Source organism: Nocardia niigatensis NBRC 100131 (genome assembly GCF_000308655.1).
Classification (GTDB): Bacteria; Actinomycetota; Actinomycetes; order Mycobacteriales; family Mycobacteriaceae; genus Nocardia; species Nocardia niigatensis.
In genome coordinates this window covers 1-57,671 of the sequence record NZ_BAGC01000053.1, presented here as the reverse complement: position 1 = coordinate 57,671, position 57,671 = coordinate 1, and the positions used below count along the sequence as shown (strand labels likewise).

44 protein-coding genes and 3 pseudogenes (1 of these 47 running past the window's edge) are annotated in these 57,671 nt (G+C 68.9%); 31 read left to right on the top strand and 16 right to left on the bottom strand.

From position 1 onward, the window contains the following. A protein-coding gene (gene otsB, locus ON33_RS25320; protein WP_051152805.1) for a trehalose-phosphatase crosses the window boundary here: on the top strand, positions 1-489 show its 3' portion. It extends 3,504 nt beyond the left edge of the window; only the last 489 of its 3,993 coding nucleotides appear in the window; its start codon lies off the left edge, out of view; its stop codon occupies positions 487-489. On the opposite strand, the gene ON33_RS25315 is transcribed toward otsB, so the two are convergent. Then, positions 470-679, bottom strand: a complete 210-nt coding sequence (locus ON33_RS25315) for a hypothetical protein (RefSeq protein WP_040861569.1) — start codon at positions 677-679, stop codon at positions 470-472. The two genes, otsB and ON33_RS25315, sit on opposite strands and share 20 nt — an antisense overlap. A 230-nt stretch (positions 680-909) precedes the next feature. Here ON33_RS25315 and ON33_RS25310 point away from each other — a divergent pair, with 230 nt between their 5' ends. The 3 genes from ON33_RS25310 (at position 910) to ON33_RS25300 (ending at position 4,807) form a co-directional block, all read left to right on the top strand. Next, positions 910-1,848 carry a universal stress protein gene (locus tag ON33_RS25310; protein WP_040861568.1) on the top strand — a complete coding sequence of 313 codons (939 nt, stop codon included), beginning with the start codon at positions 910-912 and terminating at the stop codon, positions 1,846-1,848. Next, positions 1,845-4,208 carry a phosphoketolase family protein gene (locus tag ON33_RS25305; protein ID WP_051152777.1) on the top strand — a complete coding sequence of 788 codons (2,364 nt, stop codon included), beginning with the start codon at positions 1,845-1,847 and terminating at the stop codon, positions 4,206-4,208. Before ON33_RS25310 ends, ON33_RS25305 begins: the two co-directional genes overlap by 4 nt. A gap of 110 nt (positions 4,209-4,318) precedes the next feature. Beyond that, positions 4,319-4,807 (top strand): DUF2231 domain-containing protein, encoded by a 489-nt coding sequence (locus ON33_RS25300; RefSeq protein WP_040861567.1) that lies wholly within the window; start codon positions 4,319-4,321, stop codon positions 4,805-4,807. 62 nt (positions 4,808-4,869) lie between these two features. On the opposite strand, the gene ON33_RS25295 is transcribed toward ON33_RS25300, so the two are convergent. Continuing rightward, a complete protein-coding gene (locus ON33_RS25295; protein WP_040861566.1) occupies positions 4,870-5,913 on the bottom strand; it encodes an Acg family FMN-binding oxidoreductase in 1,044 nt (347 codons plus the stop codon). A gap of 357 nt (positions 5,914-6,270) precedes the next feature. On the opposite strand from ON33_RS25295, the gene ON33_RS25290 reads away from it, so the two are divergent. The 13 genes and pseudogenes from ON33_RS25290 to ON33_RS25230 all read left to right on the top strand — a co-directional run bounded on the left by ON33_RS25290 (position 6,271) and on the right by ON33_RS25230 (position 22,395). After that, entirely contained in the window at positions 6,271-7,542 is a 1,272-nt protein-coding gene (locus ON33_RS25290) for an MFS transporter (RefSeq protein ID WP_245550705.1), read from the top strand. After that, positions 7,539-11,321: a nitrate reductase subunit alpha gene (locus tag ON33_RS25285; RefSeq protein ID WP_083869284.1), complete on the top strand. Its 3,783-nt coding sequence runs from the start codon at positions 7,539-7,541 to the stop codon at positions 11,319-11,321. The genes ON33_RS25290 and ON33_RS25285 overlap by 4 nt, the downstream gene beginning before the upstream one ends. Then, entirely contained in the window at positions 11,321-13,003 is a 1,683-nt protein-coding gene (gene narH, locus ON33_RS25280) for a nitrate reductase subunit beta (RefSeq protein ID WP_040861565.1), read from the top strand. The genes ON33_RS25285 and narH overlap by 1 nt, the downstream gene beginning before the upstream one ends. Further along, positions 13,000-13,626, top strand: a complete 627-nt coding sequence (gene narJ / locus ON33_RS25275; protein ID WP_040861564.1) for a nitrate reductase molybdenum cofactor assembly chaperone — start codon at positions 13,000-13,002, stop codon at positions 13,624-13,626. The genes narH and narJ overlap by 4 nt, the downstream gene beginning before the upstream one ends. Continuing rightward, complete coding sequence (gene narI, locus ON33_RS25270; protein ID WP_040861563.1) at positions 13,623-14,375, top strand: respiratory nitrate reductase subunit gamma; 753 nt, start codon at positions 13,623-13,625, stop codon at positions 14,373-14,375. Before narJ ends, narI begins: the two co-directional genes overlap by 4 nt. Before the next feature lie 25 nt (positions 14,376-14,400). Next, on the top strand, positions 14,401-14,835 hold the full coding sequence (locus ON33_RS25265) for a hypothetical protein (protein WP_040861562.1): 435 nt from the start codon (positions 14,401-14,403) through the stop codon (positions 14,833-14,835). Positions 14,836-14,857: 22 nt separating this feature from the next. Further along, the gene (locus ON33_RS25260) at positions 14,858-16,567 is read left to right on the top strand and encodes a SulP family inorganic anion transporter (RefSeq protein ID WP_040861561.1); all 1,710 of its coding nucleotides are present in this window, start codon (positions 14,858-14,860) and stop codon (positions 16,565-16,567) included. A 79-nt stretch (positions 16,568-16,646) separates the two neighbouring features. After that, positions 16,647-17,234 carry an Rv1733c family protein gene (locus tag ON33_RS38570; protein WP_157184719.1) on the top strand — a complete coding sequence of 196 codons (588 nt, stop codon included), beginning with the start codon at positions 16,647-16,649 and terminating at the stop codon, positions 17,232-17,234. A gap of 57 nt (positions 17,235-17,291) precedes the next feature. Further along, positions 17,292-18,191 carry a universal stress protein gene (locus ON33_RS25250; RefSeq protein WP_040861560.1) on the top strand — a complete coding sequence of 300 codons (900 nt, stop codon included), beginning with the start codon at positions 17,292-17,294 and terminating at the stop codon, positions 18,189-18,191. 20 nt (positions 18,192-18,211) lie between these two features. Next, positions 18,212-19,600 (top strand): wax ester/triacylglycerol synthase family O-acyltransferase, encoded by a 1,389-nt coding sequence (locus ON33_RS25245; protein WP_040861559.1) that lies wholly within the window; start codon positions 18,212-18,214, stop codon positions 19,598-19,600. A 201-nt stretch (positions 19,601-19,801) separates the two neighbouring features. After that, positions 19,802-20,848 (top strand): PNPOx family protein, encoded by a 1,047-nt coding sequence (locus ON33_RS42550; protein ID WP_051152774.1) that lies wholly within the window; start codon positions 19,802-19,804, stop codon positions 20,846-20,848. Between the two features lie 81 nt (positions 20,849-20,929). Next, positions 20,930-21,583: pseudogene (locus ON33_RS25235) on the top strand (DUF4389 domain-containing protein); the annotation flags it as partial. Then, the gene (locus ON33_RS25230) at positions 21,580-22,395 is read left to right on the top strand and encodes a Gmad2 immunoglobulin-like domain-containing protein (RefSeq protein ID WP_245550704.1); all 816 of its coding nucleotides are present in this window, start codon (positions 21,580-21,582) and stop codon (positions 22,393-22,395) included. The pseudogene ON33_RS25235 and the gene ON33_RS25230, both read left to right, overlap by 4 nt. 40 nt (positions 22,396-22,435) lie before the next feature. On the opposite strand, the gene ON33_RS25225 is transcribed toward ON33_RS25230, so the two are convergent. The 5 genes from ON33_RS25225 to ON33_RS25205 all read right to left on the bottom strand — a co-directional run bounded on the left by ON33_RS25225 (position 22,436) and on the right by ON33_RS25205 (position 28,039). Further along, a complete protein-coding gene (locus tag ON33_RS25225) occupies positions 22,436-24,454 on the bottom strand; it encodes an erythromycin esterase family protein (protein ID WP_085996842.1) in 2,019 nt (672 codons plus the stop codon). 172 nt (positions 24,455-24,626) lie between these two features. Beyond that, entirely contained in the window at positions 24,627-25,220 is a 594-nt protein-coding gene (locus ON33_RS25220; protein WP_040861558.1) for a hypothetical protein, read from the bottom strand. Positions 25,221-25,264: 44 nt separating this feature from the next. Further along, the gene (locus tag ON33_RS25215) at positions 25,265-26,266 is read right to left on the bottom strand and encodes a hypothetical protein (protein ID WP_063711071.1); all 1,002 of its coding nucleotides are present in this window, start codon (positions 26,264-26,266) and stop codon (positions 25,265-25,267) included. Between the two features lie 64 nt (positions 26,267-26,330). Then, positions 26,331-27,329, bottom strand: coding sequence for an Acg family FMN-binding oxidoreductase (locus ON33_RS25210; protein ID WP_040861556.1), 999 nt, complete (start codon positions 27,327-27,329; stop codon positions 26,331-26,333). Beyond that, on the bottom strand, positions 27,326-28,039 hold the full coding sequence (locus ON33_RS25205; RefSeq protein WP_063711070.1) for a hypothetical protein: 714 nt from the start codon (positions 28,037-28,039) through the stop codon (positions 27,326-27,328). The genes ON33_RS25210 and ON33_RS25205 overlap by 4 nt, the downstream gene beginning before the upstream one ends. A gap of 177 nt (positions 28,040-28,216) precedes the next feature. Here ON33_RS25205 and ON33_RS25200 point away from each other — a divergent pair, with 177 nt between their 5' ends. From ON33_RS25200 to ON33_RS25180, 5 genes are read left to right on the top strand one after another with little or no spacing between them, the layout of a single operon-like run. Continuing rightward, positions 28,217-28,978: an SDR family NAD(P)-dependent oxidoreductase gene (locus tag ON33_RS25200; protein ID WP_040861555.1), complete on the top strand. Its 762-nt coding sequence runs from the start codon at positions 28,217-28,219 to the stop codon at positions 28,976-28,978. 30 nt (positions 28,979-29,008) lie between these two features. Then, positions 29,009-29,266, top strand: coding sequence for an SHOCT domain-containing protein (locus ON33_RS25195; protein WP_040861554.1), 258 nt, complete (start codon positions 29,009-29,011; stop codon positions 29,264-29,266). Between the two features lie 20 nt (positions 29,267-29,286). Then, the gene (locus ON33_RS25190; RefSeq protein WP_040861637.1) at positions 29,287-30,189 is read left to right on the top strand and encodes a universal stress protein; all 903 of its coding nucleotides are present in this window, start codon (positions 29,287-29,289) and stop codon (positions 30,187-30,189) included. Positions 30,190-30,235: 46 nt separating this feature from the next. Further along, complete coding sequence (locus ON33_RS25185; RefSeq protein WP_051152772.1) at positions 30,236-31,186, top strand: ABC transporter ATP-binding protein; 951 nt, start codon at positions 30,236-30,238, stop codon at positions 31,184-31,186. Then, entirely contained in the window at positions 31,183-32,787 is a 1,605-nt protein-coding gene (locus ON33_RS25180; RefSeq protein ID WP_040861553.1) for an efflux permease Rv1217c-related protein, read from the top strand. Before ON33_RS25185 ends, ON33_RS25180 begins: the two co-directional genes overlap by 4 nt. 15 nt (positions 32,788-32,802) lie before the next feature. Here ON33_RS25180 and ON33_RS25175 read toward each other — a convergent pair whose 3' ends face one another. Both ON33_RS25175 and ON33_RS25170 read right to left on the bottom strand, forming a co-directional pair. Beyond that, entirely contained in the window at positions 32,803-33,954 is a 1,152-nt protein-coding gene (locus tag ON33_RS25175; protein ID WP_245550703.1) for a site-2 protease family protein, read from the bottom strand. A gap of 79 nt (positions 33,955-34,033) precedes the next feature. After that, complete coding sequence (locus tag ON33_RS25170; RefSeq protein ID WP_040861552.1) at positions 34,034-34,681, bottom strand: DUF2267 domain-containing protein; 648 nt, start codon at positions 34,679-34,681, stop codon at positions 34,034-34,036. A 180-nt stretch (positions 34,682-34,861) separates the two neighbouring features. On the opposite strand from ON33_RS25170, the gene acsA reads away from it, so the two are divergent. From acsA to ON33_RS25145, 5 genes are read left to right on the top strand one after another with little or no spacing between them, the layout of a single operon-like run. Beyond that, a complete protein-coding gene (acsA, locus tag ON33_RS25165; RefSeq protein WP_245550702.1) occupies positions 34,862-36,682 on the top strand; it encodes an acetate--CoA ligase in 1,821 nt (606 codons plus the stop codon). After that, a complete protein-coding gene (pdhA, locus tag ON33_RS25160; RefSeq protein ID WP_373281063.1) occupies positions 36,679-37,671 on the top strand; it encodes a pyruvate dehydrogenase (acetyl-transferring) E1 component subunit alpha in 993 nt (330 codons plus the stop codon). The genes acsA and pdhA overlap by 4 nt, the downstream gene beginning before the upstream one ends. Then, a complete protein-coding gene (locus ON33_RS25155) occupies positions 37,668-38,636 on the top strand; it encodes an alpha-ketoacid dehydrogenase subunit beta (RefSeq protein WP_040861551.1) in 969 nt (322 codons plus the stop codon). Before pdhA ends, ON33_RS25155 begins: the two co-directional genes overlap by 4 nt. A gap of 1 nt (position 38,637) precedes the next feature. Further along, the gene (locus tag ON33_RS25150) at positions 38,638-40,008 is read left to right on the top strand and encodes a dihydrolipoamide acetyltransferase family protein (RefSeq protein ID WP_040861550.1); all 1,371 of its coding nucleotides are present in this window, start codon (positions 38,638-38,640) and stop codon (positions 40,006-40,008) included. A 5-nt stretch (positions 40,009-40,013) separates the two neighbouring features. Continuing rightward, positions 40,014-40,262 carry an acyl carrier protein gene (locus ON33_RS25145; RefSeq protein ID WP_040861549.1) on the top strand — a complete coding sequence of 83 codons (249 nt, stop codon included), beginning with the start codon at positions 40,014-40,016 and terminating at the stop codon, positions 40,260-40,262. 87 nt (positions 40,263-40,349) lie between these two features. Here ON33_RS25145 and ON33_RS25140 read toward each other — a convergent pair whose 3' ends face one another. Genes ON33_RS25140 through ON33_RS38560 form a run of 3 tightly spaced genes read right to left on the bottom strand, consistent with a single transcriptional unit; the run spans position 40,350 to position 45,602 of the window. Continuing rightward, positions 40,350-43,139, bottom strand: a complete 2,790-nt coding sequence (locus tag ON33_RS25140) for a cation-translocating P-type ATPase (protein ID WP_245550701.1) — start codon at positions 43,137-43,139, stop codon at positions 40,350-40,352. Between the two features lie 7 nt (positions 43,140-43,146). Beyond that, on the bottom strand, positions 43,147-44,694 hold the full coding sequence (locus ON33_RS25135; RefSeq protein ID WP_085996841.1) for a bifunctional aminoglycoside phosphotransferase/ATP-binding protein: 1,548 nt from the start codon (positions 44,692-44,694) through the stop codon (positions 43,147-43,149). Beyond that, positions 44,691-45,602, bottom strand: coding sequence for a universal stress protein (locus ON33_RS38560; protein ID WP_051152770.1), 912 nt, complete (start codon positions 45,600-45,602; stop codon positions 44,691-44,693). Before ON33_RS38560 ends, ON33_RS25135 begins: the two co-directional genes overlap by 4 nt. 161 nt (positions 45,603-45,763) lie before the next feature. Here ON33_RS38560 and ON33_RS25125 point away from each other — a divergent pair, with 161 nt between their 5' ends. Together ON33_RS25125 and ON33_RS38555 are read left to right on the top strand one after the other, a co-directional pair. Next, positions 45,764-46,723, top strand: a complete 960-nt coding sequence (locus tag ON33_RS25125) for a 1-phosphofructokinase family hexose kinase (RefSeq protein WP_218001509.1) — start codon at positions 45,764-45,766, stop codon at positions 46,721-46,723. Positions 46,724-46,739: 16 nt separating this feature from the next. Continuing rightward, on the top strand, positions 46,740-47,384 hold the full coding sequence (locus ON33_RS38555) for a flavodoxin domain-containing protein (protein WP_051152768.1): 645 nt from the start codon (positions 46,740-46,742) through the stop codon (positions 47,382-47,384). A gap of 104 nt (positions 47,385-47,488) precedes the next feature. Here the strand turns inward: ON33_RS38555 and ON33_RS44485 are convergent. After that, a pseudogene (locus ON33_RS44485) lies at positions 47,489-47,806 on the bottom strand (transglycosylase SLT domain-containing protein); the annotation flags it as partial. Between the two features lie 579 nt (positions 47,807-48,385). On the opposite strand from ON33_RS44485, the gene ON33_RS25110 reads away from it, so the two are divergent. After that, positions 48,386-51,604: a protein kinase domain-containing protein gene (locus ON33_RS25110; RefSeq protein ID WP_306307524.1), complete on the top strand. Its 3,219-nt coding sequence runs from the start codon at positions 48,386-48,388 to the stop codon at positions 51,602-51,604. Between the two features lie 33 nt (positions 51,605-51,637). Here ON33_RS25110 and ON33_RS44480 read toward each other — a convergent pair whose 3' ends face one another. From ON33_RS44480 to ON33_RS25100, 3 genes are all read right to left on the bottom strand, one after another. Next, positions 51,638-51,814, bottom strand: a complete 177-nt coding sequence (locus tag ON33_RS44480; protein ID WP_157184718.1) for a DUF4345 family protein — start codon at positions 51,812-51,814, stop codon at positions 51,638-51,640. Positions 51,815-52,534: 720 nt separating this feature from the next. Further along, positions 52,535-54,199 (bottom strand): acyl-CoA synthetase, encoded by a 1,665-nt coding sequence (locus tag ON33_RS25105; RefSeq protein WP_040861546.1) that lies wholly within the window; start codon positions 54,197-54,199, stop codon positions 52,535-52,537. Between the two features lie 179 nt (positions 54,200-54,378). After that, positions 54,379-56,520, bottom strand: a complete 2,142-nt coding sequence (locus ON33_RS25100) for a sensor histidine kinase (protein WP_169336842.1) — start codon at positions 56,518-56,520, stop codon at positions 54,379-54,381. Between the two features lie 548 nt (positions 56,521-57,068). Here ON33_RS25100 and ON33_RS25095 point away from each other — a divergent pair. Then, positions 57,069-57,671, top strand: a pseudogene (locus ON33_RS25095) (oxygenase MpaB family protein); the annotation flags it as partial.

Below are 57,671 nucleotides of genomic sequence, written 5' to 3'. Positions count from 1 at the left end.
ATCGACTACTACCTCTCCCGCACCTCGCACGGTTCGACGCTGAGCGCGCTGGTCCACGCCTGGGTGCTGGCCCGCGCACATCGCGGGCGCGCCATGGAGTTCTTCGATCGGGTGCTGGACTCCGATATCGCCGATATCCAGGGCGGGACGACGCAGGAGGGCATCCATCTCGGCGCCATGGCGGGAACCATCGACCTGGTGCAGCGCTGCTTCACCGGCATGGAGATCCGGTCCGATCGACTGATCTTCAACCCGTGCTGGCCCGGCGGGCTGGGGGAACTGCGCTTCCCGATCGTCTACCGCGGGCATCGGCTCGCGATCAGGGTCAGCGCCTCCGAACTGGAGGTCGCCGCCGATCCGGGCGCGGCCGACCCGGTCGAGATCCATTGCGGCGGGTTCACCGAATTCCTGCCGGCGGGAGCGACGGTCCGAATAAGCTTGGGCCGCAAGGTATCCGATGCTGACACGCTCACGCCCGCAGCTGGGTGACGCCCCACCGGAGAAGCCCGATCGCGACCGCCAGATACTCGACGAGCGCCAGATAGACCAGCACCGCGCCGTACAGCCGGGCCCAGAGCAAGACGTATTCGGCGGCGGCGGGGACCGCGACCACCATTGCCGCGCCGAGGACCAGGGCCACGGTCGCGACGGCATGCGGTGTTGCGGCGGGAGGATTCATGGGAGCAAGCTTTGCCGGGTTTCCCGCGTGACCCCAGGGCCGATGTTCCCGATAGCGGTGGGACCAAGGGCGGCGCCGAAGCCCCGCATCGCCACCGGGTCGCCACGCAGAGGTCTTTGGTCCTTACACCAAGGACGATCGCCCGCAGAGGGCGGTCAGCTCCGATTCCTACCGTGAGAGTACGAGCCCTTCCCGGGCGCCGACGACTTCACCTCACCTCGGAGGTCACGATGACACACCAGGAATTCGACGAACCGCATCGGCTGGCCTCGGCGCCGGTCGTCGTCGGAGTGGACAATTCGGAAGGGGCGGTGCGCGCGGTGCACTGGGCCGCGAATTACGCCGCCCAGCGGCAGCGGCGGCTGCACATCGTCCACGGATTGGATCTGGTGGCGATCAGTGGTGGCGTCGGACCCTACGCGGTGGCGACTCCGTCGCTGGTCGACGCCGTCAAAGCCGCCGGTGCGGCCGCGATCGCCCGGGCCGAGCTGGCGGCGAAGGGATACGAGCCGGAACTGACGGTCTCGTCCGCGGTGTCGACCGACAATCCGGCCCAGGTGCTGATCGATCTCAGCGAGTCCGCCTTCGCGGTGGTGATCGGGGCGACCGGGACGGCCGGGACGCTCTCGCATCTGGGATCCACCTTGTTCTCGGTGACCAGTCACGCCCGCGGCGCGGTTGTCGTGGTGCGGCCGGATCCCGAAGCGGCCAACGCGGTTCGCGGCTCGGGCCCGGTCGTGGTCGGCGTCGACGGCAGCCGCGTCAGCGAGGCCGCGATCGGCGCGGCCTTCGCCGAAGCCGCCGAGCGGGGGGTCGGGTTGGTCGCCGTCCACGCCTGGAGTGATTGGGACACAGGGCAATTCGCCGGAGAGGTGATTCCCGTGGTGACCGCGGAGCTGGAAGGCGTCGAGGAGGCCGTCCTCGCCGAGCGCCTGGCGGGCTGGCAGGAGAAGTATCCGGACGTCGAGGTGACCCGCGAGGTGTTCGCCGCCGGGCCCGCCGCCCGGCTGCGCGAGCTGTCGAAGATCGCGCAGCTGGTCGTGGTCGGCAACCGCGGCCGCGGCGGATTCATGGGCATGCTGCTCGGGTCGACCGCGCACTCCCTGGTCCAGCACGCGCACTGCCCGGTGATGGTCGTGCACCTCGATGACAAGGAGACCAAGCGATGACGATCACGATGCCCGGCTCCGGAACCGGAATCCGGGACGATCTGATCGATCTGGACGCGTGGTGGCGGGCCGCCAACTACCTGGCCGCCGGTCAGATATATCTGATGGACAATCCGCTGCTCGCCGAGAAGCTGCGGCCGGAGCACATCAAGCAGCGGCTGATCGGGCACTGGGGAACCGTGCCCGGGGTGACCCTGACCTATGCCCACCTCAATCGAGTGATCATGCGCACCGGTCAGGAGATGCTGTTCGTGCTGGGTCCCGGCCACGGTGCCGCGGCGCTCACCGCGGCGACCTGGCTGGAGGGCACCTATTCGCTACGGCATCCGGAGGTCGGGCAGAATCTGTCCGGGATGCGGGAACTGTTCCGGCAGTTCTCCTTTCCGGGCGGTGTTCCCAGCCATGCCTCACCGCATCTGCCGGGTTCCATCCACGAGGGCGGTGAACTGGGCTATTCGCTCGCGCATGCGACCGGAGCGGCGCTGGACAATCCGAATCTGGTGGTGGCCTGCATGATCGGTGACGGCGAGGCCGAGACCGGGGCGCTGGCCACCAGCTGGCACAGCTCGCTGTTCCTCGACCGGGTCACCGACGGTACCGTGCTGCCGATCCTGCACCTCAACGGCTACAAGATCGCGAGTCCGACACTGTTGGGGCGCATGTCGCGCCGTGAACTGGACGACATGCTCAGCGCGCAGGGCTGGGAGCCGATGTACGTCGACGGGGACGATCCCGCCGAGGTCCACGAACGGTACGCGACCGTGCTCGACGAGGCGATGGAACGGATCCGCGAGATCCGCGAATTCGGCGAGCACGGACTGGGGCCGCGCGACCCCTGCCGTCCGATGATCGTGCTGTCGACCCCGAAGGGGTGGACCGGTCCGATGATCGTCGACGGGGTACGCGTCGAGGGCACCTTCCGGTCGCATCAGGTGCCGCTGACCGGCGTCCGTGAGAATCCGGAACACCTTGCGCAACTGGAGGATTGGTTACGGTCCTATCGTCCCGAGGAACTCTTCGACGACGAAGGCCGCCCCGTCGACCGGATCGCACGCCTGCATCCGGAGTACCTGCGGATGAGCGCCAATCGTGCCGCGCACGGTCACGACAGCCTCGACCTGAGGCTGCCGTGCCCCACCGACTACGCACTCGAAATCGCCGCGCCCGGAGCCGAATCGGCGGAAGCGACGCGGGTGCTCGGCGAGTATCTGCGCGACGCGCTGGTCGAGAACCCCCGCAACCTGCTGTTCTTCTCGCCGGACGAGCACACCTCCAACCGCCTGGATGCCGTCCTCGAGGTCACCGGCCGGCGCTGGCGCAGCCGCCGGATCGCGGACGATGACCGGCTGTCCCCGGACGGTCGCGTCTTCGAGGTGCTGTCGGAGCATCTGTGCCAGGGCTGGCTGGAGGGCTATCTGCTGACCGGCAGGCATGGCGTGTTCTCGACCTACGAGGCCTTCGCGCACATCATCGACTCGATGGTGGTGCAGCACGCCAAATGGCTGCACATGGCGGCGGAGTTCTCTTGGCGTGAACCGATTCCCAGCCTGAACTATCTGATCACCTCGCACGTGTGGCGGCAGGATCACAACGGCGCGTCCCATCAGGATCCCGGATTCATCGACCATGTGCTGAGCAAGCGGCCCGAGGTCAGCCGGGTGTACCTGCCGCCGGACGCCAACTGCCTGCTGCACGTGTTCGACCACTGCCTGCGCAGCCGTGGCCGGGTGAATGTCGTGGTCGCAGGAAAACAGCCCGCCCTGCAATACCTCGACGACGAGGCGGCGCGGGTGCACTGCGCCGAGGGGATGGGCGTCTGGCACTGGGCGAGTTCGGACTCCGATCGTCCTGCCGAGGTCGTGCTGGCCTGTGCCGGTGACGTCCCCACCCAGGAGGCCCTGGCCGCCGCGGCGCTGCTGCGAGAGTTGGTGCCGGACTTGGCGATCCGCTTCGTCAACGTGGTGGACCTGGCCCGCCTGTTCCCGCCCGATCGTCACCCGCACGGAATCTCGGACGAGGGATACCGCTCCGTCTTCACCGACGCGCCGGTGATCTTCGCCTTCCACGGCTATCCCTGGCTCATCCACCGCATCGCTTACCGACGCCCCGGCCACGACGTGATGCACGTCCACGGATTCACCGACAACGGCACCACCACAACGCCTTTCAGCATGTGCGCGATGAACGGCATCGACCGTTTCACCCTGGCGGCCGCCGCGCTCGCCGAGGTGCCGCGCCTGTCCGACCAGCTCGCGCCGCTCACCGAGCAGCTCACCGAGCGCCGCGCAGCCGCCGACGCCTACGCCCGCCGCTTCGGCGTGGACCCGCCCGAGATCGCCGACTGGCGCTGGAGCCGATAGACCATCGCGCCAAGCTCCTCCCAGCACTTCTGAGGCCGGCACTCAGCGTTCTCACAGCGGTCGTGTGGAGACTCTGACCAGTCCGCATCCCGCCCGAACGAAAGTCGCCGATGTCCACCTTCAACGGCCTTCCGGCCCACATCCTGCTCGTGCATGCGATCGTAGTGCTCGCACCGCTGACCGCGGTGCTGGCGATCCTCTGTGCTGTCTGGCCGGTTGCCCGGCGGCGGCTGGTCTGGCTCACCCTGGTGCTCGCGGCGGTGGTCACGGTCCTCACCCCGATCACCACCGAGGCGGGCGAATGGCTCGAGGCGCGAGTGGGCCGGACACCCGATCTGCGCGCACACACGCATCTCGGCGATTCGTTCGCCTACTTCGCGCTCCCCTTGTTGATCGCGGCGATCCTGCTGGCGGTCGTTCAAGTTCGCGAGGCCAGGGGCCGGGCGTTGTCGCGAATGCTCGTCGGTGTGGTCGCCGTGCTGACCATCGGCGCGAGCGTCGCCGCCACCGTGCAGGTGTACCGCATCGGCGAATCCGGTGCTCGTGCGAGCTGGAACGGAGTCTCCGCACAGCCGGTTCGAACCCCCGCGCCGCGCTGACGGGAGGGTCCGAGCGCCGGATACGGTCCACGGCCGCGAAATCCACCGCGGCTGGACGGAGATCAGCGACGCGTCGCCGGATTCGACGATGTCGCTGCGGTCCGGCCGGCCAGGGTGAGGATCTCGGTGACCGGTCGTCGTGGTGTGGGCGGCGGCGTGTAGGCGCCGGCCGCCGGCATCGCTCCGATGCGGATCACCACCTGCGGGATACCGGGGCAGGAGACCAGGCCGGTGAGAAGGTCTCGTCCGGCGGGCAGTTCGGTGATGTTGGTCAGCGCACAGGTGGCGAGTCCGGCGACCGTGCACTCGAGCAGCACCGACGACAGCGCCTCGCCGACCCGCAGCCATTGCGGCACCGAATCGCGCACGGCGCTCAGCACCACGAGCCGGGCGCGGTCGGTGAGGTGGTCGCGGTGGGCCGCGCGGGGGCCCGGCGGAAAGACGCGGCCTACGCCGACCCGGGCGGACTCCGCGGCCGAGGCCAGCGCGTTACGCGGAATTCCCTCGTGATCCGCGGAATGGCCGGTCCACCAGTGCAGTTCGGTGTCGTAGAACAGGTCGTGGCCGCGCAGGGTCGCGAACTCGTGGGAGAGGGCGGCAAGCTCCGGCCGGACGGACTCGTCGAGCGCGTCCAGGCGCACATACTGTGCCGCGGTCAGGGCGGCCAGTCTGGGCAAGAGCTCGTCCCAGCCGTCCGGCTCCCGGAGTGCGAGCCGGTCGGTGCGTCGATCCCCGACGGCCCGTGCCAGGGCGTGGATACTCGCCGGGGGCGTGCTCCACGGCCGGAAGTCGAGGACCGCCAGCCGATCCGGGTGGCGTTCCTCGGGCACCCGCAGGACATCGGTGTGCCACCCGTGCTCGGCGAAAACGGTCCGCGCGTGATGCAACATCGCACCACAGCTGATCACCAGCTGGCGGCCCAGCGGGTCGGTCGAGGTCAGCTGCCGTTCGGCGTCGGCGTACAGCGACAGGCGCCGGCCGTCGAATCGCCACCGCCACGGCTGCGTGTTGTGCAAGGACGGCGCTCGCGCCGCCGACTCGATCACCGCCGTGATCGTTGCCGGATCGGGCACCGGCCGGCCGCGCACATCATCGTCGACGCTCATGCGGCCAGTATCCGCTTTCGTGCGGCCTGTATACACAGCCATTGATCCTGTACCGCAGGGCATTTGGTCCCCTGATACCGTCCATGCCGGTCGCCGGTCCGGCGGTGCGCCATCTCCTGTTGCGGGCCGGTAGGCGTGTACCGATCGGCGCGGGGTGACCTCATGGTGTTGCAGGCACGATCTTGTGCCTGGTCCAGCGGACTCTCGGCGTGATCACCGAGGCCGGAGACATAGGGGCAATGGTCATTTCAACTACGACCTGTCGACTCTGCTGGGCCTGCCGCCGGCTGAGCGAGGCTCGGGGATGCTCGCCGGATCGATGGCGGGCACGAGCTTCGACAAGCGGATGAGGGCTTGATGATGACTACGGCACGCGAGCCGGCGGAAGCACACGGCACGCCGGATCCCCCTGGTGCGCACGGGGATCGCGAACCGGGGACCGGGCGGCGGATCCTGATGCTGGTCTTGGCGACCGCCGGGTTCGCGGTGAACTTCTGGGCCTGGGCACTGTTGAGTCCGCTGGGGCCGCGGTTCCAGGAATCACTGGGTCTCAACGCCTTCGAGCAGGCGCTCGTGGTCGCGGTTCCGGTGGTGGTGGGCTCGCTCGGGCGGATCCCGGTGGGGGCGTTGACCGATCGGCTCGGCGGGCGGGTCATGTTTCCGCTCGTCTCGGCGGCCACCATCGTGCCCGTCCTGTTCGTGGGTCTGATCGGACACGATTCACTGGCGGCGCTGCTGGCCGGCGGGTTCTTCCTCGGCATCGGCGGCACCGCGTTCGCCGTGGGCGTGCCGTTCGTGAACGCCTGGTTCCCGCCGGAGCGGCGCGGGCTCGCGATCGGCGTGTTCGGCGCCGGCATGGGCGGCACCGCGATCAGCGCGCTCACCACCGTGCGCCTGGTGAAGGCGGGCTCGCTCGCCACGCCGTTCCTGGTGACCGCGGCGGCACTGGCGCTGTACGCGGTGGCGGCGGCGGTGGTACTGCGGGACGCGCCGGACCGGGTGCGACCCGGAGAGTCGTTGGCGCGCAGGCTGTCCACGGTCGGGCGGATGGCGATCACCTGGCAGGCGGCGGCCCTGTACTCGGTGGCCTTCGGAGGCTATGTCGCGTTCTCGGTGTACCTGCCGGCCTATCTGAAGACGGCCTACGGTCTTTCGCAGTCGGACGCGTCGATGCGCATGGCCGGATTCGTGCTGCTGGCCGTGCTCATGCGCCCGCTGGGTGGGTGGGCATCCGATCACGCCGGTCCCGTTCGGGTGTTGTCCGTGGCCATGGCGGTGGTGGGCGTGGCCGCCGCGGTACAGGCGACGACACCGGCCCTGGCGCCGGTGGCGACCATCGCGTTCCTCGCCATGGCTGCCGCCCTCGGCGCCGGCACGGGCGCCGTGTTCGCGCTGGTGGCGCAGTTGGTTCCCGCCCCGCGGGTGGGTGCGGTGACCGGCGTGGTGGGCGCGGCCGGCGGGCTGGGCGGCTTCGTGCCCCCACTGGTGATGGGTGCGGTGTACGGCCACTACGGTTCCTACGCAGCGGGTTTGGCGGCTTTGGCCGTCGTGGCCGCCGCGACCGGACTGTTCACCCTCACCCTGGTGCGGCACCGCGTCCACCTCGCCCTTCCGGTGCGTGCGGCATGATGCGGCGCAAGCGGCGGGAAGCGGCCCCGGCCGCTGCCGGTACCCGGACCGCCGCGCTCGACGACGGAGTCACCGAGGCGTTGGTCCGGACGCGCCGATTCTTCACTCGCGCCGACATTTCCGACGACGGGCGCACCCTGTTCCAGATCGGTGGCCGGCGAGCCGACGAGTTCTACCGCGATCGCTGGGCGCACGACAAGGTGGTGCGCTCCACCCACGGTGTGAACTGTACGGGGTCGTGCTCGTGGAAGGTGTACGTCAAGGACGGCATCATCACCTGGGAGACCCAGCAGACCGACTATCCGACCGCCGGACCCGACCGGCCCGACTACGAACCGCGCGGCTGCCCGCGGGGCGCGGCCTTCTCCTGGTACACCTATTCGCCGACCCGGATCCGCTATCCGTATGTTCGCGGTCTGCTGCTCGACATGTATCGAGAAGCCAAGGCGCACACCGGAGATCCGGTACTCGCCTGGGAGCGGATCGTCAGCGATCCCGAGGCGGCGCGCCGCTACAAGTCCGCGCGCGGCCGGGGCGGCCTGGTGCGGGCCTCCTGGGAGGAGGCGACGGAGCTGATCGCGGCCGCGCATGTGCACACCATCAAAACCTATGGCCCGGACCGGGTCGCGGGCTTCTCGCCGATTCCGGCGATGTCGATGGTGTCGCATGCCTCCGGCGCCAGATTCGTATCGCTGCTGGGCGGGACCATGCTCTCGTTCTACGACTGGTACGCGGATCTGCCGGTGGCCTCACCGCAGGTGTTCGGCGACCAGACCGATGTGCCCGAGTCCGGAGATTGGTGGGACGCGGGCTATCTGATCATGTGGGGCTCGAATGTGCCGGTGACCCGGACCCCGGATGCGCACTGGATGGCCGAGGCGCGCTATCGCGGCCAGAAGGTGATCGCGATCGCGCCGGACTACGCCGACAATGTGAAGTTCGCCGACGAATGGCTCGCCGTTCAGCCCGGAACCGATGGCGCGCTGGCCATGGCGATGGGCCATGTCATCCTGCGGGAGTTCTTCGTGGACAAGCGCACCGACTACTTCGACACCTACGTCAAGCGCTACACCGACCTGCCGTTCCTGGTCCGGCTGGTCCCCGACGGTGACGCCTACCGGCCCGGGAAATCGCTGACCGCAGCCGATCTGGACGGCTTCGCCGCCGAGGAGAACGCCGCGTTCAAGACCGTCGTGCTCGGCGCGGACGGTCGCGTCGTGATTCCCAACGGGTCCCTGGGCTTCCGTTACGGCGAGCAGGGCGCGGGGCGATGGAATCTCGACCTCGGCGACGTGGACCCCCTGCTGACGCTCGCGGGCGGGGAATCCGTCGAAATCACGGTGCCCCGCTTCGATATTCCCGACGCGACGCTGCGGCGTGGTGTGCCCGTGCGCCGGATCGGCGGGCATCTGGTGACCACCGTGTTCGACCTGCTGCTGGCGCAGTACGGCGTGCACCGGGCCGGCCTGCCGGGTCGCTGGCCGACCGGCTACGGCGATCCGGCCGAGCCGGGCACGCCCGCGTGGCAGCAGCCGATCACCGGCGTCCCCGCCGCCGCGGCCGCCCGCATCGCCCGCGAATTCGCCGCCAATGCCGAGGAATCACGCGGGCGGTCGATGATTCTGATGGGGGCGGGCACCAACCATTGGTTCCACTCCGACACCATCTACCGGGCCTTCCTGACCCTCACCACGCTCACCGGCTGCCAGGGCGTGAACGGCGGCGGCTGGGCGCACTATGTGGGCCAGGAGAAGTGCCGTCCGGTGACCGGCTGGGCGCAGCTGGCTTTCGCGCTGGATTGGGCGCGGCCGCCGCGGCAGATGATCCAGACCGCCTACTGGTACCTGCACACCGACCAGTTCCGCTACGACCGGTTCGGCGCGGAGACGCTGGCCGCGCCCGGCTCGGGCGGCGCGCTGGCGGGGATGACCACCGCCGATGTGATCGCGCAGGCGGCGCGGCTGGGATGGATGCCGTCCTACCCCACCTTCGATCGCAACCCCCTGGATCTGGCCGACGACGCGGACCGGGCCGGACAGCCGATCGGCGACTATGTGGTGGCCGAATTGAAAGCGGGCCGGTTGCGCTTCGCCTGCGAGGATCCCGATGCGCCGCAGAACTTTCCGCGTGTGCTCAGCGTCTGGCGCGCCAATCTGCTCGGTTCCTCGGCCAAGGGCAACGAGTACTTCCTGAAGCATCTGCTGGGGGCCGATTCCGCGCTGCGTGCCGACGAGGCCGAGCCCGGGACCCGCCCGCGGGATGTGGTGTGGCGCGCGGAAGCACCGGTCGGGAAGCTGGATCTGCTGCTGAGCGTGGACTTCCGGATGACCAGCACCACGTTGTTCTCGGATGTGGTGCTGCCGGCGGCGACCTGGTACGAGAAGCACGATCTGAACACCACCGATATGCACCCGTTCGTCCACTCGTTCAATCCCGCCATCGCGCCACCGTGGCAGACCCGCACCGACTGGGCGGCGTTCCAGGCGATCGCGGCGGCGTTCACGCCGCTGGCCCGCAAGCATCTCGGCGTCCGCCGCGATGTGGTGGCCACTCCGCTGCTGCATGACACCCCCGACGAGCTGGCGACACCGCACGGCGTGGTGCGCGACTGGAAAACCGGTGAGTGCGAGCCGATTCCGGGTGTGACGATGCCTCGCCTGACCGTGGTCGCCCGCGACTACGGTGCGGTCGCCGCCAAGCTGTCGGCGCTCGGGCCACTGCTGGATTCCCTCGGCGCGACCACCAAGGGCATCACCTACCGGGTCGAGCGGGAAGTGGATTATCTGGCCCACAAGAACGGGGTGATCCGCGGGGGACCCGCGGATGGACGGCCGTCCCTGCGTCGTGAGATCGATGCGTGCGAGGCGATCCTCGCGCTCTCGGGCACCACGAACGGTCATCTCGCCACCCAGGGATTCCGGACGCTGGAGCGGCGCACCGGAACCGAGCTGGCCGACCTGGCCGCCGAACACGAGGGCAAGCAGATCACCTTCGCCGACACCCAGGCCGCGCCGGTTCCGGTGATCACCTCGCCGGAATGGTCGGGCAGTGAGTCCGGCGGACGCCGGTACTCGCCGTTCACCATCAATGTCGAGCGGCTCAAGCCTTGGCACACCCTCACCGGCCGCCAGCACTTCTACCTCGACCACGACTGGATGATCGAACTGGGCGAACAGCTTCCGGTGTTCCGGCCGCCGTTGAACATGACGGCGCTCTTCGGCGAGCCGAAGGTTGGGCACAGTGGCGAGCCGAAGGTTGGGCACAGTGGCGAGCCGAAGGTCGGGCACAGTGGCGAGCCGAAGGTCGGGCACAGTGGCGCGCGGGAGATCACCCTCCGCTATCTGACCCCGCACTCGAAATGGTCCATCCATTCCGAATACCAGGACAACCTGTTCATGCTCAGCCTCTCCCGCGGTGGCCCGACCATCTGGATGTCGGACCGTGACGCCGCGAAAATCGGTGTCGGCGACAATGACTGGATCGAGGCGGTGAACCGCAACGGCGTCGTCGCGGCTCGGGCGGTGGTCTCGCACCGCATGCCCGAGGGCACCGTGTACATGCACCACGCCCAGGACCGGCTCATCGACGTACCTCTCACCGAGACCACGGGCAAACGCGGCGGCATCCACAATTCGCTGACCCGACTGCTGATCAAGCCCAGCCACCTCATCGGCGGCTACGCCCAATTGTCGTTCGCCTTCAACTATCTCGGCCCAACGGGCAATCAGCGCGACGAGGTCACCGTGATCCGCCGCCGCAGCCAGGAGGTGACCTACTGATGCGCGTCATGGCCCAGTTGGCGATGGTGATGAACCTCGACAAGTGCATCGGCTGCCACACCTGCTCGGTGACCTGCAAACAGACCTGGACCAACCGGTCGGGCACCGAGTATGTCTGGTTCAACAATGTGGAAACCCGACCCGGACAAGGCTATCCACGTGGCTACGAGGACCAGGATCGGTGGCGGGGCGGCTGGACGCTGAACCGCCGCGGCCGCTTGCGCCTGCGCGGCGGCGGGCGCTGGCGCAAGCTGGCCACCATCTTCAGCAACCCGACCCTGCCCGGCCTCGACGACTACTACGAGCCCTGGACCTACGATTACGCCGAACTCACCACCGCGCCACTGCAACCGAACACTCCGGTCGCGCGGCCGCGGTCGCTCATCAGCGGCCGGCCCACCAAGATCACCTGGTCGGCCAACTGGGACGACAATCTCGGCGGCGCACCCGAACACGGCCGCGAGGACCCGATCCGCAAGGGCATCGAGGAGAAGGTCCGCTTCGAGTTCGAGCAGACCTTTATGTTCTATCTGCCGCGTATCTGCGAGCACTGCCTCAACCCGGCCTGCGCGGCCTCCTGCCCGTCCGGCGCCATCTACAAGCGCAGCGAGGACGGCATCGTGCTGGTCGACCAGGACCGCTGCCGCGGCTGGCGTATGTGCGTGTCCGGATGTCCGTACAAGAAGGTGTATTTCAACCACCGCACCGGCAAGGCGGAGAAATGCACCTTCTGCTTCCCGCGTGTCGAGGTAGGGCTGCCGACGGTGTGCGCGGAGACCTGCGTCGGCCGGCTGCGCTACATCGGACTTGTTCTCTACGACGCCGACCGGGTCCTCGAGGCCGCCACCACTCCCGACGACACCGATCTCTACGACGCCCAGCGCGCACTGCTGCTGGACCCGAACGATCCGGCCGTCATCGGCGCCGCCGAACGATCCGGAATTCCGGCCGACTGGGTCGCGGCCGCCCAGCGCTCACCGATCTACACCCTGATCAACACCTATCGGGTGGCGCTGCCCCTGCATCCGGAATACCGCACCATGCCGATGGTCTGGTACATCCCGCCGCTGTCCCCGGTCGCCGACATCCTGCGCGACACCGGCCATGACGGCGAGGATCACCGGAACCTGTTCGCCGCCATCGAGGCGCTGCGCATACCGGTCGAATACCTCGCCCGGTTGTTCACCGCCGGCGATCCAGCCCCGGTTACCGCGGTGCTACGGCGGCTGGCCGCCATGCGTTCCTACATGCGCGACATCACCCTGGGCCGGGAGCCTCGCGAGGAGATCGCCGCGGCGGCCGGCATGACCGGCGAGCAGATCCACGACATGTACCGGCTGCTGGCCATCGCCAAATACGAAGAGCGCTATGTTATCCCGCCCGCGCACGCGGAACAGGCGCACAGCCTCGAGGAACTCGCCACCGAGTGCAGCCTCGACTACGACGACGGCCCGGGCATGGGCGGCTCCGGACCGTTCGGCGAGAACTCCGGGGCCGCCTCGCCGCTGGCGGTGGAGAACTTCCGGATGCTGCGGGACCGGCAGACCGCCGACACCGTGGCCGCGCCGGTCGACAAGGGCTCACGGATCAACCTGCTCAACTGGGATGGCAAGGGCCGTCCCGCCGGCCTGTTCGCGCCCCGTAGCCCCGCGGGCGCGCCGACCGAGGACACGACATCATGACCGACACCCCCCGTACGACGGCACGGCAGATCCAATCCCTGCTCCTGGGCTATCCCGATGAGACGCTGATCGGCCGATTGCCTCTGGTACGCAGCGGTATTCGTACCCTTCCCGAGGGCTGGCGGCCGGCGCTGGAGTCCTTCGCCGATCACGTAGCGGCGACACCGCCGCTGGATCTGGCCGCCGGGTACGTCGCCGCGTTCGACCACCACAAGCGGCTCAGTCCCTACCTGACCTACTTCACCGACGGTGACACCCGCAATCGCGGGATGGCGCTACTGCGTCTCAAGAACACCTATCGGGCCGCCGGACTGATCCTCGACGAGGGCGAACTGCCCGACCATCTGTCGGTCGTGCTCGAATTCGCCGCGATCGACCCCGTCGCGGGGGAGCGCGTCCTGGGGGAGTTCCGCCCGGCGATCGCACTACTGCACGCGGGTCTGGCCGATGCCGGTTCCCCGTGGGCGAGCGTGCTCGACTCGATCGCCGATACCCTGCCCGCTCTGAATTCCCGTGAGCACCAACGGGTCGCCCGGCTCGCCGCCGCCGGCCCGCCGATCGAGTCCGTGGGGCTCGCGCCCTTCGCCCCACCCGGCCACGGCTGCGCGGGAGCGGGTCGATGACCGCCGCGCCCGCCACCGATCCCGTGAGCACCCTCGATTTGCTGCTGTGGGTCGCGGCGCCGTACGCGGCCTTCGCCGTCTTCGTCGTGGGTCATGCGTGGCGCTACCGCTACGACAAGTTCGGCTGGACCACGCGTTCCTCGGAACTCTACGAGCACCGCCTGCTGCGGCTGGGCAGCCCGCTGTTCCACTACGGCATCCTGCTCGTCGTGCTCGGACACATCGGCGGCCTGCTCGTGCCCGAATCCTGGACGGACGCGGCCGGAATCACCGAGGCCGCCTATCACAGCGTCGCGGTCGGCGTCGGCACCGTAGCAGGCGTCATGACCCTGACCGGAGCGGCGATCCTCCTCTACCGCCGCCGTACCGTGCGACCGGTGTTCGCTGCCACCACCCGCAACGACAAGGCCATGTACGTGCTGCTGATCGGCACCCTCGCGCTCGGGCTCGGCACCACCGTCCTGGGCAATCTCACCGGCCATCCGCACGACTACCGGCAGACGGTGTCGCCCTGGTTCCGGTCGCTGTTCTACCTGCACCCGGATCCGGCGCTGATGGCGGCCGCCCCGATCGGATTCCGGCTGCACGCGCTGTCGGCGCTGATGCTCTTCGCGTTCTGGCCGTTCAGCCGTCTGGTGCACGTCTTCTCGGCGCCGCTGGGCTATCTGACCCGTCCCTACATCGTCTATCGCTCTCGTACCGATCGGCTCGGTGCCCGCGCGCCGCGACGGGGATGGCAGCGATCATGATCATCTACCGGAAAGGACCGATTCCATGACCACCGCCCGGGCCTTCGTCACCGCCGCCGTCTTCCTCTGGCTGGGTATGGTGCTGGCCATCTCGTTCATCGAGGTGCCCCTGAAGTTCCGCGCCCCCAATGTCACCCTCGCCATCGGGCTCGGCATCGGCCGCCTGGTCTTCCGCGCCCTCAACGGTGTCGAATCCCTGCTCGCCGTGCTCGTTCTTGCTGCGTTGTGGGCCGATCCGCCGGGAACCGCGGCAACCATCGCTGTCGCCGTCGCTGTCGGCTCGCTGGTCGTGCAGCTGGTCTTCGTGCGTCCCCGGCTGACCCGGCGCAGTGACGCGGTGCTGTCGGGTCAGGAGGGGCCGCGTTCGCGTAGCCACTACGCCTACGTCGGCCTCGAGGCACTGAAGGTCATCGCCCTCCTCGCCGGGGGCGTGCTCGTCCTGGACAGCGTGATGCGGTGACCTCGCGCGCTACGGTGCACTGATGGGTGACGCCAGAGGACGGTGGCTACCCGGGACTCGGCAGTTCCGTGGTTACCGGCGCGATTGGCTGCGGTCGGACGCCGTGGCCGGAGTCACCGTGGCGGCCTACCTGATTCCGCAGGTGATGGCGTATGCGACCGTGGCCGGTCTGACGCCGATCGCGGGCCTGTGGGCGACGCTCGGCCCGCTGGCCGTCTATGTGGCGCTGGGGACCTCACGGGTGCTGGCGGTGGGGCCGGAATCGACGACCGCGCTCATGACGGCGGTGGCGCTGGCGCCGCTGGCCGCCGGCGATTCCGGCCGGTACGCGGCGCTGGCCGCCGCGCTGGCGCTGCTGGTCGGCGCCTCCTGTGCGGTGGGCGCGGTGGCCCGGCTCGGGGTCCTGGCCGACCTGTTGTCGAAGCCGGTGCTGGTCGGCTACCTGGCCGGGACCGCGGGGATCATGATCGTGGGTCAGCTCGGCCGGGTCAGCCGGGTGACCGTGACCGGGGAGTCCATCCCCGATCAGCTGCGGTCCTTCGCCGCGCACGTCGATGAATTGCATTGGCCCACTGTGTGTCTGGCGGGCGGCACCCTGGCCGTGCTGCTGGCGGCGGCATGGCGGACGCCGCGGATCCCGGGGCCGCTGGTCGCGGTGCTGGGCGCGACAGCGGTGGTGGCGCTGTTCTCGCTGCGGGAACACGGGATTCGCGTCGTGGGTGCGATCCCATCCGGGCTGCCGGTTCCGGGCATACCGCACGTCGCCGCGGCGGACCTGACGACACTGCTGCTGCCCGCGCTCGGCATCGCCCTGGTCGGATTCTCCGACACGGTCCTGGTCGCGCGGGCGTTCGCGGCCCGGCAGGGCACGACCGTGGACGCGAACCGGGAACTGCTCGCCATGGGCGCGACCAATCTGACCGCCGGTGTCGCGCAGGGATTTCCGGTCAGCTGCAGCGGCAGCCGCACGACCATCGCCGACGCCGCGGGCGCGCGCACCCAGCTGTATGCGGTGGCGGCGCTGCTGACGGTACTGGCCGTATTGTTCTGGGGGCGAACCGTACTCGCCGCGTTCCCGGCCGCCGCGCTGGGAGCGTTGGTGGTCTACGCCGCGCTACGTCTCATCGACCTGCCGGAGTTCCGCCGGCTGGCCGGGTTCCGTCGCAGCGAACTCGTGCTCGCCCTGAGCACGGCCATCGCGGTGCTGGCGGTCGGTGTGCTCTACGGCATTCTCATCGCCATCGGCCTGTCGATCCTGGACCTGCTGCGCCGAGTGGCCCGCGCCCACGACGCGATCCAGGGTTTCGTCCCCGGTCTGGCCGGCATGCACGACGTCGACGACTATCCGGACGCGACAACAGTGCCCGGCCTGGTGGTCTACCGCTACGACGCGCCCCTGTGCTTCGCCAATGCCGAGGACTTCCGCCGCCGCGCGCTGGCGGCCGTCGACACGGCCGCCACAACGGTCCCGGTCCGCTGGTTCGTCCTCAACGCCGAGGCCAATGTCGAGGTCGACCTGACCGCCCTCGACGCCGTCGACCAGCTCCGGGCCGAACTGGACTCCCGAGACGTGGTTTTCGCGATGGCCCGGGTCAAGAAGGATCTGCGGGCGGCCCTCGACGCGGCCGGGCTGACCGAGCGGATCGGCGCCGACCGGCTGTTTCCGACCCTGCCGACCGCGTTGGCGGCCTATCGGCGCCAGACCGGAGACCTCGGACCGGCGGATCGGTGACTTTCGGCCGTCACCGTGCGGCTCCGGATTCGAGATGCTGAACGGGCAGACGAGAACTCCAGGGACGAGGTGGAAGACCATGTCGCACAATTCCTCACTGCCGTGGCGGGTGTGGCGGTTGCGGCCGTGGAACACGAACCCCCTCATGCGGGCATCCGATCGCTGGGAATCGATGCTTCACCTGCTCGTGGTCGTCCTGCTGCTGCTGGCGATACCGGTGGCCGCCGCGGTCGGCACGGAGACCTACACCCGCAGCGCCGACCGGATCCGGGCCACGAACGCCTCGGAGATCGCCACCCAGGCGACGGTGCTGACCCCGCCGAAGGAGACTCGGCCGGCCGGTCCCACCCAGTCCGCGCTGTACGAATCGCAGATTCAATGGCAGCGCGACGGGAACCTCGTGAACGGAACGATCGAGGTTCCGCGCGACACGAAAGTCGGTGCCACCCTGTCACTGTGGCTCGGGTCCGATGGCCGGCCCGCCGACCCGCCGCGGCGCACCGAGACGGCCGTGTGGGACGGCGTCGGCACCGGCTTCGCGCTCCTGGTGGGCGCCGGATTCGGAGTCTTCGCGTTGCTCTGGTGCTGCTCGCAGCTGCTGGCCCGGCTGCACGCCGCGCGCTGGGAGGCGGAGCTGCGCGGGCTCGGCCGGCCCATCGGCAGATAGCCGCCACACGGACTCGGCAGATAGCCGCCACATGGACTCTCGAGAGGGATACCGATCATGAGCACAGACACCAGCTCTCTTGCCGGGCAGAGGCATTCACGTATCGTCGCCGCCGTCGACGGCTCGGCGAGCTCGTACCAGGCGGCGGCATGGGCCGCGGTGGCCGCGGATCTGCACGGCTGCCAACTGCACCTCGTCACGTCCACCGCGCCGTCCGCCGGCGAACTTCCCCGCGAGGTGCTCAGGGACGCCGATCTGGCGCTGCTGGACCGCGAGGGGCAGCGCATCGTCGACGAAGCCGGTCGGGTGGCGCGCGCCGGAGCGGCGGGCGCGGTGGTTCCCATCACCTCGGAGGTGATCGGCGAACCGATCATCGACTACCTGCTCGAACAGTCCCGGCGGGTACGCGCCGTCGCCGTCGGGAGCCGCGGACTGGGCGCGATCCGGAGCCGGGTGCTCGGTTCGGTGGCCGACGCGGTCGTCCGGCACGCCCACTGCCCGGTGGCGGTGATCCACGGGACCGAGGCGCCCGATCCGGTGTGCGCGGACAAGCCGGTGCTCGTCGGCGTCGACGGCACGCCGAACAGCGTGCCCGCACTGGAATTCGCGTTCGAGGAGGCTTCGGCGCGCAAGGTCGGGGTGACCGCGCTGTACGCCTGGACGGACATCCTCGGCTCGTACGTGCCGCTGATCGGCTGGGAGCCGCTGCGCGCGCAGGCGAACGAAGTGCTCTCCGAACGGCTCGCCGGGTTCGGCGAGCGCTACCCCGAGGTGACGGTTCGCCGCCTGCTGGTGATGGAACGCCCCGGCCAGGCTCTGCTCGCGGAATCCGAGCACGCGCAACTGGTCGTGGTCGGCAGTCACGGGCGCGGCGGCTTCACCGGCATGCTGCTCGGTTCCACCAGTTCCACCGTGCTGCACCACGTCCAAATCCCAACGGTCGTCGTGCGCGCCTAATCGAAGATCAGGTATCGGTCATGACCGAATTACAGCCACTGGACGCGGGGTTCATCGAACTCGAGGACTCCGACCGGCGCATAAGTCTGGGTATCGCGGCGGTGGCGATCCTGTCCGGGGAAACGCCGAGCCGTGCGGAGTTCACCGCGGCGATGGCGCAGCGGGTATCGGCGAACGAACGCCTGCGACAGCGCATCCGGCGCGCACCGCTGGACCTGGCGGTGCCGGTGTGGGAGTCCGATCCCAATTTCGATCTGGCCCACCATATTCGGTGGAGCGCGCTGCCCGAGCCGGCTGACGAACCGGCGCTGCGCGAGTTCGTGGCAGCCGAGTTGGCGGAGCGCCTGGACCGAGACCATCCGATGTGGGAGTGCGTCGTCATCGAGCATCTCGCCGGCGGGCGCTGGGTAGTGATCGTGAAGGCGCACCACAGTCTCGTCGACGGCGTCTCCGGCGTCGCGTTGCTCGAAAGCCTTTGCGACCCGTGCGAAGCGGCCGGCCCGACGAGTACGTCGCTGGAGGGCGCCGCCGCGCAACCGAAGGACGAGGGCAGTGCTGCCACCGGACCGAAGGATCGGTTCGGGTGGCTCGTCAGCGGGCTTCGGCTGCCCGTCGAGGTGCCGCGCTACGCGGTGGGCATGATGCGCAGCCTGGTGCCCGTGGTGGCCGGGGTGATTTCGGCGCCCGAGTCCTCGTCGCTCAACGGCCCGATCGGCAGGCAACGACGCTATGCGATCGCCCGTGCCTCGCTCCCGGAGATCCGCGAAATCGGTCGCGGGTTGGACGCGACGGTCAATGACGTGGTGCTGGCAGCCCTGACCTCGGCGTACCGAGCGGTCCTCATCGCGCGCGGGGAGCAGCCGACCGGCAACACCATGCGCATACTGGTGCCGGTGTCGATGCGCGCCGCCGACGCGAAATCGGTTTTCGACAACCGTGTTTCGGCGGTGCTGTCGCTGCTGCCATTGCATCTGGACGACCCGGTCGAACGTCTCGCCACCATCCACCGCCGGATGGCACGGCACAAGTCCGGCGGCGCCGCGCAAGCCGAGAAGTCACTGCTCACCGTGGCCGGGTGGCTGCCGTTCGCTCCGGTTGCCTGGGGCATGCGCCTGTTCTCGCGTCTGCCGCAGCGCGGTGTCACGGCCGTGGCGACCAACATTCCGGGCCCGCGCCGCACCCTCACCATGGTGGGCCGCGAGGTCTTGGAGCTGATCCCGGCCGTCCCCATCGCGATGCGCCTGCGCACCGGCATCGCGATCCTGAGTTACGGCGATCAACTCACCTTCGGCATCACCGGCGACTATGACTCGACCCCCGACCTCGAGGCGATCGCCGACGGAATCCACAGCGCCGTCGCCGAACTGCTCACCGCTGCCCGAGCACGGTCGCAGCATCGGGCCGGGTAACCGGCAGGGGGCGCACCGATGCCCGCCGAGGGCCGTCGCCCATCGCCGGCGGGACCAATGTCCCTCCGAAGGCGCCCACGCGCCGGGTTGAGAGCGTCGAAAGGCCGCCGGGAGTGGGACTTTGGCTTCTGTCATCGGCCGCCCGGCACGGCGCACGATCAAGGTGACGGGCTGAATGACGCGCTCGCGGAGGAGGACACGGTGCCCACGAAATACGAGACACCCGGAATCACGGCGGCGGCGATGTTGCTCGCCCTGCGGCTGCCCACCGGGCTGCGGCATTCGGTAGGGGAATTGCGTTACGAGACAAGACTTTCCGGTCGGCACATCGCGTTGCCGGTGGGCTACGTGCGCGACGGCGACAGCGTGGCGATCCGGGTCGGTCACTCCGGCACGAAGACCTGGTGGCGCAATTTCCGGGCGCCGCACGCGGTGTCGATCTGCCTCGACGGCGAATGGCGGACCGGCGTCGGGCACGTCGTCACTCCGGACACGCTCGCGTACGAGGAGGTCGACATGGTCTACCGCGCAGCGCATCCGCGGACGACGACGTCGGCGCGGGATCCGTATGTGGTGATCGATCTTTCGACTGCGCCGCCGGATTCCGCGGAGCGCGCGCTGCGCCGGCGCTGGTTCACCAGGGTGACGACCGGGGAGTTTCTCGGATTCCTCGCCCCGGCGATCGGCGGCGCGCTCACCGCCCACGCGAGTGCGGCCGTGCTCGTGACGGTGATGCTGGCGGCCGGAGCCGTCGAAGGCATGGCGCTCGGCTATTTCCAGGCCGGTGTGCTGCGAACGGTACTGTCCCGGTTGCGGATACGTGACTGGATGACGGTGACCGCGGCCGGGGCGGTGGTGGCCTGGTCGGTGGGTGTGCTGCCCATGATCGCCGGCGAACGGTTCGGCGGCTGGCCCGCCTGGGCCCAGATTCCGGTAGCCGTGGCGGGCGCGCTGATCGTGGTGTTCTCCCTCGGCGTCGCGCAGTGGACCGTCCTGCGTCGCTTCACCGATCGGGCGGCACTGTGGATCCTCGCGAACGCGGTGGCCTGGATCGGCGGTCTCATCGCCTTCATGCTGGTCGCGCCGCCGCTGTGGCAGCCCGGCCAGCCTCCGATTCTGGTCGCCGCCATCGGCGTGCTGGCGGGTGCGGTCATGGCGGCGGTGATGGCCTGGGTGACGGGCGCCTTCCTGCCTCGGGTCCTGGCCGCCGGACACCTGCTCCCGCCGCCCGACGAAGGCCGATCCTGACCCGCCGATGCGGACCCGACCAACCCCCGAGATCCCGACAAGGAGTCCGATATGAATCCCGAACCCATCGCGATCCGGTCCGTCCGCTTGCGTGGCGACCTGGACGAATCCCTGTCTCGCTGGCTGTGGCTGGTGAAATGGCTGCTGGCGATACCGCACTACATCGTGTTGTTCTTCCTGTGGATCGCCTTCTGGGTGGTGACGGTGGTGGCGTGGTTCGCGATCCTGTTCACCGGGCGCTATCCGCGCCCCCTGTTCGACTTCACCGTAGGTGTCATGCGCTGGTCGTGGCGGGTGCAGTTCTACACCTACGCCGCACTGGGGACGGATAGGTATCCGCCGTTCACACTGCGGCAGACCGACTATCCGGCCGATCTGGAGATCGACTATCCCGAACAACTTTCGCGCGGACTGGCTCTCGTGAAGTGGTGGCTGCTCGCCATCCCGCACTATCTGATCCTGGCCGCCCTGTTCAGCGGCGGCGTGGCACTCGGCGCCGACACCGATAACGGCAACGGCAACACCACGATTCCGCTGATCGGCGTGCTGGTCCTGATCGCTGCGGTCGCCCTGCTCTTCACCGGCCGCTATCCGCGTGGGCTGTTCGGTTTCGTCCTCGGCATCAACCGCTGGTTCTACCGTGTCCTGGCCTACGCGGCACTGCTGACCGACGACTATCCGCCCTTCCGCCTCGACCAGGGCCCGCGGGAGCCGGCCGAGGATGTCGTGTCGTGACAACGAAATTCCCGCGGGAGCGCTGGGTTCTGATCGCCGTGCTGCTGGCCGTCGTGGTGGTGCTCGCGGCGGCCGTGCTGGTGGCGATATTCGCCGACCGGAGTGAGCAGTCCGCACCCGCGCCGCCGGCCGCCGACGGCTCGTCGAGTCCGGCCGGGCCGGGCGCGCCCACGGGGACGGCGTCCCCCTCGGCCGCACCGGCCGGCGCCGAGTTTCGCTACGAGCCGCTGTGGCCTTTCCACAGCCTCGCCGAGGCCGCGTCCTGGCAGCAGGAGGCCGGCCCCAGCGGCCACCAGCCGTGGCACCTGGACATCGGCGCGACGGCGCAGTCGTTCACGCAGTCCTACCTGGGCTTCAGCGGCGTGGACAAGGTAGTGAAGGTGTCGCAGCAGGGCGAACAGGCTTGGGCCAGTGTGGGATTCAGCAATCCGAACGGTGTGGCCGCCGTGGCGGCGGTGTTGCATCTGGTCCGCATGGGCCACGGCGACACCGCCCCCTGGGAGGTCGTCGGAAGCGAGGACACGACCTTGACTCTGACCGCCCCGGCCTACGCCACGGCCGTCCATCCGCCGGTCACCGTCGGTGGCGTCCTCACCGGCGTCGACGAGAGCCTGCGTATCCGGATCCTCCGCGCCGATCGCGAGCGGCCGGTCGGTGAGGCGGGCCCCATCGCGGCCGGCGGCACCGGATCGCCGTGGTCGGCCACGGTGCCCCTCACCGACGCGTGCCCCGGCACGCTGACCATCGTGGTCGCCACCGGCGGACACGTCGCCGATATCGAGCGCTTCGCCGTTACCGGCGTGCACTGCTGAGCCCGGCGATCATCGATCATCGGCTGCGTGGAGCGCGGTGTCAGAGCCCGGTCGGATAGGTCTCCGGGGTCGTGCCCGCGCTCCACGTGCTGTCCGGCACCAGCGGTTCGAGGGCCGTGGTGCGGTCGATGTGGATGATCGCGTCATAGCGTTCGCCGGCCCGGGTGTGGAAATAGTGGCTCTGACGTTCGGTGCCGGGCTGGTAGATGACGCCGATGGCGCGTTCCAGCCGCGGCATGTTCAGGATCTGGGCCACATCGTCGGGCTGGTCCGTGCGCAGGTACAGCGCGGGCATCCCGGTGTCGTGCAGCAGTTCCTCGATGCTGCTGGGCAGCGGTTCGCGAACCGACTTGCGTTCGGCCGTGCCGTCCCAGCGGTCGGCCGCCGTGACCGTGCCCGTCGCGGTGGTGAATCCGATGGTCCGGCAGTGCTCTCCGTGTCGTTCCCGGACCAACTGGCCGAGCGAGAGCTGACCCTCCGCCGCCATTTCCGTAGCGCGGGCGTCGCCGACATGGGAGTTGTGCGCCCACACCACGATTCGCGCCGGCCGCCCGGGGCGTGACAGATGCTCGGCCAGGGTGTCCAGGGTGTCCGCCATGTGCTGGTCACGCAGGTTCCACGAATCCACCCGGGAGCCGAACATGGCCCGGTAGTACGCCTCGGCGTCGCGGACGCTCCAGGCATTGCGCAGCGCGTCGAAATGCGCCTCGCCATCTCCGGTTTCGATGAGGTCGGTGGCACCGCGCTGCAGCTCCACCAGCTGCCGGACCACCTCGGCCTGGCACGATTCCCCGGCGCCGAAGGCCGCCGCGAACCCATAGGCCTGCCCGTCCTCCTCGGAGACCCGATCGAAACAGGCGTAGCGGCGTGCGGCGCGTCGCGCTGCCGCGGGATCCACGCGCTCCAGGTACTCGATCACCCGCCGCATCGAACGGTGCATGGAATACAGGTCGAGGCCGTAGAACCCGGCGCACTCCTGTCCGGTGCGGCGGCGTTGGTCATTGTGCAGCCGCAGCCACTCGACGAACTCGCGGACCTGCGTATTTCGCCACATCCAGCCGGGGAACCGCTCGAATCCGCTGAGTGCGTGGGTGGGCGAATTATCGGTGCCGAGACCGCGGACATAGCGGTCCACACGATAGGCGTCGGGCCAGTCGGCCTCGCACGCTACGCCGTTGAAGCCGTGCTCGCTGATGAGCCAGCCGGTAATGGCGGCACGGGCGGCGTAGAACTCCGCCGTGCCATGTGAACTCTCACCGATGAGCACGAATCGCGCGTCTCCGATGAGATCGGTCAGTGCGTGCTCGGGCGGGACACCGGACGGCGCTTCGAGCGCGGCGGCGCGCAGCACGGCGACCGGATCGGCGGCGGGTGTAGTGCCGGCTCGTGTCGGCGTCGCGAGCAGTGTGCGGACCTCCTCGTCGGTGACCTGGCTGAAGTTCCAGAACGAATCGCCGACCGCCCGGAACGGCGAAGGCATGGTGGCGCAGACCATTTCATCGACGAGCCCGCCGAATTCGCGGCAGGTGGACTCCGGCGCGGCCGGAACCGCGACGACGATGCGCTTGGGTTCCTCCGCACGCAGAGCCTCGACGGCGGCGAACATGCTCGCACCGGTCGCCAACCCGTCGTCGACCAGAATCACGGTCCGCCCGGACACGTCCACCGGCGCCCGGCCGTCGCGGTAGGCGGCCTCGCGGCGAGTCAGCTCGCGCGCCTCGGCCCGCGCGATCGAACGCAGCTGCTCGGCGGTCAGGTGCAGGGCCCGGACCATGTCGTCGTTCACCACGACCCGCCCGTCCGAGGCCAAGGCGCCGATGGCGTACTCCGGATTGCCGGGTGCGCCCAGCTTCCGCACGATGAGCGTGTCCAACGGCGCACGCAGGGCCGCGGCCACCTCCCAGGCGACGGGGACGCCGCCGCGCGCCAGGCCGAGCACGATCACATCGGGATCGGTGCGATAGTGCTCGAGCAGCCGGGCCAGCACCCGGCCGGCCTCGCGTCGGTCACGGAAGATCTGCTGCCGTTCGTCGCGCACGATCGGCGTCTCGGAAGTCATGGCATGCTCCTGGGGGAGAGGCGAATCGATCGATCGATGACCCGGTGCGGGAGCCGGTCGAGGGAAGGCAGATCCAGCCTGCCGCGGTGGACCCTCGCCCGACAGGGGAGTGCGGCCCGTCGAGAGAGGACGAATGTCCTCATCGGATGCGGCCGGCCGCGTCGGCATCGGATCAGCGGGGCGTCAGGCCGATCACTTGCCACCATGGTCCCGGATCGTCACCGAGATTCGGAGCGGGGACAGGATTCGCGGCGGGGAGCGCGGCGAACAGTTCGGTCCGGCGCCGGCCGGTGATGATGTGGAAGTGGATGGAGCCGGGGATGCTGACCAGTGCCAGGATTCGCCACAGGGCGCGAGCGTAGGACTCGGCGCGGGCGGGGGTGTCCCATTCGTAGAGACCTCGGTAGGTCCCGTGCTGGTCGTGGGCCAGCCAGAGTTTGGTGATGAGGCCGGGGAATCCAGCGAAAAGAACGGTGTTGAGCAGGCTCTCGCGCCGGAAGACGGCGTGACCGCGGCCGTGGACTCCGCGGAGCGCGAATTCGACGATCAGGATGCACGGGTCGGCTGCGCCGGCGGCTGTGATCGCTGTTTCACGGAATACCGATGCGCGGGACCCGTCCGCGAAAGCGATTCGCAGGCCGATGTTTTCACGTGGCAGACGGATCCTGCGGCGCAGCAGCAGGATCATGGTGGCCGCGATGCAGCGTGTGACAGCGAGCGCGGCCGGCCCGATCGGCGAAGGGCCTTCGATTTCGGAGTCACCCATGGTGTCGGATGTGGCTGCGCACGGGGGATTCCTCCTCTGAACGGTCACGTCGACGGTGCCGAGTCGCGCGACTTGCGGCCGTGGGTGTCGGTGGCCGCGTCGAGTGAGTCGGCGAAGACCCGGAGCTGCTGGACCTGATCGCCGTGCCGGCGCAGGAAGTCCTCGCGGGCGCGGCCGCGGCGGAAGGTGAGGAAGGAGCGGCCGGTTTCCAGTTGCCAGGTGTACCAGAACAGGTAGGGGATGGTGAGAACGAAATTGACTATGCCCCAGACGATCCAGACATCGTTGTTGAACCAGCCGTCCGACGGCATCACCTTCGGGAAGATGTTGTAGATCGCGATCACGAGCATGAGCACGGGCAGCGTGTAGATGCGGGCCATGATGTAGAGCTCGGGGCGGCGCTTGACCAGCGGATAGATCTCGGCGACCGCGAGAATGCAGATGCTGGCCGCGAAATGCTCTTCCTGCGGGGGATATCCGCCGAAGGTGAAGCAGAGGTTCCAGGTGGTGTAGAGGAAGTTCCACGCCATCGTCGTGTAGGCGACGAGTTCGGCATTGTGGCCGGGCAGGATCTCCCAGAAACGCGGGCAGTAGGGGATCGTCAGACACAGCCCGAGCCCGACGGCGGCATTCCAGTAGTTGCCGATCTGGGCGTCGCGCAGGGTGGCCTCGGCGATATTGAGGAACAGGATCGCGTACGGGAACCACAGGAATCGCGGATTGCGCAGGATCTCCCAGACCCGGCCGGGGCGTTGCTCGGCCACGGAGATCCGCATCGCGCCGACCAGCGTCAGCGGAATCAGCACCGACAGGATCTTCGCCCAGGAGAACCAGTTGATCAGCCCGATATCGCGACCCGGACCCCAGATCCAGAGCGGGAAGCTCAGCAGCGACAGTCCCCATACCCACATCGCCGGTCGTGGGTTCCTGCGCATGTAGTCGACGATGAGCCACAGGATGCCGCAGAACACCAGCATCGAGACCGCCGTCACCCAGGTGAAGGGGGCCGGATTCCCGGACACCGCCTGCGACGCCGCGCTGATCATGGTCGATACCGCCTTTCGCTGACTTCGGGGGAGAGCGATCGGGCAGCCGCCTGCTCCCGTCGCGTCAGTCCTCGATCGTGAAGATGTCGGCCAACGGGCGCCGAGGTGTCATCGGTGCGGGCGGCTCCCCGGCCGGTGCGGTGCCGATCCGCACGACGATCTGCGGTGTGCCGGGATGCCCCAGCAGATTGGTGAGAATGGTTCGGCCCGTGGGTAATTCGGTGATGTGGGTGAGCGCGCAGGTCGCCAGCCCGGCCACCGTGCACTCGAGCAGGACCGCCGACAGTGCCTCGCCGGTGGCCAGCCAGTCGGTCACCGAATCGGCTTCCGAGCTGAGCATCACCAGCCCGGCGTGGTCCTCGGTCTCCGCGCGCCGCATCGAGTGCGCGGAGGACGGGAAGACCCGGCCCACCCGGACCCGGGCGAATTCCGCGTCCGAAACCAGCGCCTCGGCCGGAACGCCCTCGGCATCCCCGGAATGTCCTGCCCACCAGCCGATCTCGGCCTGATACATCATGTCGTGCCGGCGCAGCGCCGCCGCCTGGTCCGACACCGCGGCGAGCCTGGCCTGCACCGCGTCGTCGAGCGTGTCCAGGTCGACGTAGTGCGGCGAGACCAGCATGCGCAGCCTGCGCTGCACGTCCTCCCAGTTCCCGGGCGCGTCCAGCGGCAGCCGGTCGGTGCGGCGCTGCTCGATCGCGCCCGCACGGGCCAACAGTCCGGCCGGTGGATCGGGCCAGGGCCGGAAGCTGATCTCGGCCAGCCGGCCGGGGTCGAGCGGGTCCGGGACCCGGGTCGTGTCGGTGTGCCAGCCCTGCGCGCCGAACGCGGTGCGGACATGGTGCAGCATGGCGCCACAGCTGATCACCTGCTGGCGGCCGTGCGGGTCCATGGCGGTGAGCAGGCGGTCGGTGTCGGTGTGCAGGTGCAGCCGCGCCCCGTCGAAGCGCCAATGCCAGGGTTGGGTGTTGTGCACGGAGGGCGCGCGCGAAGCCAGCTGCATCGCGGCCGTCAGGGTGCGTCGGTCGGGTACGGCGACCGGAGTGGCGTTCATTGCGGTCATACTCCGAGTGTTCGCGTCGGCCAGTTCGGAACATACGGGCTTTCCGCCTGGTGCCCAGGGACGTTGGTCACCTGGGTGGGCGTCGCCACCACGGTGCGTTCGGCGCGCTCCTTGATGCCGCGGAGCATCTTGGCCTCCATGATGAGGCTGCCGGGTTCCATGATCAGCATGTAGAACAGGCGTTGCAGCGGGCCGGCATCCGGGAGATCGATGCGGTTGCGGCTGACCAGCCGGGTGCCCTCCTGGGTCGGGTACAGCCCGAACGCCCACACCCAGTGGTGGTCGGCCGAGGCGAGGACGAGGGCGTGCGGCCGGTCCAGCACTGCCACCCGCATGGCCGGACCGGACTTGCCCATCGGCAGCACGTCATCCACCGCGAGCTGCTGATACTGCGGCAGGATCTCGTCGGCGCTGTGCATGTCCAGACCGAGGAGGTTCTCGACCCAGTCGTAGGTGTAGGCCCCGGCGCGTCCGGGGCCCATCTGAACCAGCCACGGCCAGATCTGCTCCGGAGTGGCGGCGACCGTGATCGCACGGGTCGTGACGGTGCCCGCCCCGGGCAGCAGGTCGTCCCCGGGCATCGCCCGCCCAACCTCGTCGGTGGTCGATCCCCAGGTCACGCACTTGGTGCGGGCGAAGAGCCGGTAGCCGGCCGCCAGGCCGGTGAGGGCAGAGGCCAGGCCGATCGCCGTCGCGGTCGATGTCTTCATGGGCGTTCCTCTCGGTGGAATGTCGACTTCGATCCTCGGCCGTGCGGCGGATTTCCCGCAGGGACCGATGGCCCGACATACGCCCTCGGAACCGGTGACTTTCGGCCGTCTCGCCGCATCTCACCCGCGCGGGATGCTGTGAAAGAACAGCGGATTCACGCGGATCGGAGGACAGCCATGACGGAGTTCGCGGACAGGAGTGCGATCGTCACCGGCGGTGCGCGAGGCATAGGCGCAGCGGTGGTCGCGGAACTGGTGAAGGCGGGCTTCGGTGTGGTGATCGCCGACCTGCTCACCGACGACGGGACGAAGCTCGCCGAAACCCATGCGCCGCAAGCCCGATTCCATCATCTCGACGTCACCGACGAAGACGAGTGGGAGCGGGTGCTGGAGGAGACCGAGCGAGAGTTCGGCCCGCTCGGCGCGCTCGTGAACAACGCCGGAATCCTCGACTACGGGACCGTGGAGTCCGAATCGCCCGCCCTGTTCCGGCACGTGCTGGACGTCAACCTCTACGGGTCCTGGCTCGGCATGCGGCTGGCCGCGCCTCGCCTGCGCGCCGCGGGCGGCGGCACGATCGTCAATATCTCCTCGACCGCCGGCCTGATGGGCTATGCGGGTATCAGCGGCTACGTCGCCAGCAAGTGGGGACTGCGCGGAGTGACCAAAGCCGCGGCGCTGGAACTGGGTTCGTCCGGCATTCGCGTGTGCTCGGTGCACCCCGGCCCGATCCATACGGCGATGACCATGGGCATGGACGAGTCGATCGCCGCCACACAGCCCCTGCCCCGATTCGGCGAGCCGGCGGAGGTCGCCGCCATGGTGCGGTTCCTCGTCACCGAGGCGACCTTCTCCACCGGTTCGGAATTCGTGGTGGACGGGGGCGCGACCACCGGTCGAGCCGACGTGCTCGAGGCGTCCGGCGCGGACCAGCGGTAACGGCGACACAACGGAACTGGAGGCATCGCCATGATGTATTGGTACGGCCACGATATGAGTGGCTGGGGCTACGCCTGGATGGGCGTGGGCATGTTGGTCTTCTGGGCCCTGCTCATCGTCGGGATCGCGCTCACGGTCCGGTTCGCGGTTTCCGGCCGGGACAGCTCCGGCCGCTACGAATCCCCGTCGCCGCAGGAACTCCTCGCGCAGCGCTTCGCGCGCGGCGAGATCGACGAGACCGAATACGCCAATCGCCTTGCCGCACTGCGGGCGGCGGGCGTGCGGTAGTGGACGACAGGAGCACGAAGATGTCGAAACCATCCGAAGCCAGTGGCACGCAACTGAATCCGCCGGTCGTCGTGGCCACTGACGGATCGGCCGTCTCGTACTTCGCGGTGGCGTGGGCGGCCGTGGACGCCGGATTGCACGGTTCGCCGCTGGAGATCGTCACGTCGATGGCGGTCCCCGGTGGATGGGGGCCCGGTGCGATGCTCACCGACACCGACACCGATTGGCTCCGTGTCGAGGGAGAGCGCGTGGTGACCGAAGCGACCCGCGTGGCGCGCACCGCCGCCGTCGGCGACGCCCTCACCATCGACTCGAATATCACCTTCGACACGGCGATTCCGTATCTGATCGAACGGTCGCGGCACGCCCGCCTGCTCGTGGTGGGCAGCCGCGGGCGCGGCGCGATCCGGCGCGGCCTGCTCGGATCGGTCAGTACCGCGGTGACCCGGCATGCCCACTGCCCCATCGCGGTCGTGCATTCGGCGTCGGCGATCGACCCGGTCTCCACGGAGAAGCCGGTGCTGGTCGGCATCGACGGCACCCCGAACAGCGTGCCCGCCCTGGAACTCGCCTTCGAGGAAGCGTCCCGGCGCAAGGTCGGCCTGGACGCGCTGCACGCCTGGAGCGACACCAATCGCGCCGGTCTGCCGCTGGCGGGATGGGACGCCGCGCGCGAACGCGAAACCGAGCTGCTCGCCGAGCGACTCGCCGGATTCGGGGAACGCTACCCGGATGTGCCGGTCCGCCAGATCCTGGTGCGTGACCGCCCGATCCAGTCCCTGCTGGATGCCGCCGAGAACGCCCAGCTGCTGGTGGTCGGCAGTCATGGCCGCGGTGGCTTCGCCGGCATGCTGCTCGGCTCGACCAGCAACGCGCTGCTGCACAGCGTGGAATGCCCGATGATCGTGGTCCCGACCCGCTGACCGGGACGAGAATGGAGGGGAGGTACGCCGGCCGGAGGTGAGGGCCATGGGTGTCATCGAGGCGCACGCGGTGAGCAAGCGCTACCGCGCCACGCTCGCGCTGGACCGGCTGGAGCTGGATATTCCGGCCGGTCAGATCTACGGGTTCCTGGGACCCAACGGCGCGGGGAAGACCACCACGATCCGGCTGCTGCTCGGCCTGCACCGGCCGAGCGCGGGCACGGTGCGCGTCGCGGGTCGCGACGCCTGGTCCGAACCTGTTGCCGCGCATCGTCATTGCGCGTACGTCGCCTCCGAGGCGATCCTGTGGCCCGCGCTGACCGGCGCGGAAACCTTCGAGTACCTGGAGAATCTGCGGGGCGGTTGCGATCGCGCCTACCGGGACCTGCTGATCGAGCGGTTCGACTTCGATCCGCACAAGAAGGTCCGCGCGCTGTCCAAGGGCAATCGTCAGAAGGTACAACTGATCGCCGCGTTCGCGACGCGGGCGGAGATCCTGATCCTCGATGAGCCCACCTCGGGGCTGGACCCGTTGATGGAGGCGGCTTTTCGCGACACGGTCGGTGAGGCCCGCGAGCGGGGGCAGACGGTCTTCCTGTCCTCACATGTGCTCAGTGAGGTCGAGGCGCTGTGCGACCGCATCGGCATCCTGCGGGCGGGCCGGCTCATCGACGAAGGGACCCTGGCCCAGCTGCGGCACCTGTCGGCGCGCACGGTCGAGGTGAACTTCGCCGAATCCGGCGTCGATATCGCAGCGCTGCGCGCCCTCGCGGGTGTCGAGGTCGCCGATCGTTCCGATCATCATGCGGTGCTTCAGGTTCGGGGCTCGATGGGGCCGCTGCTGTCGGCGCTCGCCCGGCTGCCGGTGACGACGATGGACAGCCGGGAACCCAGCCTGGAGGAGATCTTCCTGGTTCACTACCACGGCAGGGACGACCGAGGTGAACGAACCGGGGTCACGCCGCACGACTCGGTGCTGCCGGGAGCGTCGAGATGACGCGCGAAGCGTGGCACGGATATCTGGTGATGGTGCGGGCGAGGCTGCACACCAATCGCGTCTCGCTCGTGGTGATGACAGTGCTGATGGCCGTGTTCTGCACGGTGTCACTGCAAACCTACGTCGTGGCTTTCCCCGCGAAGGCGACCCGATCGGCGATGCTGGCTCCGCTGGTGAACAACGGTGCGTTGCGGGCGCTCTACGGCTATCCGTTCGATATCGGTGATCCGACCGGATGGGTGGCGTGGCGGACCATGACCAGCGTCGGAATCATCATGGCGGTGTGGGCCTCGGTGATCACCTCGGGTGCGCTCCGTGGCGAGGAAGACGCGTCCCGGGGCGATCTGGTGCTGTCCGGAGGGCAGTCGCGCCGACGGTGGTTCGCGGCCGCGGTAACGGCTACCGTGGTGCAGGCCTGCGTGATCGGCGGTGTGAGTGTGCTCGCGCTCGCGGCCGTCGGTGTGCCGCAGGACCTGCTCACGGTCGCGGAGTCGGGGGAGCTCGGACTCCAGCTCGTCACGCCGGCGCTGCTGTTCGCGGCGGTGGCCGCCTTGACCTCCCAGCTGACGGCGACCGTCCGTGGCGCGCGGCTGCTCGCGGCGGCGGTCGTGGTCATCGCGTTCGTGGTCCGTGCGCCCGCCGACATCGGCGACGGGATCCCCTGGCTGCGCTGGGTGACGCCGCTGGGCTGGTTCGAGGAATTGCGGCCTCCGGCCCCGCCGTCACCAGCCGCGCTCGCGGTGATCTTCTCGGGAACGGCTGTCCTGCTGGCGATCTCGGTCGTCCTGCTGCGCACTCGTGACATCGGACGCGGCCTGCTCGAGCTGCGCGACAGCCGCGCGCCGCGCCGGCTGCTGCTCGGTTCGTCCTGGCAGGCGGCGTTGCGGGACGAGGCGCCACAGTTGGGGTTCTGGTTCGCCGGAACGGCCCTCTACGCGCTGCTGATGGGCAGCCTGATCAAGACGATGCTCGATTTCATGCAGCGCACACCCATCTACACCCAGTTCTTCGGAAAGAAGCTGGCCGTCGACGGATTCGTGTCCGCGCTCTTCTCACTGATCCAGCTGCTGGCAGCGTTGCTGGCCGTCACCGTGATCGTGGCCGCGCGAGGCGAGGAGGCTACCGGCCGCCTGGAACTCGTGCTGGCCATGCCCCGCTCATGCGTCGGCTGGCTGTCCGGCCGCGCGCTGCTGGCCCTCGGGTCCGCCACCGCACTGGCCTTCCTTGCCGCCGTCGGTATCTGGGCCGGTGCCGCGCTGACCGGCCGCCCCGTCGCCCTCGGCTCCCTCACGGCGGCAGCGGCCAACAGCCTCCCGCTGATCGGTGTCACGATCGGTGCCGCCACCCTCGCCCTGGCGGTGGTCCCGCGTGCCGTCACCTTCGTCCACGCCCTCGTCGTGGCCGCCTACCTCTGGGACACTCTGGGCACCGCACTGAAGCTCCCCGAATGGTCCCTGCGCCTGTCCCCGTTCCACGCGCTGGCGCGCATCCCGATGCAGCCGTTCGCGCCGACCGCGGCTGTCGTGCTCACGCTGATCGGAGCGAGCCTGTTCGCGGTCGGGCTTGTCGTCTTCCGCCGTCGCGACCTCGTCTCGGCGTAGCGGCGCAGGCGCTTTTCAGCGGGTACTGTCCGACGGCGCGGCCGGGAGTCCCAGGGCGGAGCGATTGCAGGCCAAGGCGAGGTCTGTCGAGGTGACGAGGCCGGCGAGGCGGCCGGCAGGGTCGGTGACGGCGACCGCATCGAGGTTGGGACGCAGGACGATTCGGGCGATCACGTCGCCGAGCGGATCGTCGGCGCGGACGATGGCCGCCGGAGGGAGCGGGCGGGCCAGGTCGGCGACACGGAGGCCGGGGTGCAGCCGCGCGCGGGGACCCAGCAGGTCGGCCCAGGCGAGAACCGCGAACGGGTGGCCGTCGTGGTCGACGACCGGGAACACCCGGTGGCGGGAGTAGACGAGCTCGGATCGGAGGAGCTGGTCCAGGGTCCATGCGGCGTCGACCGCCTGCGGCGCGGGAGTCATGATGTCCCCGACGGTGGTGGCGCCCAGCTGATGTCGCAGGCCCGCCATGGTCAGCTCGCTGTTGGCGGCGCTGAAGAGGAACCAGCCGAGCAGGATCAGCCACAGGCCGCTGAAGTTGCCGAACGCGATGATCTCGGCGACGCCGATGCCACCCAGGGTCATGCCCAGGACCTGTCCGGAGCGGGCGGCCGCGGTCTCGGCACGCAACCGGTCGCCGCTGCGCCACCAGATCACCGCCCGCACCACCCGGCCGCCGTCGAGCGGCGCGCCCGGGAGCATATTGAACACGGCGAGCACCACATTCACGGTTGCGAGCCAGACCAGGGTCGCGGTGACCGCGCCGCCTGGGGAGAAGACCGACGACACCGCCGCCGCGCCGAAGCCCATGATGCCCAGCAACAGGCTGGTGCCGGGGCCGACCAGCGCGACCCGCAGGTCGGTCCGGGCGTCCTTCGGCTCGTCGGTCAGCTCGGAGGCCCCGCCGAGCAGCCACAGCACGATGCGTTCGACATGAATTCCGTTGCGGGTGGCCACGATCGAATGCGCGAGCTCGTGCGCGAGCAGACACGCGATCAGCGCGAGCGCACCGACCGTCGCGGCGGCCCAGACGATCCCGGTGCCGGCGGTGCCTTGGAGGTAGGTGGCGAGAATCCAGGTGAAAAGCCCCACGGTGACCGCGGCGGACCAGTGCACGGCGATGCGGATTCCGGCGATTCTTCCCAGCGGAACTGTGGATTGGAGCAGCATGGCTTCCTCGTTCGATGTGGTGCGGTGCGCGTGCCGCGGGGGCTGTCGACCCGTCCCGCGGCGCATTCGTGGTGGTGGGTCAGCGCCCGGATCCCGTCAGTCCCTCGGCGAGCAGGATCCGGTGAGCCCGCTGCGCGGCGGAGAAGGCGGCGTTCTCGTCGAGTTCGTTGTCCGCGGGGAACTCGAGGCCCCGGACGAGTGCGGCGACCGCCTCGGTCAGCGCGGTCAGCCGGCGGTCGAAATCCTCGGCCTGGGTCGCATCCGGCTGCGGGAAGACCGCAGCTCCCGCGTAGACCGACGCCAGGTCGGTGCCGAGCAGGAGGAAGCGCAGCCGCACCGGCAGCTGCGCGAGCACATGATCGAGCTGGCCGGGCGAGAAAAGGCCGGCGAGGGCATCGGTCACCGCACCCGCCAGCGGCACGGCCGCTTCCGGGGTGACACCCGCGGCATGGGCGAATTGGGTGAGGAATGACGGCGCATCGTGGGGGACCGGCACCTGTGCCGGCATCCATCCCTCGAAGAACACCCCACGCAGCAGTTCGGGCAACTGGGCGCTGAGATGCGCGGCCGCATTGACGCCCAGGCGGTCACGCACGGTGTGCAACCACGCGCGCAGGGCGCGGTGGGCGACGAAGCGGTCCTCGGTGTCGATGGCCTCGGCCACGGCCGCCAGCCATTCGTGGGCGGTGTGCAGGCTCGGTGCGTACGGATCGGTGTGATGGCTCATCGGACACTGCCTTTCGGGAGGTGGTCGAGCACTCGGTACGGCTCGAGCGTGCGCTCCCCGCGGTGGTCGACGGCAGAGGACTCGTGCCACGGCACGGACGACGGAGGTCACCGCCGCGATGGTCTTTGCGCCCTGCCCCGCATCAGGGTCGCGGTCGTTGACTGGATATGGGAGGTACCGATGAAGACCACGAACCGCCAACAGCCGTCGATGCCGACGCCGATGCGCTGGGCGCCGATCGACAAGACGCCGCGGGAGCGGGCCGAGGCCAATCTCGAGGCGTACGAGATGTCCTGCCGGGCATTCAGTTGGGACACCGCCCACGCCGCTCTCGATGGGCTGCCCGGCGGTGGTGTGAACATCGCTCACGAGGCCGTCGACAGGCATCTCGGAACACCCCTGGCGGATGCGCCGGCGCTGCGTTGCCTGGCCGCCGCGGGCGGCGTCACCACCTTGACGTACTCCGAACTGGCCACGCTCAGCAACAGATTCGCCCATGTGCTGCGTGACCTCGGTGTGCGGCGCGGCGATCGGGTGTGCCTGCTGCTCGGCCGCACGCCGGAGCTGTACATCGCCTGTCTCGGAGCGTGGAAGGCCGGATGTGTTGTGGTCCCGCTGTTCTCGGCCTTCGGCCCGGAACCGGTCCGGCAACGGCTCGAGATCTCGGGTGCGACCGCATTGATCACCACCGTCGGGCAGTACCGCGGCAAGATCGCGGCGAATCGGGCGGTTCTGCCCGCACTCCGGCATGTGCTGGTCACCGACGCGGACATCGACGATCCGCCGGTCGACGACACCGTCGGCCTGACACTGGCGATGGGTCTCGTCGAGGACGAATTCCCCATCGCGCCGACCGGACCCGAGGATCCGGCCCTGTTGCACTTCACCAGCGGCACCACCGGCACACCCAAGGGCGCCGTGCACGTGCACGGCGCCGTGCTGGCCCACCGGATCAGCGCCCACTACGCCCTCGATCTGCGGCCCGGTGACGTCTTCTGGTGCACGGCCGACCCCGGCTGGGTCACCGGCATGACATACGGTGTCATCGCACCCCTGGTGCTGGGGGTGACGCTGATCAGTGACGAGGCCGATTTCGATGCCCAGCGCTGGTATGAAGTCCTGACCGCGGAACGGGTTTCGGTGTGGTACACCGCGCCTACCGCGCTGCGGATGCTCATGCGGCGCGGCGACGAACTGCCGGCCGGTACCGATCTGTCGTGCCTGCGTTTCGTCGCGAGCGTCGGTGAGCCGCTGAACCCCGAGATCGTGGTGTGGGGCAAACAGGTGCTCGGTCATGCGGTGCACGACAATTGGTGGCAGACCGAGACCGGTGCCATCATGATCGCCAATTTCGCGGCCGAGCAGATCCGCCCCGGTTCGATGGGCCGTCCGCTCCCGGGTATCGAAGCGACCATCCTGCGCCGTGGCCGCGATGGGCGTGCCGCGGTGACCGACGACGGACGGGTCGAGCCCGCGCCACCCGGCGAGGTGGGGGAGCTGGCCCTGCGCACCGGGTGGCCGTCGATGTTCCGCGGCTACTGGAACGAACCGGAGAAGTACGCGCGAGCCTTCGCCGACGGGTGGTACCTGAGCGGGGACCTGGCGCGACGGGACGACGACGGCTACTACTGGTTCGTCGGCCGGGCCGACGACGTCATCAAGTCCGCCGGGCACCTGATCGGCCCGTTCGAGGTCGAGAGCGTGCTGATGGCGCATCCGGCAGTCGCCGAGGCCGGGGTCATCGGCACCCCGGATCCGATTGCGGGCGAGGTGGTCAAGGCGTTCGTGCAACTACGGCCGGGACGGGAACCGTCACAGGAGCTTCACGACGACATCGTCGCCTTCGGCAGAAGGCAAATGGGCGCGGTGGCCCCCAAGCAGGTCGTCTTCACCGACGCCCTGCCGCACACCCGCAGCGGAAAGGTGATGCGCCGCTTGCTGAAGGCTCGCGACCTCGGTCTTCCCGAAGGTGACATCTCGACGCTGGAGAGTGCCCGGTGACCGCCGCAGCGGGGGACGGGGCCGTGCCCGCCGTCGACGAGCGACTGTCGTTGCTGCGTCAGATGATTCGCATCCGCCGCTTCGAGGAGCGGTGCGTGCAGCTCTACAGCGCCGAGTCCATTCGTGGCTTCCTGCACCTGTCGATCGGGGAGGAGGCGATCGCTGCGGGGCTGCTGAGCGTGCTCGAACCCGGTGACGCCGTCGTCTCCACCTACCGTGAGCACGGGCACGCGCTGGCCCGGGGCATTCCGATGGACGCCGTGATGGCCGAGATGTACGGCCGCGCAACCGGATGCAGCCACGGCCGCGGCGGCTCCATGCATCTGTTCGACGGCCCACGCCGCTTCTACGGCGGCAATGCCATCGTCGGCGGCGGGCTGCCCCTGGCGGTCGGTCTGGCCCTCGCGGACTCGCTCCGCGGGCGCGATGCCGTGACCGTGTGCCTGTTCGGCGATGGCGCGGTCGCCGAGGGTGAGTTCCACGAGTGCCTCAACCTCGCGGCACTGTGGCGCCTGCCGGTGCTGTTCGCCTGCGAGAACAACCGATACGCCATGGGCACCGCGCTCCGGCGCGAGCACGCGGTGACCGATCTGTCCCTGCGGGCCGCGAGTTACGGACTCGCGTCCTGGCCGGTGGACGGCATGGACGCGGTCGCGGTCGCGGCCGCCACCCGGCGCGCGACCGAATCCATCCGCGGCGGGCGCGGACCGTGTTTTCTGGAATTGCGCACCTATCGGTTCCGTGCGCATTCGATGTACGACGCGGATCGGTACCGGGACAAGGCCGAGATCGAGCAATGGAAGTCCCGCGATCCCATCCCGAATCTGTTCGCGGCACTGCGCGCCGACGGCGCGTGCGGGCCCGACGATCGGGCCGTGCTGGAGAAGGAAGTCGACGCGGAGATCGACGCCGCGGTCGCGACCGCCGAAGCGGCGCCACTCGAACCTGTCGCCGACCTGACCCGCCACGTGTATGCGGAGACGAGATGACCACCTATCGGGACGCCGTCCGGGAAGCGTTGCGTGAAGCCCTGATTCGCGATGATCGGGTTTTCCTCATGGGCGAGGACGTGGGCGCCTACGGCGGCTGCTTCGGCGTGAGCAGGGGCCTGCTCGACGAATTCGGCCCGCAGCGCATTCGCGACACCCCCTTGAGCGAATCCGCCTTCGTGGGCGCGGGAATCGGTGCGGCACTGGGTGGGCTGCGTCCCATCGTCGAGATCATGACCGTCAACTTCAGCCTGCTCGCCCTGGACCAGATTCTCAACAATGCCGCGACCCTGCGGCACATGTCCGGCGGCCAGCTCGGCGTGCCGCTGGTCATCCGCATGGCCACGGGCGCGGGAAGGCAACTGGGGGCGCAGCATTCGCACAGCCTGGAGGCGTTCTACGCGCACATCCCCGGACTGCGCGTCCTCTCGCCGGCCACCGTCGCGGACGCTCGCGGCATGTTGTGGACGGCGCTGCAGGACCCGGACCCGGTACTGATCTTCGAGCCGATCGCGCTGTACAACAGCGAGGCCGAACTGCCCTCGGATGCTGGCGCCGTGGACATCGACTCGGCCGTCGTCCGGCGCGCCGGGTCCGATGTCACGCTGGTCTCCTATGGCGGCGCGCTCCGCGTCGCGGAGGCCGCGGCCGACGAGCTGGCCGTGGAGGGCATCGCGGCGGAGGTCATCGACCTGCGCACCTTGCGTCCGCTGGACGAGGCGACGGTCCTCGCGTCACTCGCGCGGACACACCGGTTGGTCATCGTCGATGAGGGGTGGCGCAGCGTCGGCATCGCCGCCGAAATCGCCGCGCGTGCCGCGGAGAACGGGTACTACCTCCTGGATGCTCCGATCGCGCGCGTCTGCAGCGCGGAGGTTCCGATTCCCTATGCCCGCCAGCTCGAGGAAGCCGCGCTACCCCAGCCCGCGGTCGTCGCCGAGGCCGTCCGCAAGGCGGTGAGTTGAGTTGTCCGAATTCCGGATGCCGTCGCTCGGCGCGGACATGACCGAGGGCACCCTGCTCGAATGGCGCGTGCGGCCGGGCGATGTCGTTCATCGTGGTGACGTCGTGGCCGAGGTCGACACCACCAAGGCGGCGATCGAGGTCGAATGCTTCGAGGACGGCGTGATCGGCGACCTGCTGGTCTCCGAGGGGACCACGGTTCCGGTCGGAACGCCGTTGGCGACGATCGATGTGGCGGCCGCGCCGGCCGCTGCGAACCCGCCACCCGTACCGGAGCCGGCTACCGGGCCGCCCGGCCCGCAGGAGCCCGAATCACCGGTCCGCGCAACGCCGCTCGTCCATCGGCTCGCCGACGAGGCCGGGATCGACCTGGCGGCGGTACACGGCACCGCACCCGGCGGCCGGGTCGTACGGGCCGATGTCGACCGCGCGATCGCCGAGCGTCGGGGCGGGCACCGGGCGGCGGTGCGCGCCACCGGGTACGCGCGTCGGCTGGCGAGCGAAACCGGGGTGACGCTCGCCGATCTCACCGGGACGGGCCCCGGGGGCGCGGTCCGGGCCGCCGATGTGCGCGCGGCCGCCTCGCGACCGGCCCCTGATGCGGCGCCCGCCGCCGCGCGACCTCCTGCCGAACCCGATACCGCCACAACGAGATCCGTCCCTGCCGCGGATTCCGCGGCACCGGAGCCCGCGCGGACCGCGGCACACGATCCCGCGGAGGTCCGCAAACTGATCGCGGCCGCGATGACGAGATCGAAACGCACTGTGCCGCACTACTATCTGTCGTGCACCATCGATATGAGCGCGGCGCTGGACTGGCTGGCGGACTACAACCGCGGCGTACCGGTCGCGGCCAGGATGCTGCCCGCCGCGCTGCTCCTGGCGGCTACGGCCCGGGCGGCCGAGGCGGTGCCGGAACTGAACGGCCACTGGTTCGACGACGAATTCCATCCCGCCGCAAGCGTTCACCTCGGGGTAGTGGTGTCCATGCGTTCGGGCGGCATCATCGTCCCCACGATTCCCGACGCCGGCCGCCTCGCTCTGCCGGACCTGATGAGCGCCCTGCGTGGCGTCGTGGAACGCGCCCGTGCCGTGCATCTGCGCTCCTCGGACGCCACACCCGCGACCATGACCGTCACGAATCTCGGTGATCTGGGCGTCGATTCCGTCTACGGGGTCATCGCGGCGCCGCAGGTCGCGATTGTCGGATTCGGCGCGATCAGTGACCGCCCCTGCGCGGTCGACGGTCTGCTCGGCGTCCGTCCCCAGCTGACCGCCACCCTGTCGGCCGACCACCGCGCCACCGACGGCGCGATCGGCGCCCGCTTCCTCCATACGCTGTCCGACCTGCTGCAAAAACCAGAGGAGCTCTGAAGGCCATGTCCACCACGCTGTCCGACGATGTCGCGGAGGGGATCGTCCGCGACGCCCTGCACGGATTCGACACCCCCGACCGGCTGGCGGCGCTCCCCGCCGACGCACCCCTGCGCGAGACGCTGGCTCTCGACTCGCTCGACTTCCTGACCTTCGTCGAGCGGATTTCCGCGGCCTCCGGCCGCCGCATCGAGGAATCGGACTACCGGCGGCTGACCACCATCGGCACGTGCGTGCAGTTCCTGACCGAATGATCCGTCCGCGCTCCGCATGATCGGCCCCGCGCCGAGGAGCGTACTCGAGGGCGCGGGGAGATCAGCCGCGGCGGGAGACCCGGCGACCTAGGCGGAATCAGCGGGGTGAGCGCGCCGCCGGACGAGCCAGCGGCGGAATTCGTCCGCGCCCCAGACTATGAACGGGAACGGGGCGGTGAGAGCGAGCATGCCGGGGGTGAGCGCAGCGGTGCCGAGGAGAGATTGAAGGGGCGGGAGATAGATGATGGCGGCGGTGAGCGCCAATTCGAAGGCAATGCCCCACAACAGGAGTGGATTGGACAGCACACCGATCGAGCGGAGCGAGGCGCGTTCGGTCCGGGCGGCGAAGGCGGTGCCGATCTGGCCGGTGACCAAGCCGAGCAGGGTCATGGTGGTGGCTTGCCGATAGGCATGATGCAGGGGAGTGCCCGGCCCGGTCGGGGCCCCTGGACGCCATCCGGCGCGCAGCAGCACATAGAAGAACCCCGCCATGGCCAGGGCCGCGCAGATCACGCCCAGGAACAGCCAGGCGCGCAACAACATCGGCGCGCGGATGACCGGTTCGTCGCGAGGACGGGGAGGCTGATGCATGAGGCCGGGTTCGGCGGGTTCGCGACCGAGGGCCAGGGCGGGGAGGGTTTCGGTGCCGACGTCGAAGGACAGCAGCTGCAGCACCGTCAGCGGAATGGGAACCGCGCCACCGGAGAGCGCGAACACCAGGAACGGTACGACCTCCGGGGTGGCGTGGGCGAAGATGTAGAAGATGAACTTGCGGATGTTGACGTAGACGCGCCGACCAGCCTGAACGGCGGCTGTGATGGTGGCGAAGTTGTCGTCGGTCAGCACCATGGTGGAGGCTTCCCGGGCCACGTCGGTTCCCGAGCGGCCCATGGCGATTCCGATATCGGCGCGGCGCAGGGCAGGCGCGTCGTTGACGCCGTCGCCGGTCATCGCCACCACATGGCCCGTGGCGCGGAGCGCGTCGGCGATCCGCAGCTTGGCCTCGGGTGAGGAACGGGCGAAGATCGGGACGGCATCCCCGGCGAGCAGCTCGTCCAGCTCGTGCTCGGACATGTTGTCGAGGTCGTCGCCCGTCACGATGACGGGGTTACCCCGGGTAATGCCGACCTGGGCGGCTACCGCACCGGCGGTCAGACCGTGGTCTCCGGTGATGACGATGACCCGGATGCCGGCGGTGTGGCAGGCGGCCACGGCGTCAGCCACCTCCCGGCGCGGCGGATCCTCCATCGCCACCACGCCGAGCAGCGTCAATCCGCGCTCGGCCTGCTCGTCCCGCTGCGGGGCCGGATCCGCTTCGTTCAGGCGATGTTCGGCGACGGCGAGTACCCGCAGACCCTGCCGGGCCAGGTCATCGACCAGATTGTCGAGATCGGCGCGCCGCGCGGCGGTGAGTGGCACCGGCCGGGCGTCACGATCGAGCTCGGTTTCGCACAGCGGCAGCAGCGATTCCGGGGCTCCCTTGGCGTGCACGATCCGCGCACCGGCGTCGTCGGTGTCGAGGGTGGACATCCGCTTGCGGGACGGATCGAAATGGAACTGGCGGATCCGCTGTCTCGAGCGCACCTCGGGGTCGAGTCGAAAACCCAGTGCCGCAGCGGCTTCGAGGATTGCCACCTCGGTCGGGTCGCCGCTGGCGCTGCTGTTCGTTCCGGGAACGCCGAGACGCGCGTTGTTGCAGGCGGCCATCGCGGTGGCCATCCGCATCAAGGTGGGGTGCGGTGCGGGTGGCGGATGATCGGGTGCGAAGTCGAATCGGCCGGCGGCGGTGTGCGCCACCACGATTCGCATCCGATTCTCGGTGAGGGTGCCGGTCTTGTCGGTGCAGATGACGTCGGTGGACCCCAGCGTCTCGACGGCGCTCAGCCGTTTGACGACCGCCCCGCGCTGGGCGAGCTCTCGCACGCCGATCGCCAGCGCCAGCGTGATCACCGGGAGCAGACCTTCGGGAACATTGCCGACCAGCAGTCCGACCGCGAAGACGATCGCGTTCACGAACGACAGCCCGGCGGCGAGGGTCGCCAGCGGAATGAATGCGGCCCCGAGTGCGACGGAGACCAGCGCGATGAGCCATGCCACCCGGCGCACCTGGTGTTCGAGCGGGCTCTCCTCGGGCCGTACCCGCTCGGAAAGAGAGGCGATCCTGCCCAGCTCCGAACTCATCCCGGTGGCGTACACGACCGCCCGGGCCTCGCCCTCGGTGCAGGTGGTCCCGCTGAAGACCAGGTCGCGCGCATGCAGCAGCGGGACGCCGGCATCGGCGAGATCGGCCGCCCGGTAGACGGGCATGGATTCACCGGTCAGCGCGGACAGGTCGACCTCGATGCCGCCGTCGAGCATCCGGGCGTCCGCCGAGATCCGATCGCCCTCGGCGATCACCAGCACGTCACCCGGAACCAGCTCGGTGGCATCGATCTCGGCGAGGGTCCCGTCCCGGATCACCCGCGCCCGCGGCGGCAGATAGGCGGCCAGCGCCTCCACCGCCTGCTCCGCATGGCGTTCCTGCACGAACGCGAATCCCGCGTTGACCACGATCACGATCACGATGGCCACGGCGATCGGCACGATACCCACCGCGGCGGCCAATCCGGCTGCCGCCCAGAGCAGGAGAGCCAGCGGATGCGTGAACTGCCGCACCAGTTCCCGAGGCCAGGATCGGCCGCCGCGTCGGCGGAGCTGGTTCGGGCCGACCTGGACCAGGCGGCGCCGGGCCTCGCGCTCGGTGAGTCCGTTCCGGCTGCTGCGCAGATCGCGGAGCAGCAGATCGAGGCGTTCGGTCGGATCCAGCCGCACCGCGGACTCGCCGGCCTTCGCGCCCTCCCGAATCTCGGCTGCGCGCGCGGCCATTTCCGCAGTCATGCGGAGGTCACCGCGGCGGGTGCGCGGGTAGACGGTGGATGGACCCGTTCAGCGAGCTCGCTCGCGGACCGATCGCACTCCATCCGCGCAGCGCCTGTGCCAGGGTCGTGTGGAGCGGTGCGGTCGTGTCGAGAACCATTGCGGCCGGCCACGGGTCGGCGGTCGCGGCCAGCGAACGCGCGATATCAGGGGTGGCCTCGGAGTCGCCCGACCGGCGCGCGCGGATGCGCCCGGCCGCGGTCTCGGGCGGGCAGTCGCAGCGCAGCGGGACCAGTTCGGCCTGCGCGTGTTCTGCGAGCGCGGCTGCGCGGGCACGTTTGTCGGCGTCGATCCAGGCCGCGTCGAGTATCACCGAGGCGCCGAGGGCCAGTCGCTCACGGGCCAGTTTCAGCATGTGGATGTACACCAGTGCTTTCGCCTCGGAGCCGTAGGCCCCCGCGTCGAAAACGCCGCTCTCGCCGGTGATCTCGCCCGCGGCCCGCAGCCGCGCGCGTACGGTGTCGCTCGAGATGACCTCGGCGCCGGTGGCCTCCGCCAGACGGGTTGCGACAGTGGACTTTCCGGTGCCCGGCAGCCCGCCGACCAGGACCAATCGTACCGCCCCGGCCTCCAGGTGCCGCGCCGCCAGTTCCAGGTGCCGACGCGTGTGGCCGAGGAACTTCTCCTCGCCCTGCGCGACGCGGAGCTGGTTCGTCTTCGCGCGCACCATCGCCCGGTAGGCGATGTAGTGGTGACGGAGGGCCGCGGGTGGCGAATCGTGGCTCGCGCCCAGGTAATCGTCGAGAAAACCCTCGGCCAGGTCCGGTCGTCCGAGGAATTCCAGATCCATGGCCAGGAAGGCGGCATCGTCGAGCCCGTCGACGGCGCGGAGGGAGTCGTCGAAGTCCAGGCAGTCCAGGATCCGGAAGCCGTCCGCAAGCGCGAAGATGTCCTCGGTCAGCAGGTCGCCGTGCCCATCGAGGATGCGGCCGTTCTCGATGCGCTGCGCGAACAGTGGCGCCCGGCCGTCGACGAACCGCGTGGCCAGCTCCTCGATGCGGTGGACCAGCGCCGGCTCCAGCTCGGTGAGCGGATGGGGTGGCGAGCCGTGCAACAGGGTTCGCCAGCGCTGCCGCAGCGCCTCGGCCGTTCCGGCCTGATCGATGGCGCTGCCGCGGCTGGCATTGCGGTGAAATTGCGCGAGGATCGTCGCCAGCTCGGACAGTTCGGTGCGGCCGACCTCACCTCCGGTGACCAGTACGCTCAGCCGACGCGATTCGGGCATGCGTCGCATGATCAATACGGGTTCGGCGGGACCATCGAGCGGATCGGTGAGGTGGGCCAGGCCGAGGTAGACATCGGAGGCCCAGCGCCGGTTCAATTCGAGTTCGCGTCGCAGCGCCCGTTCTCTGGCCGCAGTAGTGGCGAAGTCGAGGAAGTCGGTGGCGATGGGTTTCTTCACCTTGTAGGCGCGGTCACCGAACAACAGGACCAGGCCGGTGTGGGTCTCCCGCAGCTGCGCCGGAAGCCGGTCCGGGAGAATCGCGTTGCGCAGGTGCTCGGTCGCGGTGGTCATCGGTTCGCTACCTCCGTGTGAATGGCCGGATCCGGTGTGTCCGGGAGAATCAGCACCGGGCAGGTCGAATGGCGCACCAGGTCCTGGACCGGGTGCCCCAGGCGCGACGGCGTGATCGCGTCGGAGCGATGGGTGACGACGACGAGCTGAGCCGACCCGCTGAACCGTTCGACCGCGGTGACCACATCGCCCACGATGGTCACCGGCCGGAACTCGACCCCGGGATAGTCCTGCGCGCAGCGCCGGATCTGGGCGTCGGAGATCAGCGATTCGCCGGTTCCCCACTCCGGTATGCCCGACCACGGCCGCCCCTGCCAGACCCGCGCCACCGTGACGTCGGTGCCACGATCCTGCGCGGCCTGGAACGCCGCTCGCAGGGCAGTCTTCGCGCTGTGCCAATCGGTGACCACGACCAGCACGCCGCTCCGTCGCGCGTCCGCCGGACGCACCAGGGCGACCGGGCAGCGTGACTCGCGCGCGACGGTGAGCGCCGTGGAGCCCAGCACCATATGGGAGAAGAATCCGATTCCGGTGGATCCGAGCACCAGCAGCGCGGCCGCGCCGGACGCGTCGCGCAGCACGTGATCGGTCTGTCCGCGCCGGACCTCGACGGCGATGTCGAGCGGGTCCTCCCCGGTACTCGGATGCCGGGCGAGCACCGCGTCGCGAGCGGCCTCGAGCGCATGAGCGGCCTCGCGGTACCGGCTGCCCCCGGGGCGGAAAGCGGGCTTGTCGATCGCCGGCACCACCGCGACCAGCCGTAGCGGCGATCGCCGGGCCGCGGCCTCCTCGGCCGCCCACTCGGCGGCGCGCACCGCCGCCCGCGAGCCGTCGATGCCGACGATGACCGGCTGTCGCCGCTGGTCCGGGCATACCGCGGTGTCAGGGGCACAGGCGTTGGTGTCCATGCCTCCAGGGTTGCCCGGGAGGTCCCGGCAGAACAGAGGACTTCGGTCTCTGCGGCGACGACCACGGTCCCACCGCCGGACTACCCGATGCCCTACCGGTCGCCACCGGATGCGCGTGAAATCGACTGCGTCAGCAGCACCGGGCCCACAGGAGGCGGCCGATGTCGATCGTGACATTGACAATGAATCCGGCGATCGATATCGCCACCACGGCCCCGTCCGTCCGGCCCACCGACAAGACCCGGTGCACGGCACCGAGATTCGACCCCGGCGGGGGCGGCATCAATGTCGCGCGGACCATCGCAGCGCTGGACGAGACGGTGACCGCGGTATTCCCCGCGGGTGGGCCACCGGGCGAGCTGCTGATGGAACTGGTGCGCGGGGCCGGCGTCCCCATGCGGCCGGTGCGCGTCGCCGACAACACTCGCGAGTGCTTCGCGGTGACCGCGTCCGACACCGGCGAACAGTACCGCTTCGTACTGCCCGGTCCCCGGCTGACAGCCCCCGAAGTACATCGCTGCCTCGCCGAAATCGAACGGGCGGCACAGGATTGCCGGTACGTGGTCGCCAGCGGCAGTCTGCCGCCCGGAGTTCCGGCGGACTTCTACCAGCGCCTCGCCGACCTGCTCACCGATCTCCAGGTACCGCTGGTTCTGGACACCTCGGGGGCCGCGCTACGCGCCGTCCGGCGCGGCATCCACCTGGTCAAGCCGAGCGTGCGCGAACTCACCGAGTACATCGGCCGTCCATTGCCGGACCGCGAATCACGAGTCGCCGCCGCGCGCGAGCTGATCACCCGTGAAGTGAGCGAAATCGTGGTGGTGTCACTGGGTTCCAGCGGTACGCTCGCGGTGACCGCGAAGGACGACGAGTGGTTCCCGGCGACGGAGGTCGCGGTCCGCAGCGGCACCGGCGCCGGTGACGCTCAGGTAGGCGGCATCACCGTGGGCCTGTCCCGTGGCTACCCGCTCGACGACGCCGTCCGTCTGGGCATCGCGGCCGCCACCGCGGCCCTGATGACGCCGGGAACCGGGCCCGGGCTCCCGGCCCGGATGGCCGAACTGTTCCACCGGCCGGCACCACCGCCCACTTCGCCCGACCACCTCGCAATACCGAAGTGACACAAAGGAAAACGTCATGAAGGGCCGAATTCTGATCGCCTATGCGACCCGCTACGGCGCGACGCGGGAGATCGCCGACCATCTCGCGAACACGCTGCGGGAATCGGGACTCGACGTGGAGTGCCGTGCCATGCACGACCTCCGCACGATCGACGACTACCGCGCCGTCATCCTCGGCGCGCCTTTCTACTACGGCCGCTGGCCGCGTCCGGCCCGCAGCTTCCTGAATCGCTTCGGTCCCGTGCTCGCGCACCGCGACGTGGCCGTCTTCGCGATCGGCCGGATCGGTCCGGACCAGTCCGAATCCGACGTTCGATCCCAGCTGGACCGACTGCTCGCCCGCTACTCCTGGCTCGCGCCCTTCTCCACGGCACTGTTCGGTGGACGCTGGAACCCTGCCGGCCTCCGTGGACTGGACCGCTGGATGCTGAAGCTGCCCGGCTCACCCCTGCACACGCTTCCGCCGTCGGATCTGCGGAACTGGGACGACATCAGTGCGTGGGCCACCGCCGTAGCCACGGCCCTGAAAGCGCGTGCCGCACAACCGAATCCATCCACCGCCGAACCGACCGGCACCTCCCGCGCCGGCGCGGCCCTGTCGACCATCCGCAACTACATCGCCGATCAGCAACTCCCGTGGCGACGACCATGGGGCGCATGAACTCCGTGCACCCCAATGGGTCCGGACAACCGCGCGACGCTGCGCGGTTGTCCGGACCGGAGTCGACTGTTCAGCCCGCACCTCGAGGGCCGGCTCGTCGACGATCAGTACGCCGAGTTGACGTTGTCCATCGAACCGTAGCGCGCTGCCGCGTAGTTGCAGGCGGCGGTGATGTTGGCTACCGGATCCCAGATGTCCCACGAGGTTCCGGCGACATGGTATGCCTGGAAGGTCGGATCGATCATCTGGAGCAGCCCTTTGGACGGGGTGCCCTTGGCCGCATTGGAGTCGTAGAGGTTGATCGCGCCGGGATCCCCGCCCGATTCCCGCATGATATTGCGGTGGATTGCGTCATAGCTGCCCGGAATGCCCTGTGCGGCCATGATAACCATTGCCTGGCGGATCCAGCCGTCGAGTTCCGAACTGTTCACGGCGGAGTCCGCCGAAATCTTTGTGCCGGAAAGGCTCATGGCTGCTGGAATGGTCCGTGCCGGCGATTCCGGGACGAGTGCCGAAGCCTGAGCGGTCGCCACGATCGACAATGATGCGGCTGCCAGGGCGTAGACAGCGAGACGGCGGGCGGTCCGGTGGTGGGGACGACGTCCGGTAGCCATTGAGATCCTCCTCAGGATTTTCGATGCCGAGCCTGTGTCGCCCGGTGCGACCTGCGGGGCTGAACGAAGCCCTGGCGGAGTATTCGGGAGAATCCACCGCGCTCGGCAGTGAAGACAGCATCGATCGCGCGGTTGCCTCCGCACGACGGTCGATTCACCAGCGGCATACCTATTTCCGGCATACCTACATTTCCCGGGCTTGCCCGGTCCGGTTCTCGGCAGGATTCGCCCGACGCCGGTACTCACGGCCGGTCGCGAGCATTTTTCGCGATGGTCCGACCACGCGCGTGGAGATATTCTGACTGGTGTCCGCTGCTGGCGATTTGCGAGTAACCGATGGCCGAAAGTGATTCATTCGAAGCGCAGCGTGGTGGCGATCCCGATATCGTGACGGAGTTGAGCGCTGCCGGGCTCGAAGACGCCCATGAGATCGGGCGGGGCGGTCTCGGAGTCGTCTATCGGTGCATCCAGGTTGCCGCCGACCGCGACGTGGCTGTGAAGGTTCTCACCGGCGACCTGGAGGAGGACCGGGAACGGTTCTTTCGCGAGCAGCGAGTGCTGGGGCGTCTCACCGGGCATCCGAACATCGTCGGCATGCTCGAGGTCGGTCAGACGGCCGGCGGCCGTCCCTACCTGGTCATGCCGTACTTTTCCCGTGGCTCGCTGGGCGAACGGCTCCGGGACCACGGTCCGCTGTCGCTCGCGGAGACGCTGCATATCGGGGTGCGGATGGCGGGAGCGCTGGAGTCCGCGCATCGAGCGGGAGTTCTCCATCGCGATGTCAGGCCCGCGAACATACTGCTCACCGACTACGACGAGCCGGTGTTGACCGACTTCGGCTTCGCACACGTCTGCGATGAGTTCGAGCCTGCGGCCGAACCGAGCACCGGCTCGCCGGCCTTCACCGCGCCCGAGGTGCTCGGTGGAGCGGCCCCCGGCCGCGGCTCGGACGTCTACGGGCTGGGAGCCACCTTGCTCTGTGCTCTCACCGGCGACGTCGCGTTCGCACGCCGCAGTGGCGAGCAGGCGGTGGCCCGGTTCGTGCGCATCACCGCCCCGTCGAATTCCGAGCGCTGTGAAATCGGTATTGCCTGGGATGTACGCGCGGTGATCGAGGCGGCGATGTCGCGCGACCCGCACGACCGGCCGTCCGCGGCGGAATTCGGCGGGCGACTGCGCCGAATACAGCTCGAGCGCGGATTCGCGGTCGACGACATGGCGGTGCGCGGCGAACCCGGCGCCGAATCCGAATCGTCGGTGAATTCGGAACCGTCGGTGCCGCAAGGAGTTCCGCGTATCCGCAGCGACGGATTGCGCGAGGGGACGGGAAATCTGCCGCTGGAGCTGACCAGCTTCGTCGATCGACGGACCCAGCTGTCCGAGGTCGGCAATCTGCTGCCCGGGTCACGTCTGGTGACTCTGACCGGGATCGGCGGGGTCGGAAAGTCCAGGCTCGCACTGCGGGTCGCTCACAAGGTGCGGCAGAAATTCACGAACGGGGCGTGGCTGGTCGAGTTGGGGGAGCTGCGCGATGGCGCGTTACTGCCCGATGTGGTGGCAACGGCGTTCGGAATACGAAGCCAAGGTGTCATATCCGTGCACGACACGCTGGTGGAGGCGCTGGCGCCGCATGATCTGCTGCTGGTGCTGGACAACTGCGAGCACGTGATCGACGCGGCCGCGAAGCTGTCGGAGGCGCTGCTGCGGGCTTGTCCGAACGTGCGAATCCTGGCCACCAGCCGGGAGGCGCTGGGGATCGGCGGGGAAGTCGTGTATCCGATTCAGCCGCTCGGGATTCCCGATTCGGCCAATGAGCGGGCGCTGGCACACTCCCATGCGGTGGCGCTGTTCGTCGAACGCGCGGCCGCGGCGGTACCGGGGTTCGAGCTGACCGAGGCGAACCAGCGCGGCATTGCCCAGATCTGCGTCAGGCTGGACGGATTGCCGTTGGCGATCGAGCTGGCCGCGGCGCGCCTGCGCACGATGTCGGTCGAGCAGATCCAGACCCGGCTGAGAGATCGGTACGCCCTGCTGACCCGGGGTAGCCGGGGAACGCCGAAGCGGCAGCAGACGCTGTGGTATTCCGTCAGCTGGAGCTACGACCTGTGCACACCCGACGAGAAGCGGCTGTGGGCCAGCTTGTCCGTGTTCACCGGCGGCTTCGAACTCGACGCGGTCGAGCAGGTGTGCGCCGGTGATATGACCGAGTCCCAGGTTCTCGATACGTTGTCCGCGCTGGTGGACAAATCGATCCTGGTCCGGCAGGAAGCCGAGGGGGCGGTGCGCTTCCGGATGTTCGAGACCGTTCAGGAATTCGGCCGGGAGAAGGCCGAGGAGTCCGGCCGGTACCCGGACCTGCACTGGCGGCATCGGGACTGGTGTGAGCGACTGGTCAGAGAGGCGGACGCCAATATGATCGGTCCGCATCAGCTGGATTGGGTTGCCCGGCTGGAGCGGGAGCTGCCGAATCTGCGAAAGGCAATGGAATTCAGCCTGTCCGAGTCCGAGGAAGGCGGGCTCGGGATGGTCACGAACCTGTACCTGTTCTGGAGCTTGCGCGGGCGACTCCATGAGGGACGTCGCTGGTATGAGCGCGTGCTCGGCCATTCGCGCGGCGGCCGGACCACGGATCGAGCCAGGGCGCTCTACGCCGCCGGCACGATCGCGGGTCTGAACGGCGACCTGGCGACCGCGAACCGCTGGTTCGCGGAGCTCTGCGCCTTCGCCGAGCAGACCGGGGAGCCGCTGGTCGGCGCCCTGGTCAACCACGTCTTGGCGAATATGGCGCTCGCCCGCGGCAATGTCGGTGAGTCCGACGCGGTTGCCCGCCTGACCGACGCGATCCGCAGCTACGAGGCGTGCGGTGAACTCGGCATGCAGTTGGATGCTCAACTCTCGCTCGGCTGGGCCTACGCCCTGGGGGGCGATACGGCCCGGGCCGTCGCCTGCCACGAGAAGACGCTCGCCATGACAGCAGCGTGCGGCGAAACGATCTATCGATCGTGGGCGTTGTTCGCGGCGGGTTTCGCCGTGTGGCGCAACGGCGACGTCGAACGTGCCAAGCGCCTGTTGGAGGAGGGCGTGCGACTGTCCGCGCTGATGGCCGATCCGCTCGTCGCCGCGGGTTGCCTGGAGACGCTGGCCTGGATCGCCGCCGACCGGGGCGAAGCTCGCCGTGCGGCTGTCCTGATGGGCGCGGCGGACAAGTTGGGGCGCCTCGCCGGCACCGCGACGCTCGTGGTCTTCGATCTGCTCACATTCCGGGAGGAGTGCATGCGGTGTAGCCGCCGAGCGCTCGGCGCGCGAGCCTTCGACCGAGCCCGTCAGGAAGGTTCCGCGATGAGTCTCGACAGCGCCGTACGACTCGCGCTCAACGAGCCTTCCCCCGCCGCCGAGACTGCGCCGCAGCTGTTGACCAAACGCGAACGGCAGGTCGCCGACCTCGTCGCGGAGGGCCTGACGAACAGAGCCATCGCGACGCGTCTGGTGATCTCCCAACGCACCGCACAGGGGCACGTCGAACACATCCTGACCAAATTGGGTTTCACCTCGCGCACGCAGATCGCGGCTTGGGCCGCAGAACATTCCGGCGGCAGTTCCGGCTGACGGGCGGACTGGTTGTGCGTCGAGAGGCAGCGATCATCGAGCCGGCGTGCGAAGGTCTGCTCGAATCGGGCGGGCGGTGGCGCGCCGCAACAGTGGCGAATAGATCAGTGGCACGGCGATTTCCACGATGATCATGAGGACGTAGAACCAGTGTGGCCATCCGACGTAGGCGACGGTCGGTAGCCGGACGAGTCCGCCGATGAAGAACACAGCATCAGCGGATGGATGAAGCCGGCGTGCCGGTCGAGGTCCTGTCCCGCTCGGATGGCACGCGCCGGGTGCCGACCCAATATGTGAATCCGGGCGCCGCGCGATCGCATCCTTCGCGAATATTGGTAGATCCGTAGGTCATGCTCGTACCGTGACGAATCCGGTCTCCCGAGCCACTCCTTTCGGCCGGACGTAGGTGATAGACCCCCCGACGGCACCTTCGCGATCGGCTACGACCACCTGTTCCAGCAGGAATAGAGCGGCCAAGTCGAAGTATAGATATTTACTTATGTGACAAACGGATGATCAATCATTCAGCAGGAGAGATTAATTGGGGCATTCCATCGTTGGATTCCTCTAGAATGTCGAGTAACATAGGGGCGCGGGCTCCGGCGCTGGGACGTTCGGGGTGCATTCCGGGCGATGTGCCGATGCGCCCGCGGGACGCGATGTCGATCGTACGCGCACTCCCGGGTGGCGCCGTGCGCGCCGTGCAGCACGACCGTGCGCGCGAACTGTTCGCGCCGCGGCCCAGTCGCGCGGACCGGCTGTCGCTGGGGGCGGTCGCGGCCGGTCTGCGAACCGGATACGCCCTGGCCCCCGCCGTGCTCGATACGTGCTCCAAGTGCGTGCCGCCCAGTGATGCCGCGGCTGCTCGCGTGGAATCGCTTGCCGCTCAGCGCTTGCTGCTCCGGTCGAGGCGGCGGGGGAGTGGCGCGCTCAGTCCGATGTCGCGACCGGATCGGTTTCCTCGAGTCGGCGCCGCAACAGCTTGCCGGTGGCGTTGCGCGGCAGTTCGTCGACGAAGATCACGTCACGTGGCACCTTGTGGCGGGCCAGATTCGATCTGACGTGGTCCTTGATCTGCTCCGGGTCCCGATCGGAGCCGGTCGCCGGAACAACGAAGGCGCGCAGGCGTTTTCCGAAATCTCGATCGTCCACGCCGACCACCGCGGCGTCGAGCACGTCGCTGCGGCCGACGAGGAGGTTCTCCACCTCGAGCGGGAAGACGTTCTCGCCGCCGGAGACGATCATGTCGTCGTCACGGCCGTCGATGAAGAGCCGGCCCTCGGCATCGAAATGCCCGACATCGCCGCTGGAGAGCATGCCGTCCACGATCTCCTTGTGCCTGCCGTCGGTGTAGCCGGCGAAGCTGAGCCCACTGGAGACGAATATGGTGCCCACGGCTCCAGGGGTGGTGACGCGGCGGCGGCGCTCGTCATAGATCGCCACCCGGCATCCCACCGGTGGCCGGCCCACGGTTCCCGGAGCCGCGCGCATGTCCTGCGGTGTCGCGACCGCCGCAACCGCGACCTCCGTCGAGGCATACAGGTTGTACAGGACGTCGCCGAACGCATCGGCCGTGCGACGGCTGAGGTCCGGCGACAGGGAGGAACCGGCAGCGAAGATCACTTGCAGCTGCGAGGTGTCGAATTGTTCGAGGACGCCACCGCCGAGATCGACAATCCGCTGCAGCATCGTCGGAACCAAAACCAGTGTGGCCGCACGATGTTCGGCGACCGCGGCCAGCACCCGCGCCGGATCGAACTTGCGCTGCTGGAACACCACCTTGTTGTTCAAGGCCCAGCCGAGCATCAACTGCGACAGGCCGGTGCCGTGGAAGCACGGGGCCGCGATGACCATCGCGGAGGAGCGTGGCAGTGGCACCCGATCGAGGAACTGCGCGGATTGCAGTGGCGAGACCTTGTCCCGCGGGGCGCCTTTCGGCGTTCCGGTGGTGCCACTGGTGAGGATCACCAACCCGCCGGGCTTGTCGGGGCCGGGTAGCGCGGACCCGGAGTTGACGGCGATGAGCGCGTCGATGGTGGTGTATGTCGCGCCGATGGAATCGAGATGGTCTACCCAGGTCAGGATTCTGGGGATGTCGGCGGGGATCTCACCGAGCAGGTCGATGAATTCGCTGTCGAGCAGGATCGCCTCGACGCCCTCCCGCTTCGCCACCTGGGCCAGCTGGGGTTTGGCGAATCCGGTGTTCATCAGGACAACCCGCACGCCGAGCTTCCCGGCCGCCAGCAACGCCAACACCATTCCGCGATGATCGCGGCACAGTACGGCGAGCACGTTGCCCGGCCCGAAGCCCGAGCTGCTCAGACCCCGAGCGAGTGCGTTCGACTGGTCATCCAGCTCGCCGAAGGTCAGTGTTCCGCGTTCGTCGACGATGGCCGCGGCGTCACGATCGCGGCGTACCGCGTGGGCGAAGACGGTGACGAACGGGCCCACCGACGCGGCGTCACGCATCGAACGAACTATCTCCCACGGTCGGCCGAGGTCGAACATGCCTCGTCTGCGGAGCACATCGACCGCGGCCACCCCGTCGGTGACCATGCGACCCGCGCGCAGCAGTGAACTCATCGTCGACTTCATCGACACCTCCAGGACGGCCGTGCCCGCGACTGGGCATAGACAAGAATAAGCATTCACATAACTTGGGCCTGAAGCGCCTGTCAAGCCTGATGTTGCCACTATTGCGGTATGTTCGGTGTTGTATCGGAAAGACATCAAGTAAGATTGATCAATAACATAAGGACAACTCGGTCGAGTAGTCAGCCGAGGATGTGCGGGTCGGAGGCACTCCCGTTGCTTCTCCCCGTGCTCTCATCGCCTGTCGCCTGATCGAATTCGGGTCGGGAGTCGTGCCCTCGGCGGATGCCGCGCGCGCCCTGTGCACCGGCTGTCGCGCCGTTCGCGGGGAGAATCATCGCCGCGTCGTCGGCGGCGGTGGTCAGCAGCGAGGATGGGATCAGGACGACGGCGCGCACCCCGCCGAATACCGACTCCGACAACCGCACCGAAACACCCAGCCGGGCAGCCAATGTCGCGACCACGAACAGCCCGAGCCGTCCCCCGCCGGCAATGGCGTCCAGGTCGAACCCCGGCGAATGCGACAGCAGGGTGTTCAGTCTGACGAGTTCATCCTCGGGTATGCCCAGTCCCTGATCGACGATCTCGAAGACCGCTCCCTTGCCGACCACCTGCCCTGACACCTCGACCCGGGAGTCCGGCGGCGAGTACGCCGTGGCGTTGTCCATCAGTTCGGCCAGCACATGGATCAGATCGGCGACCACGACGCCGGCCACATGGATATCGGGCGGCCGACCGACGGTGATGCGCCGGTATTGCACGCTCTCCCCGACGGCGGCGCGCACGATGTCGATCAGCGGAATCGGTTTGCTCCAGTTCCGGCCCGGGCGGCCGCCGCCCAGGATGATCAGGTTCTCGGCGTGGCGGCGGGCGCGGGTCGTCAGGTGATCGAGCTGGAACAGCAGCTCGAGCTGTCTGGGATCCTGCTCTTCGGCTTCGGCCGCGTCGAGGACCTCGAGTTGGCGGTGCACGATGACCTGGCTGCGCTGGGCGATATCGACGAACACGGCGCTGACCCCACTGCGGATCTTGGCCTCGGCCACTGCGGCGCCGACGGCCGCGGCGTAGGCGCGGTTGAACGCGTCGGCCACCTGCCCGATCTCGTCGGTGCCCAACTCGAGGCGACTCGCCTCGGAGGTCCGCGGGTCCACGGCTTCACCGGCTTCGAGCCGCCGCATCATCTCCGGCAGATGCGTATCGGTGAGTTTCAGGGTCTGCCCGCGCAGCCTGCGCATCCGCCCGATCAGCCGGTTGGCCATGGCCATGGCCGCGACGAATCCGGCGATCGCCGTCACGAGCACCGCCGCTCCGCCCAGCATCGACTCTCGGGCGACGTCATCGGCGTACTTCACCGCGATCGCCTGTGCGTCGAGGGTCTGATCGTTCCACAGCGCCAACAACTTCGGCACCGTCTGCGCTGCCGCGGCTTGTGCGTCGGCGTCCTCGGCTGTCGTCACTTGCGTGGCCCGCGAACCGGACTTGTTGTCCGCCCCGTCGGGCGAGGGCCCGCGGCCGATGATCGCGTCCTGGCGGTCGATGATCCGATGCCAGTCGGGACTGTCGAGGATCGCTTGCAGCTGGGCCAGTCGCGGACCCCGTAAAGTCGTCACGGCGAAGGCGACTTCCGAGCGTTGCTCACCGACCGCGGTGACGAATTCGATGAACCGTTCCGTGGTCATCGGGTCGGTCGTCGAGGCGAACGCACTCGCGCGGGACAGCGACTCGCATGCCCGCAACGCATCGATGCTCTTGAACAGCCCGTCCACCACATCCGGCGACGGTGCCGCCTGTGCGGACAGGACCGTCGCGGTCAGGATGACGTCGATGATCGAACCGAAGGTCGCGATCGCGGTCTGCCCGGGGATGATTCGCTGGTCGATCCGGGCCCGCAGTACCGGCAGCTGCGAGTACAGCTTGTCGAAGCCGTGGATATCGCCGGCCATATCCGAGCGCATCTCGGATGCGGCCTGCCCGCGCGCTCGGACGGCCTCGAGCACCGCGTCGGAGGCTTGGCGGGCGGTGATCAGGTCGCTGTCGGCCGAGGCGTCGCCCGACAAGTGCAGGATCGACAGCCGTCGCTCCTCCTGGAACGACTTCACCATCTGCACGGCGGGACCGATGGTGCCGCTGGCCAATTGCGCCCAATCCCGGGTGTGCCGACCGTGGACCACCAGGTAGCCCGCCGCACCGACCCCGATGCCCAGCAGTGTGAGACTCGGTATGAGCACGATGATCAACACTCGGTCGCGCACCCCGAACGTGCCGTGCGGCAGCAGGTGCGCCAACCGCTCCCGGGACGGTAACCAGGAATTCCGTTTTGTCACAGCCGATTCCGATCGCCGGTCCGCTGGCCGACACTCGTGGATAGGTTCGCGAGAGTCTCGCTCCAGAGGTCTCGTCCCTGATAGGACAACCTGTCCAAGGACGCATGTGCGAATCTGGCCGGAATGCCACATTCGCGCCGCGCCACATCATCGGCCACCGTGCTCGGGCACCGCGATCCTGCTGTGCCGGGTCAGCGGTGTGCGCGTTCCGAGGACCCGACGAAGACGCCTAGGCCGCGGTGAAACCGTAGGGGTTCATCAGTGCCGTGTGGCTGCTGCTGCCCGCGGAACCAAGGTCCAGCTGGTTCAGGAAACTCTGAATGATGGCGTAGGGGTTCATCGTTGGTCCTCTGTCTCGCTTGTCGGTCTGTCGTGTCGAAAGTCGTTCTCGAACAACGGCACACGCCGGGCCCGCGCTTCCTGCTGACGGAACCTGTTGTCAGGCAATTCATGCCAACTGGTTGTGAGGGTGGTCACGGGTGTGCTCTCATCAAGATACACAGATACAACGTATGTGTCTCTGTATCAGACTTGTGAGGTTGATCGGCATGGATGCACACCGTTTCAGCAGGCGTGAGGCTTTGCGGACAGGTGGCGGGTTGTTGGGTGTGGTCGGTGCGATGGCGTTGACGGCGCGCACGGCGCGGGCGGAGCCGTGGAAGTGGTCGCCGGCTGATTCGGTGGTCGGTGCCGGGGGTGGTGCGGATCCGTTGACGGTGTATGACCCCGAGGCTGATGCGGTGCTCGCGGAGGTGATCGACCATGAGGATGTGGGGGCGGTCAACCGGTTGCTGGCGAGCTGGGTGTACAACGATCAGCCGTTGCCGGCGGGTCTGCCGAAGGGGTTGGCCGATTTCATGGAATCGGCGCGGCAGTTGCCGTCGTGGACCGATCAGGGCAAGCTGGCCAGTTCTTTCGAGTTCAACAAGAAGCGGGGCTTGTATCTGGGTGTGCTGTACGCGTTCGCCAGCGGCATGATGTCCACGGTCATCCCGCACGAGGCGCTGGCGGTGTACTACTCGCGTGGTGGGTCGCATCTGAAGGAGCGGATCGCCAAGACCGCGAAGTTCGGTTACGACATCGGCACGGTCAACGCGTACGGCGCCGGTGGTGAGATGGTCGTGACGTGTGTGAAGACGCGGATCATTCAT

Excerpts from the sequence above, each read along its gene's own strand:
- ON33_RS25105 (WP_040861546.1), bottom strand. The coding sequence starts at position 54,199 with ATGAAGTCGACGATGAGTTCACTGCTGCGCGCGGGTCGCATGGTCACC.
- ON33_RS25305 (WP_051152777.1), top strand. The coding sequence starts at position 1,845 with ATGACGATCACGATGCCCGGCTCCGGAACCGGAATCCGGGACGATCTG.
- narJ (WP_040861564.1), top strand. The coding sequence starts at position 13,000 with ATGACCGACACCCCCCGTACGACGGCACGGCAGATCCAATCCCTGCTC.
- ON33_RS25285 (WP_083869284.1), top strand. The coding sequence starts at position 7,539 with ATGATGCGGCGCAAGCGGCGGGAAGCGGCCCCGGCCGCTGCCGGTACC.
- ON33_RS25310 (WP_040861568.1), top strand. The coding sequence starts at position 910 with ATGACACACCAGGAATTCGACGAACCGCATCGGCTGGCCTCGGCGCCG.
- ON33_RS25175 (WP_245550703.1), bottom strand. The coding sequence starts at position 33,954 with ATGCTGCTCCAATCCACAGTTCCGCTGGGAAGAATCGCCGGAATCCGC.
- ON33_RS25190 (WP_040861637.1), top strand. The coding sequence starts at position 29,287 with ATGTCGAAACCATCCGAAGCCAGTGGCACGCAACTGAATCCGCCGGTC.
- ON33_RS25135 (WP_085996841.1), bottom strand. The coding sequence starts at position 44,694 with ATGACCACCGCGACCGAGCACCTGCGCAACGCGATTCTCCCGGACCGG.
- ON33_RS25265 (WP_040861562.1), top strand. The coding sequence starts at position 14,401 with ATGACCACCGCCCGGGCCTTCGTCACCGCCGCCGTCTTCCTCTGGCTG.
- ON33_RS38555 (WP_051152768.1), top strand. The coding sequence starts at position 46,740 with ATGAAGGGCCGAATTCTGATCGCCTATGCGACCCGCTACGGCGCGACG.
- ON33_RS38570 (WP_157184719.1), top strand. The coding sequence starts at position 16,647 with ATGTCGCACAATTCCTCACTGCCGTGGCGGGTGTGGCGGTTGCGGCCG.
- ON33_RS25290 (WP_245550705.1), top strand. The coding sequence starts at position 6,271 with ATGATGACTACGGCACGCGAGCCGGCGGAAGCACACGGCACGCCGGAT.
- ON33_RS25295 (WP_040861566.1), bottom strand. The coding sequence starts at position 5,913 with ATGAGCGTCGACGATGATGTGCGCGGCCGGCCGGTGCCCGATCCGGCA.
- ON33_RS25225 (WP_085996842.1), bottom strand. The coding sequence starts at position 24,454 with ATGACTTCCGAGACGCCGATCGTGCGCGACGAACGGCAGCAGATCTTC.
- ON33_RS25300 (WP_040861567.1), top strand. The coding sequence starts at position 4,319 with ATGTCCACCTTCAACGGCCTTCCGGCCCACATCCTGCTCGTGCATGCG.
- ON33_RS25140 (WP_245550701.1), bottom strand. The coding sequence starts at position 43,139 with ATGACTGCGGAAATGGCCGCGCGCGCAGCCGAGATTCGGGAGGGCGCG.
- ON33_RS25210 (WP_040861556.1), bottom strand. The coding sequence starts at position 27,329 with ATGACCGCAATGAACGCCACTCCGGTCGCCGTACCCGACCGACGCACC.
- ON33_RS25220 (WP_040861558.1), bottom strand. The coding sequence starts at position 25,220 with ATGGGTGACTCCGAAATCGAAGGCCCTTCGCCGATCGGGCCGGCCGCG.
- ON33_RS25245 (WP_040861559.1), top strand. The coding sequence starts at position 18,212 with ATGACCGAATTACAGCCACTGGACGCGGGGTTCATCGAACTCGAGGAC.
- ON33_RS25180 (WP_040861553.1), top strand. The coding sequence starts at position 31,183 with ATGACGCGCGAAGCGTGGCACGGATATCTGGTGATGGTGCGGGCGAGG.
- ON33_RS25185 (WP_051152772.1), top strand. The coding sequence starts at position 30,236 with ATGGGTGTCATCGAGGCGCACGCGGTGAGCAAGCGCTACCGCGCCACG.
- ON33_RS25155 (WP_040861551.1), top strand. The coding sequence starts at position 37,668 with ATGACCACCTATCGGGACGCCGTCCGGGAAGCGTTGCGTGAAGCCCTG.
- ON33_RS25205 (WP_063711070.1), bottom strand. The coding sequence starts at position 28,039 with ATGAAGACATCGACCGCGACGGCGATCGGCCTGGCCTCTGCCCTCACC.
- ON33_RS25315 (WP_040861569.1), bottom strand. The coding sequence starts at position 679 with ATGAATCCTCCCGCCGCAACACCGCATGCCGTCGCGACCGTGGCCCTG.
- ON33_RS25215 (WP_063711071.1), bottom strand. The coding sequence starts at position 26,266 with ATGATCAGCGCGGCGTCGCAGGCGGTGTCCGGGAATCCGGCCCCCTTC.
- ON33_RS25195 (WP_040861554.1), top strand. The coding sequence starts at position 29,009 with ATGATGTATTGGTACGGCCACGATATGAGTGGCTGGGGCTACGCCTGG.
- narI (WP_040861563.1), top strand. The coding sequence starts at position 13,623 with ATGACCGCCGCGCCCGCCACCGATCCCGTGAGCACCCTCGATTTGCTG.
- ON33_RS38560 (WP_051152770.1), bottom strand. The coding sequence starts at position 45,602 with ATGGACACCAACGCCTGTGCCCCTGACACCGCGGTATGCCCGGACCAG.
- ON33_RS25200 (WP_040861555.1), top strand. The coding sequence starts at position 28,217 with ATGACGGAGTTCGCGGACAGGAGTGCGATCGTCACCGGCGGTGCGCGA.
- ON33_RS25250 (WP_040861560.1), top strand. The coding sequence starts at position 17,292 with ATGAGCACAGACACCAGCTCTCTTGCCGGGCAGAGGCATTCACGTATC.
- ON33_RS25125 (WP_218001509.1), top strand. The coding sequence starts at position 45,764 with ATGTCGATCGTGACATTGACAATGAATCCGGCGATCGATATCGCCACC.
- ON33_RS25260 (WP_040861561.1), top strand. The coding sequence starts at position 14,858 with ATGGGTGACGCCAGAGGACGGTGGCTACCCGGGACTCGGCAGTTCCGT.
- narH (WP_040861565.1), top strand. The coding sequence starts at position 11,321 with ATGCGCGTCATGGCCCAGTTGGCGATGGTGATGAACCTCGACAAGTGC.
- acsA (WP_245550702.1), top strand. The coding sequence starts at position 34,862 with ATGAAGACCACGAACCGCCAACAGCCGTCGATGCCGACGCCGATGCGC.
- ON33_RS25170 (WP_040861552.1), bottom strand. The coding sequence starts at position 34,681 with ATGAGCCATCACACCGATCCGTACGCACCGAGCCTGCACACCGCCCAC.
- ON33_RS25145 (WP_040861549.1), top strand. The coding sequence starts at position 40,014 with ATGTCCACCACGCTGTCCGACGATGTCGCGGAGGGGATCGTCCGCGAC.